Consider the following 51,784-nt stretch of genomic DNA (forward strand, 5'->3'; position numbering starts at 1 on the left):
CCGGTAGACCGTGGCCTTCCCGGCCTTCGCCCGGGCCGCGACCCCGCCCGGGACGGCGCGATCCTGACCGCCGCCCTCGACGTACTCGCCGAGACCGGCTACGAGGGCATGACGATCGACATGGTCGCGGCCCGGGCGAAGGCCGGGAAGGCCACGGTCTACCGGCGCTGGGACTCGAAGGCCGACCTGGTGCTCGAGGCGCTCGCGTGCCTGAAGGGCGCCGACCTCGCCGAGGACTCCCTCCCCGACACCGGGTCCCTCCGCGGCGACCTCGTCGCCCTCATCAAGCCGCACTCCATCGAGGACGCCGAGCGGAAGCTGCACATCATGTCCGGGGTCGTCGCGATGATCTCGAAGGCACCCGAGCTCGCGGACGCGGTGAGGACCGCGCTCGTCGAGCCGCGGGCGCGGGCGAATCGCTTCCTCCTGAACCGCGCGATCGCCCGCGGCGAGATCTCGTCCGACACCGACGTGGAGCAGCTGGCGCTGATCACGCCGTCGATGGTGGCGTACCGCGTGCTGCTGCTGCGCGAGCCGGTGGACCGCGACTACCTGGTCTCGCTGATCGACACGGTGCTCCTGCCCGCGGCGGGGGTGCGCGCGCCCGCCTGAGGCGTCGCTCTCGTCGTGAGGACGGCGAAGGCCCGCCCCCTCGGCGGAGGGCGGGCCTTCGGACGGATCAGACGCCGTGTCGCAGTGTCAGTACGGGTAGTCCTCGCAGGCGATCCCGTTCGGAGGACGGTTCTCATCGAGTCGGGCGAAGTCGCCGTACCACTGCGCCCAGTACTCCAGGAACGCCTGCGCCTCCTGCTGGCTGCTGAAGTCCCGGCAGTCCCGATCCGCGGGACGTGGGGGCGGGTTGCCGCCGGGCGCGGGTGCCGGCGCCGGTGCGGCGGCCTGCGTGCTCGCCCAGAGCGCGCGGCCCTGCGGCGAGTAGATCACCAGGTTGCCGTCGTTCTGCATCACCATGCGGGAGCCCGGGCTGCCCGCCGTGCCGGACTGCCAGCGCGCGCCGCCGGAGCCCGCGTAGACCACGGCGTTGCCGTCGGACTGCATCTCGAGCCGGTTGCCGCCTCCGGACGTGCCGGCCGCCCAGCGCGCCGAGCCGCGCGAGTAGACGACGAGGTTGCCGTCGCCCTGCATGACCGCCTCGCTCCCTCCGTCGGAGGAGCGCAGCAGCTGGCCGGACGTGAGCCGGTTCCCGGACGAGAGGGTGTCGCGGACAGCGGGCGCGGGCGGCGCCGGAGGAGTGTCGCTCGCCCAGAGCGCGCGGCCCGAGGCGGAGTAGACGACCAGGTTGCCGTCGTTCTGCATCTGCAGGCGGGATCCGGGGTTGCCCGCCGTTCCCGAGGCCCAGAGCGGTCGGCCCGAGGCGGAGGTGACCACGGCGTTGCCGTCGGACTGCATCGAGAGCGTCTCGCCCTCACCCTGGGTGCCGGCGCCCCAGCGGACGTCCCCCCGCGAGTAGACCGCGAGATTGCCGTCGCCCTGCATCGAGGCACGGGACCGTCCGTCCGGCGAGGTGAGCTGCTGTCCGCGGCCGAGCCGCGAGCCGGAGGAGAGGACGTCGCGGATCTCGGGCGCGCGCGAGGTCGAGCTCGCCCACAGCGGTCGTCCGGAGGCGGCGGTGATCACCAGGTTGCCGTCGTTCTGCATCCGCATCCGCGCGCCGGGGCTGCCGGCCGTCCCCGCCTGCCAGCGCACGCCGGAACCGGGGGCCGAGACCACCGCGTTCCCGTCGGTCTGCATCGCGAGGCGGTTGCCCGCTCCGGAGGTGACGGAGCTCCAGCGCGGCGACCCGTCCACGTAGACGACGAGATTGCCGTCGCTCTGCATCGCGGCGCGCGAGCGGCCGTCCGAGGCGGTCAGCTGCTGCCCCGGAGCGAGCTCGCGCCCGCTGTCGAGGACGTCGGCGATCGGCTCCGGCTCGGGCTCCTGCTCGTCGGCCGAGGACCAGGCCGTGTCTCCGTCCGGGCGGACGAGCACGAGCTGCCCGTCGTCCTGGATGAGGGCGAGCGCGCCGGTCTCCCCCGCGGTCCCGGACGCCCAGACGGGCGTGCCGGAGCCGGTCACGACGACGAGGTTGCCGTCCTCCTGCATCCGCACCGTGGTCGCTCCGGTGCCCTGGGTCCGGGTGCTCCAGACGGGTCGGCGCCCGGCGTCGTAGATCACGGCGTTGCCGTCCGCCTGCATCTCGAAGCTCGCGGAGTCTCCGTTCGAGAAGATGCGCTCCCCGGCGTCGAGGGAGTCGCCGCCGAGGAGAGCGTTCGTGTAGGTCTGCGATCCGCGCGCCTCCGCGGGCGGAGCCTCCCCCGGGACGAAGGCGGTCGGAGTCTCGGCGACGGCCTGCGTCGCGAGGGCCGACGGCGCCAGAGCAGCGGAGCCGCCCGCGGCGAGCAGGCAGGCGAGGGCGATCGCCGCGAGGCGGGAGGGAGGTCGTGGCACGGAGAGCCCTTTCGGAGGCGGCGGTGGCGGCGGAAGCCGGGGTCGAGCGGAGCCTGGCACGCGCTCGCCACGGCCGTCCATCCGGGCCGCGCGGAACTACTCAGACGGAGCGGGCGATCCGCGCCAGGTGCGCGGGCTCCGCCTCCCGAACGCGCAGCCTCCGGCCGGCTCGCGCACCCCGCTCGGGGGCGGCGGTGATCGACGCGGATCGACGGAGGACGTGCTCCCACTGCCGGAGCGCACCCCGCGCGGGTGCCCCGGGAGGCGGGTCGGACCGCCTGCGGCGCGGAGGAGGTCCCCGTTCCTCCTAAAATCGGAGTCATGTCGAAAGTGTTGAGCAGTCTGCCCGTGGGCGAGCGTGTCGGAATCGCATTCTCGGGAGGCCTCGACACATCCGTCGCCGTCGCCTGGATGCGCGAGAAGGGCGCGGTGCCCTGCACGTACACGGCCGACATCGGCCAGTACGACGAGCCCGACATCGAGAGCGTCCCCTCCCGCGCGGCCCAGTACGGCGCCGAGATCTCGCGCCTCGTCGACGCGAAGAGCGCGCTGGTCGAGGAGGGGCTCGTCGCCCTGCAGTGCGGCGCCTTCCACATCCGCTCCGGCGGCAAGACGTACTTCAACACCACTCCCCTCGGCCGCGCCGTGACCGGGACCCTCCTCGTCCGCGCCATGCGTGAGGACGGCGTCGACATCTGGGGCGACGGCTCGACCTACAAGGGCAACGACATCGAGCGGTTCTACCGCTACGGCCTGCTCGCCAACCCCCGCCTGCGCATCTACAAGCCCTGGCTCGACGTGCAGTTCGTCAACGAGCTCGGCGGCCGCACCGAGATGTCGGAGTGGCTGGTCGCCCGCGGCTTCCCCTACCGCGACGCCACCGAGAAGGCCTACTCGACCGACGCCAACATCTGGGGCGCCACCCACGAGGCCAAGCGCCTCGAGGAGCTCTCCAGCGGACTCGAGCTCGTCGAGCCCATCATGGGAGTCGCGTCGTGGCGCGACGAGGTCGAGATCGCCTCCGAGGTCGTCTCGGTGCGGTTCGAGGCCGGCCGCCCCGTCGCGCTGAACGGCGTCGAGTTCTCGGACGCCGTCGCGCTCGTGCTCGAGGCGAACGCCATCGGCGGACGCCACGGGCTCGGCGTCTCGGACCAGATCGAGAACCGGATCATCGAGGCCAAGAGCCGCGGCATCTACGAGGCCCCCGGAATGGCGCTGCTGCACATCGCCTACGAGCGCCTGCTGAACGCCATCCACAACGAGGACACCGTCGCCCAGTACCACTCGGAGGGCCGCCGTCTCGGCCGCCTGATGTACGAGGGCCGCTGGCTCGACCCCCAGTCGCTGATGCTGCGGGAGTCCATCCAGCGCTGGGTCGGCTCGGCCGTGTCCGGCGAGGTCACCCTGCGCCTGCGCCGCGGCGACGACTACACGATCCTCGACACCACCGGCCCCGCGCTGAGCTACCACCCCGACAAGCTCTCGATGGAGCGCGTCGGCGACGCCGCCTTCGGCCCCGAGGACCGCATCGGGCAGCTCACCATGCGCAACCTCGACATCGCCGACTCCCGCTCGCGGCTCGAGCAGTACGCGGCCGCTGGCCTCGTCGGCGGTCCGACCGCCGAGCTCGTCGGCGAGCTCGAGATCGGCGAGGCCGACGCGATCACCGAGGGCGGCGGATCCGCAGCGGCCGACGCGCTCGGACGCGCCACCGACCTGGCCTCGGAGGGTGCGGCGTTCGACGCCGGCACCGACTGACCCCGCCTGCCCGACGCCCCCGCGCGCCTCCGTCCCACCGGGACGCGAGGCGCACGGGGGCGTCGTGCTGTGCCCGTCGTCCCGGCGCTCCGAGTGCGAGCAGCGGGCACGGCCCGCGGGCGGTGCTCCGGCGTTCGCGGCGCCGCCGTCAGGGCGCGGAGGACCGAACCAGTGCGAGCGCCGCGTCCACGGTGGCGAGCGACTGCTCCGGATCGACCCGAGCCAGCACGAGCGCGGCCACCAGCAGCGACACGAGGACGTCCGCCTGAGCCGACGCCCACGACTGCGCGTCGGGCCAGCGGGCCAGAGCTCCGGCGCGCAGTGCGCCCAGCAGCTCGGCCCGGTAGTCGGCGATCACCTCGCGCACCGCGTCGTCGCGCGCGATCGGCGCTCCCGCCGCGTTGAGCAGCAGGCAGCCGCTCCGGGCGGAGAGCGTGCGGGAGTCGGCGAGCGCCGCCCGCAGCCCGGTGAAGTACTCCTCGAGCGCCGTCGGCGACGCCCCGCCCGGATCGACGAGAGGGGCGAGCCGGGGCCGCACCACTTCGTCGAGGTAGCTCTGCACGGCCGCGTCGAAGAGCCCGCGCTTGCTGCCGAAGGCGTGGTAGAGGCTGGAGCGGCGCAGTCCCGTCGCGGACTCCAGGTCCGGGAGCGACGCCTCCTCGAAGCCGCTCTCCCAGAAGACGGCGCGGGCGGCGCGGACGACCTGCTCGGTGTCGAAGCCCTGCGTGCGACCCACGGCGCCCCTCCTGACGGGTGACAGCTGCGGCGCCGCACTGGCGCGGACCGCTCGTCCCAGTATATTGTGGACTGTTCGTTACACAATCGGTGCGGAGCCCTCCGCACCACGACAACCGCCTGGAGGCCCGCCGTGATCGTTCTCGGACTGGTGCTCGCCGCTCTCGCCGCGGCGCTGCACGTCTACATCTTCGTGCTCGAGTCGGTCCTCTGGACGACCCCGCGTGCCCGCTCGACGTTCGGCACGACCGCCGGCGAGGCGGAGGCGACGAAGGAGATGGCCTACAACCAGGGCTTCTACAACCTCTTCCTCGCCGTCGTCACCGTGGCCGGCATCGTCGCCGTCGTGACCGGGGCCACCGCCGTCGGCGCGGCCCTCGTGTTCGCCGGCGCCGGATCGATGGTCGCCGCAGCGCTCGTCCTGCTCCTCTCCGCTCCGACCAAGCGCCGCGCCGCGCTGACCCAGATGACTCCGGGTCTGCTCGCGGTGATCGCGCTCGCCGTCGGCCTCGCACTCTGATCCCTTCCGCTCCACCACCACGAAAGGCCCCATGAGCACCGTCACCAGCACCCAGATCCAGCTCGTCCGCCGCCCCGACGGCTGGCCCGTCGCCGAGGACTTCCGGACCGCGACCGTCGAGTACGGCGACCCGGCCGCGGGCGAGATCCGCGTCGAGAACGCCTTCCTCTCGGTCGACCCCTACATGCGCGGCCGCATGAACGACGTGAAGAGCTACACCCCGCCCTTCGCCCTCGGCGAGACCATGACCGGCGGCGCCGTCGGCCGGGTGACCGTCTCCGACGATCCCGCGTTCCCCGTCGGCAGCGCGGTCCTGCACCAGCTCGGCTGGCGAGACGTCGTGCAGGCCGAGTCGTCGCAGTTCCGCGTCGTCCCCGAGATCCCCGGAGTGCCGCTCTCGCTCCGCCTCGGCATCCTCGGGATGACCGGTCTCACCGCGTACGTCGGGCTCACCGCCATCGCGGGCATGAAGGAGGGCGACACCGTCTTCGTCTCGGGCGCCGCGGGAGCCGTCGGCTCGGCCGCCGGCCAGATCGCGCGCCTCCTCGGAGCCGAGCGGGTCGTCGGATCCGCGGGCTCGGCCGAGAAGGTCGCCCTGCTGACGGAGAAGTACGGCTACGACGCCGCCTTCGACTACCACTCCGGCCCGGTCCGCGAGCAGCTGGCCGAGGCCGCGCCCGACGGGATCGACGTGTACTTCGACAACGTCGGCGGCGACCACCTCGAGGCGGCGCTCGACGCCTTCCGCGACGGCGGCCGCGCGGCTCTCTGCGGCGCGATCGCCGGCTACAACAGCACCGAGAAGACGCCGGGCCCCGACAACATGGCGAACATCATCACCCGCGGTCTCACTCTGCGCGGCTTCACGCTGTCCGGCTACCTCGACCACGCGCCGGAGTTCAACCGGCTGATGGCCGGCTGGTTCGCCGACGGCGAGATCGCCTACGACGAGACCGTCGTCGACGGCATCGACCACGCCGTGGACGCGTTCCTGTCGATGATGCGGGGCGGCAACACCGGCAAGATGGTCGTCCGCGTCTAGCGCCGACACCGGTGCGGCGGGCGCGAGGAGGGGCACCTCCGGACGTCCGACGCACGAGGCCGCCTCCGCGTCCGGGGACACCTCCCCGTTCGCGACCGTCTCCCTGTCCGGGATCTCGGAGCAGGCGCGCGGATCCATGGGGCCGATCAGTCCGGGCGGTGGCAGACTGCGGACATGAGCACGTTCTCGCACCGGACCGGCGCCTCCGCGCTGGCAGCAGCAGCACTCGTCCTCGTCCTCTCCGGCTGCGCGGGCAGCGGCGGAGCCCCGTCGGCGCGGACGCCGCTCCCCGCACCGACCAGCACCGCGACCGCGACCGCGACCGCTGCTCCTACGCCTACTCCGATCCCGACCGTGACGGTGACGGTCACGGCGACTCCCGAGCCCTCCTCGACCGGCTCTCCCTCCGCGGATCCGACGGCAGCGCGCTGCACCGGCTCCGACCTGACGATGGAGTACCGGCCCGACCCCGACGCGTCGGGTGCTGGGAACAGCGCCTTCGACCTCGTGCTCACCAGCACCTCCTCCTCGGACTGCGCTCTCGCGGGCATCCCCGGCGTCTACGCGACCGACGCCGGTGGGAACCGGATCAGCGCGGTCGCCGACGCCTCCGGCCCGAACCCCGACGCTCCCGTGATCCTCGTCCCGGGCGCCCAGGCGGACGTCCGGGTCGCCTGGCACTCCCCCGGCGCCTACGGCTGCGCGGTCGGGACCTCCGCGTACCTCGTCGCCGAGGTCCTCGACGCGGAGGACGGCGCGGTCCGCGCTCCCGCCGAGCTGCAGGTCTGCACCGACGGCACCGTGATGATGGACGCCTCCGCCTACACGTTGCTCTGAGCTCTGCCCGAGCGCGCACCCCTCCCGAGCGGCCCGCTCACCGGGCGCGACCCCTTGACCGGGCGCGGCACAGCCGGGACCCTCGCACTACACGTCCCCACCCCACCCCGGAGGTCACCATGAAGGTCGGCTCACTCGTTCTCCGTCTCGCCGTCGGCGGGCTCTTCGTCGGACACGGTCTGCAGAAGCTGCGGGGCTCGTTCGACGGCCCCGGCCTCGACGGCACCGAGCAGATGATGTCGAGCCTGGAGATGCACCCGGCTCGGCGCAACGCCGTCGCCGCCGCCGTGACCGAGACGGCCGGAGGCGCCGCTCTCGCGCTGGGCGCCGCGACTCCGCTCGCCGCCGCCGGACTCATCGCCACGATGGTCACCGCCGTGCGGAAGGTGCACTGGAGCAACGGCCTGTGGAACGCGGGTGGCGGGTGGGAGTACAACGGCGTCCTCGTCGCGGCGACGGCCGCGATCGTCGCCGACGGCCCCGGCGCGCTCTCGTTCGACGCCCTGATCGGCAAGCGCAAGTGGGGAGCCGGATGGGCGCTGTTCGCCCTGATCGGCGGAGCGGCTGCGTCGACCGCCCTGATCGAGGCCGGGCGCCTCGCCGCTCCGGTCGGAGCGGGCACCTCCGGCTCCGACCAGGACGGGGCGGACGACGACGGCTCCGACTCGACCGCCTCGTAGCCCCGCTCCGCCGCACTGCGCGGGCGCGGTAGCGTCGGAGGTGTGACCGAGACACGCGCCTCCGATCCCGACCGTCCCGAGACCGACGCGCTCGCCCTCTGGCTCGCGGCGGTCGAACGCCTCGACGCCCAGGACGACCCGGACGGTGTCGTCGAGCGGATGCGCGTCCTCGCAGCCCGCTACCCGGGACACGACGGAGTCGCCGCTTTCGAGCTGGGCGGTGCCCTCGACAGCGCGGGACACGAGGCGGAGGCGGCGGTCGAGTACGAGCGCGCCCTCGCCGCCGGCCTCGACGACGAGCGGCGGGCACGGGTGACGATCCAGTACGCCTCTACGCTCCGGAACCTCGGCCGCACCGACGAGGCGATCGATCTCCTCGCCGGCGCCGCTGCGCACCCCGCGGTCGGCTCCGCGCGGGAGGTGTTCCTCGCGCTCGCTCTGCACAGCGCCGGGCGCGTCGACGAGGCCCTGCGGATCACGCTGGAGGCGCTGGCCCCGGGACTCCCCCGCTACCAGCGCTCCGTCCGCGCCTACGCCGCCGCCCTCACCGATCCCGAGCAGTAGCGCGGGCGGCACCTCCGCCCGGAGGCTCGGCGCGGCGAGCGCCGATGCCTCCGTCGCGACGGCGCCGTCTCAGCCCTCGAGCAGGATCGCGTCGATCTGGCCCATCGCCTGGCGGAGCCCCTCCTCCATGCCCATCTGGACCATCTGCTCGAGCTGCTCGACCGACTCGAATCGGCTGCTGAGGACCATCCGCGTGCGCCCCTGCTCGATCTCGTCGAGGGTGACCGCGGCTCGGGTGACGCCCAGCGCGTCGACCGGGTCGCCCCGCTCGTCGGCGAAGCCGTCCTCGAACTCGAACCGCGTCGGCTCCTCCACCCGGGTCACGCGCCACCAACCGCGTGCCTGCTCGCCGTCCGGTCCGGTCATGACGTAGGCGCTCCGCCCGCCCTCGACCGGCTCGTGCCGCTCGAAGGTCGCCGGCCAGGTCGGCGGCCCCCACCAGCGCTCGAGGCGGCGGGGGTCCGTCCAGAGGAGCCAGACGCGCTCGATCCCGGCGTCGAACTCGGCGGTCACGGTCAGGGTCAGTTCCTCGATGTCCTTCACGGACTGCAGCACGCTCATCGCGCCTCTCCCTCCAGCAGGTCCCGCGCGCCGGCCGGCTCGCGGGTGTCACTCCTCGTCGAGGAGGTCCGACATGCGGTCGATCCTCCCCGCCCACAGCTGCTCGTACGTGTCGAGCAGGCGCGACGCCCGCCGCACTGCGGCGACCTCGCCCTGCACCAGCTGCTCCCGCCCCCTCCTCCGCTTGCGGACGAGTGCCGCCCGCTCGAGGACGGCCACGTGCTTCTGCACCGCCGCGAACGACATCTCGTAGCGCGCCGCGAGTGCGGAGACGGACTGCTCGCCGACCAGCACCCGGGCGACGATGTCGCGTCGGGTGCTGTCGGCCAGCGCCCGGAAGAGCAGGTCGATGTCGGTGTCCGTTCGTACAACCATGTGGTTGCACATTAGGGCCGACCCTCCCCCGGCGCAAGGGCGACAGGTCTGCGGGCGAGCGCGTCGCCCCGGCGCCCGACCTCAGGCGCCGGCGGCGTCGAGGGCCTCCGCAGCGGCGGCGAGCACCCAGTCCGGCAGGGGACGGGCCGCGAACAGCGAGGCGTGGAGCCGAGCCATCGAGTCGTCGGGGTCGAGCCGCAGCGCCTCGTCGAGATGGAGCCCGGCGAGGCTCGAGACTCCCCTCGCCCACCAGCACCAGGCGAGCACGGTGAGCACGGAGGAGCGCGCCTCCTCCGGCGCCAGCGCGGCAGCACGGGCGAGGAGCCCGGTCGCCCGCGCCAGACGGGCGCGCTCGGGAGCGCGCCCGCTGCCGAGCAGCAGGGCCGACAGCTCGAGGTCGTGGTCGTCGTCCGTTCCGGCGCGGGCCTCGCCGACCGCGACGGGTGGCACACCGACCCCCGCCTGCGCGCTCCGCGCGATCTGCACGGTCACCCGGTCGCGGAGGGGCGGCGACTGCAGGGTACGCACGATCAGTCCTTCGCGGCGGACGTCCCGCGGCCCGCTGAGCCAGCGCTCGACGAGCCGCTCCGTGTCGTCGACCAGGGGCGGCCGGCGGAGCACCTCCGCGACGAGCGTGCGATCGGCCTCGGCGACCGGCGGCAGCACCGAGAGCGCGTCGATGTCCAGAGGCTCGTCGGCCACCGCTCGGGCGAGGACGCCGGTCTCGCTCCGCTCGATCTCGAGGAGCGGACGTGGCCTGCGGCACTCCTCGGCGTCCGTGTAGCGCCCCCATCCGTCGGCGGCGATGCAGGCCACGGCGACGATGTCCAGGCGCGTGCGCTCCAGGCACCGGAGCACCGCGCGACCGAGGTCGAGATGCGGGATCCCCCGCTCCTCCGCGTAGCCCGCACGGGTGCAGACCACCACCAGCACACCGGTGGCCCGCGGCATCGTCTCCATCACGGCCGCGCAGCCGCCCGCCAGCGCCTCGGCCTCCCTCCCGCGCAGTGCCTCCGGGAGCGGGATCCGGAAGCCTCCCCCGGCGCGCGTGCCGAGGAACGGCACCACCACGACGGACTCCTCCGGCCGGATGCCGATGATGGAGGGGACAGCCGCCAGGAGGTCCTGGATCGCGCTCGCCTGCAGGACTTCGGGATCGCGGCGGCGGGAGGGAGGAGCAGGGGTTCGCTGTGTGGATGTCATGTCCGACACCCTGCTCGCGTGGCGGGCACAGCAGGATCCCGCAGGCCCGGACCGGGGATGACCGGAGCGGATCGGCACCTGTGGAGGAGCGCCCGGGGCTGTCGGCTCAGCCGACCGCGGGCGCTCGCAGCACCTTCGCCATCGGCCGCCCCTTCGCGATCTCGTCGATCAGCTTGTCGAGGTACCGGATGCGCTTCATCAGCGGATCCTCGATCGTCTCGACCCGCACACCGCAGATCACCCCCGTGATGGCTGAGGCCTCCGGAGGCAGGCGCGCCGCCGCGAAGAACTCCTCGAAGGTCGTCCTGCTGTCGAGGTGCCGGGTCAGCTCCTCGTCCGAGAAGCCGGTGAGCCAGCGCACCGCCTCGTCGACCTCCTCCCTCGTCCGGCCCTTGCGCTCCGCCTTCGCCACGTAGAGGGGGTGCACGTCGGCGAACGCCACGGAGAAGATCCTGCTCATGGCCGGGAAGCGTACTCGGGCGACGCCCGGCGCGGCAGAGGCGCCGGCCCCGCTATCCTCCCCAGTGGCCCTCGCGCCTCCACCCCGCAGCCCACAGAGAGAACCACCGTGAGCCTCCTCCGCACCAAGTCCGTCGAGCAGTCGATCGCCGACACCGATGAGCCCGAGTACAAGCTCAAGAAGTCGCTGACCGCGCTCGATCTCACGGTCTTCGGCGTCGGAGTCGTCATCGGCGCCGGCATCTTCACCCTCACCGGCCGCGCCGCCCACGACATCGCCGGGCCGGCGATCGTCCTGAGCTTCGTCGTGGCCGCCTTCGCCTGCGCCCTCGCGGCCATGTGCTACGCCGAGTTCGCCTCCACGGTCCCGGTGTCGGGCTCCGCCTACACCTTCTCCTACGCCTCCCTCGGCGAGCTCTTCGCCTGGATCATCGGCTGGGACCTGATCCTCGAGCTGTTCCTCGGAGCGAGCGTGGTCGCGCAAGGGTGGAGCGCCTACCTCGGGTCGCTGCTGCAGCAGCTGGGAGTGACGCTCCCACCGGCGCTCACCTACGGCGGCGTCGTCGACGTGCCGGCGATCCTGCTCGTCCTCGTGCTCGGCGCGCTGATGACCTTCGGCATCAAGGAGTCGCTGCGCGTGAACCTGGTGCTCGTCGCGATCAAGCTGTTCATCGTCCTGTTCGTCATCATCGCGGGCCTGCAGTTCGTGAACACCGCCAACTACACGCCGTTCGTCCCCGCCGCCGAGCCCTCGCAGTCCGCATCCGGGCTGACCCAGCCGCTGCTCCAGTTCCTCTCGGGCATCGAGCCGGCCACGTTCGGGGTCGGCGGCATCATCGCCGGCGCCTCCCTGGTGTTCTTCGCCTACATCGGGTTCGACGTCGTGGCGACGACCGCGGAGGAGACCCGCCGGCCCCAGCGCGACCTGCCCATCGGCATCATCGCCTCGCTGATCATCTGCACGGTCCTCTACTGCGCCGTCGCCCTCGTCGTGACCGGCATGGTCCCCTACCGCGAGCTCGACCCGTCCGCCGCGCTCGCCAACGCGTTCGCGTACCACGGGCAGACCTGGATGGCGACGGTCATCTCGGCCGGCGCCGTCGCCGGTCTGACCACCGTCGTGCTGACGCTCCTGATCGGAGCGACGCGCATCATCTTCGCGATGGCGCGCGACGGACTCCTCCCGCGGCGCCTGGCCACGGTCCACCCGCGCCTGCGCACGCCGTGGTTCACCTCCGTGGTGGTGACGATCGTCGTCGCCCTGCTCGCCGGGCTCACCCCGATCGGCGTGCTCGAGGAGATGGTCAACATCGGCACGCTCTCGGCGTTCGTCCTGGTCTCGGTCGGCGTCGTGGTGCTGCGCCGCAAGCGGCCCGACCTGAAGCGCGGCTTCCGGGTCCCGCTGAACCCGTGGCTCCCGCTGCTCTCCGCCCTGATCTGCACCTACCTGATGCTCAACCTCTCGATCGAGACCTGGCTGCGCTTCCTGATCTGGCTGGCCGTGGGCTTCGTGATCTACTTCGCCTACTCGCGCAGCCACGCGAAGATCGGGAAGTAGGGACAGGCGCCGAGCGTGCAGGCCCTGTCAGTTCGACTCCCCGATAGCGCGAAGGACTTCTCGGCAGGCGTCCTCGAGCGGGATCCTCTCCTGCTCGATCCGTCTGAAGGGCGCCGGTCCTGAGGTCGCGACCACCGAGTAGGCCTCTCTCTCGTGCTCGGTCAAGCCTCTCGGCCGAGTGCGCGACGCACGGAGCGGTGTTCCGTGAGGGTCGTGCTTCACTCCACGAGATGCGAACCGTCGGGCGGCGTCGCCGTCCATGAGGATCGACCGGACCGGGACACCGTGCTCGGCGAGAGCCGAGCGGAGGTCGGCGAGGATGGAGAACCCGCGACTGTCGATGTCGCCCCAGTAGACAACGTGCTCGACGTCCCTGAGCCAGTCGACGTCGGCCAGAAGGGAGGCGGCGGCGCTCCCGCCCCCCTCGATGACGAGCGCGCCGGGCAGATCCGGGAACCACAGCCTGCAGTCTCGATTCTCCACCACGACGATGACGCGCGGTTCGTACGGAAGGGAGTGCAGATCGCCCGTCGTCCACGAATCGTGTCGACGTCGGCCGCTCTCGAGATACTGCGGGTCCACGTAAGTCAGATGGAGGACGGCGAGACGCGGTCGCAGTTCGGTTCCTAGGTCGCGTCCTGTCAGCACGTCCAGAAGGCGAAGATGCTTGACGAGCCACTTCGAGTGCGCCCCGGGCAGAGGAAGCTGACGACTCGTCCACCCGCTCAGGTCCGAGTGACCGCGAAGCCAGGCGACGGCTTCCACGAGGACATCGATGTCAGGATCAGCGAACATTGCAATGCGCTCCAGGACCCTCGGCGTGAGGATCGCTCCTGACGTGCGCAACGAGATCGCGGCCAGACGACCCCTCTCCACGAACGCGAGCGGTCCGCCCGCCCTCTCCTGCTGCAGAACCGCGAAGGCGGTCTCGAGCGAGTCGACGATCAACTGGAGAGGAGCATCGACCGCGACGCCTTGGACGTTGATGGAGGACCGGATACAGCTGATGCCGCTGACGTCGCCCAGGTTGAAGCCGTCCCACAGCCGCAACCATGAACTCCAGGGTCCGAAGCCCACCTCGGCGACGTGCGACGGCGACGTCACTCCCGGACGAAGGCCCACGGAGATCGGATCCGGTTCCGCGCCGTCGAGATCGGCGAGTACTCTGTCAGCCCAGGTCTTCCGAAGCGCGGCGGCCACGCTCTTCATCGCACCGTCAGGAGTGGTCAGACTCGGCATCGGTCACCTCTCTCCCAGGCCCACCTTCGGCCTGGCCCAGGAGCGTCCGCGCGTGTCTTTGAGGATGTCGTACTCCACCTCGACGTGCGGCTCGATCGCGCTGTACTTGTCGTTCGGGGCACCGATCACGAGCTGGAAGCCGAGACCGCGCCACGCGCCGATCGCCCGCTTGGTGAAGTGGGCGTCGGCCTTGATCAGCGCTTCGTCCATGAAGACCGGGGCGTACCGCGGGCGATCGGCTCCCGCGTCGCCGAGCTGGTAGCGCAGCGCAGCTCCGACGATGAAGGCGATCAGCTCCTGCGACTCCCCGCCGGACTTCTCGCCGATGTGGTCGTACAGCGCCACGTGCGCTCGGGTGACGGCGTCCACGCGCTCGGCGCTGACACGGACGTGGTTGCGGACGTCGACGAGGTCGCCGAAATCGGGTGCGGTGCGCCGCAGCCGCTGGATGAGTCGGGACATCCGCCGGTAGACCTGCTCGCGCTCCTCCTCCGTGGACACCGCCTGGATCTGGGCGCGCACGTCCCGGAGCTCGCGGCGGAACCGGCGGCGCACCTCCGACTGGTTCTCGCGCGTGGTGATCTGCAGGCGGTGACCGTCGTCGTAGAACGGCAGATCCTGCATGATCACGTTGATCGGCTCGATCCGCTCGCGGATCTCCCGCAGCGAGCGGCCGAGCGTGGAGTCGAAGCTCGTGAGGTCGTTGCCGGAGAGAGTGAGCAGGCTGTCGCGCCACTCGGTCTCGAGCCGGTGCAGGCCGCTGGTCTCGAGAGCGTCGAGCAGCCGCTCGAAATCACCCGCGGACGCCTCGGGGTCCACCAGCAGGTTGGGGTTCGGCCAGCGGTCGAGGAAGCCTGCCATGATCCGGCCGGCGCTCTCCCGCTGCTGCTCGTGCGCCTCGGCTGCGGAGCGGCGGTCCTCCGCGAGACGCTGCGCCGCCGTGGCCAGCGCGGCGTCGAAGCGGACCAGGACGTCCGAGGCGCTGCCGGACGCCGCGGCCTCGGTCAGCGTGAACCGGGCGTCGAGGAAGGCGCGCTGGTCGTCGTCGAGCTCCCGTCCGGCGCGCTCCGCCGCATCGAGAACCCCCTGGCTCGCGTCGACGTCGTCGACCACGACGGCCCACTCCGCCTCGATCCGCTCGCGCTCCACCCCGGCGCGGGCGATCTCCTGGCGGAGGCGCTCGAGGCGGCCGCGCAGCCCGTCCATCTGCTCCTGCAGCCGCGCCAACTCGGGATTCACCTCCGCCACCTCCTCGAGCACCGAGGTCCAGCGCTCCTGCTCGGCGACAAGGGAATCGACGTCGACCTGGTCCCAGGACAGTCCGGCGATGCGGGCGAAGCGGACGAGGCGGTCTTCGACAGCGTCGAGTGCCTCCTCCGCGACTCGGGACGCCTCTGTCGCCGCCGCGCTGCGTGCGCGAGCCGTCTCGACGAGGGCACTCAGCTCGCGCAGCCTGCGCGAGTTCGAGAAGCCCAGGACGTTCGCCGCGCCGTGGCCGCCGTGCGCTCCGCGCTGGCCCTGAGAGAGCTGCCCTGAGAGAGCGAGTGCCAGCCGGTGCCGGCCGAGGTCGCCGGCGCTGTCGACGCAGACGAAGCCGAAACGGTCTTCGAGGCGGTCCTGCAGCCACCCGGTGAAGGGCGTGGAGCGGTAGTCCAGACGGCCGGGCAGTGTCGACGGATCGAGGCCGCGCACCTCCTCGAGACCTGTCTGCACGCCCTCGTAGCGGAGGCGGATCGGAAAGCGCACCGCATCGACGGCGGAGCGGAAGCGGTCGAGATGGGCGACATCGAGCAGGAGCGTCGTCGCGAAGCCGCCGAGAGCGAGGCCGAACGCGTCCCGCCACGGCTCGAACTCGCTCCGCACCTCGACGAGCTCTCCCACGAAGGGCAGGTCGTCGACCGGGAGGTCCGCCGCACGGGCGATGATCTCCCGCGCCTCGTGCAGCGGCCTCGGGATGCTGTCCTGATGCTGGGAGGCCGCGCGGTGCTCCGCGTCGAGGTCGACGAGAGCGCGGACCGCCGCCGTGCGCTCCGTCGTCGCCTCCGCGTAGGCCGCTCGGGCGTCGCGCTTCGTCGCGGCGGCGCTCGTGACGTCGGAAGCGCGTGCGAGAGCCCTCTCGAAGCCCTTGCGGGTGGTCTCCTCCTCACCCAGGGCCCGCAGATCCTCGTCGAGCCGCATCCTGCTGTCGCGCACCGTCTCGAGCCGCCGCTCCACCTCGCGGAGCTCTCGCTGGGCCGTCTCGAGGCGGTCGCCGCCGGAGGCCCGCAGCACCTCGGCGAGGCCGTCCCGCTCCGACTCCGCCGCCTCGGCGAGCGCCCGCTTCTCTCGGAGCACGGCGTCGACGGCGCGGGTGCGCTCGCGCAGCTCCGCCTCGACGTCGCGCAGCAGGCCGAGGCGCTGCTCCGCCCGCCACAGGGCCGCCGGCGACACCGGGGCGTCGAACTCCCCGAGCGCGTCGATGAGGCGCACGCGCTCCGCGGACGCGGCGATGCGCAGGCGCAAGCCCCGCAGCGGCTCGAGTGCCGCGACCTGCTGACGGGCGGTGAGCATCCGCTGCCGGGTGCTCTCGAGTTCGTCGAAGTGGGCGACGACCGCGTCGGCGGAGGCGAGGGTCTCGGGCTCCTCGAGCACGAGCCGCTTGTAGAGGTCGTCGACGGTGGTGATCTGCTGACCCGCCTGGATGCGGGCGAGCAGGCTCATCGCCTTCGATCCGGCTCCCGCCGCTCCGATGCCGAGCACCGCGTGCAGGCGCGCCGAGAACTCGCGATCCGTCGCGAGCGGGTCCAGTCCCGCCGCCCGGAGCGAGGCATCGGAGAAGCGGTGCGCCGCTGCGCGGTCGAGCGCGGTCAGGTCGATCGGGCCCTCGGCGCTCGCGCGGACGCGCACCGTCTCCTCGAGCACGCGGGAACCGGCCGGGACGTACCAGGCGCGGACCGCGCTGAACCGCGAGCCGTCGTGGTCGACCCAGGTCATCGCGACGGCGGTCCAGGTGTCGACTCCGTCGCCGCGCAGGACGCGCATGGTCGTGCCCTCCTCCGTCCGCGACTCGTCGAGCTTCCCGCGGGCGTAGGAGAGGATGTTGCGCTGATCCTCGCCGCGGGGCCGACCGGTCACTCCGCCGTTGGAAGCGCCGTTGAACGGCGTGGTGTGCGGCATCATCAGGGCGATGTAGGCGTCCATCAGGGTCGACTTGCCGGACCCGGAGCCGCCGCAGAGCAGCGTGGCGCCGGGCGAGAAGCGGACCCGGTGCGCGCCGTCGTAGCCGCCCCAGTTGACCAGCTGCAGGTCCTCGGCGAGCCACTGCTGACCGCGCGAGGCGGCGGGGATCAGGCCGAAGAGGGTGTCGAGCATCGTCATCGGGGGTCGTCCTCCGGGTCGGGGGTGTCGTCGTCGGGGAGGACGTCGTCGTCGGGGAGGACGTCGTCGTCGGGGAGGTCCTCGTCCGCCGGCTCCCGATCCACGGAGCCGGGCTCCTCTGCGAGCGCCGCTCCCCCGGCCGGAGACGCCTCCTCGCTTCTGCGCCCGTGCAGCCAGTCGCTCAGCTCCCGCAGCTTCGGCGCGCTCAGCACGATCTCCACGATCGGGCTGATCCGGTACCGCCCTGCGGACTCCTCGTCGACGATGCCGTCGCGGCCGAGCCGCTCCAGCGCCTTGCGGACCATGCGCTGCCGGCGCGCGGTGTCGCGCTCGGCGTCGGCGAAGTAGCTGAGCACCGTCTGCTCGACCTCCTCGACGTCCACCCGCGCCGACGGCTCGCCGGCCGCCGACTCCCGCTGATGAACCGTGCGCAGGTGCACCAGCACCAGCGTCTCGGCGCGGGTGTAGGGGAGGTCGCGCAGCAGCACCGGCATCTCGACCTCGTCGGAGCGCACCTGCTGCTTGTAGGCGACCCCGCGCTCGTGGTCGACGACGAGCCGCACGAACAGGTCGTTGAGCCGCGACTCGATCAACTGCCGGTGCTCCTGGAGCACGGCCCACTGCTCGCGGTGGCGGTCGGCGAGGAGGAAGCGGCGCTGCAGCACGTGCACGAGCACGCGGCGCACCTCGGTGTCGAGGACGCCGCGGTCGCCGGGGAAGAGCTCGTCGGGGTCCTCCTCCATCGACACGGGCGCGATGAACGGATCGACGGCGGGCTCGTCGATCGCCACGGGGTCACTCATCGTCGGTCTCCTCCTGGGTGCGGGCGGTCACGGATCCGAAGGCGAAGCGGCGCACGGTCCCGTCGGGTCGGCGGGCGCTGACGACGGAGTAGCCCTCGCGGTCGACGAGGCCCGTCCGGTGCGCGATCTCCAGCAGCCCGAGCAGGTCGACGGGCCGTCGTGTGTCCTCCGGAGCCGCGCTGAAGGCGTCCGCCAGATCGAACTCGTCGCCGAGCCGCGCGACGTACGCCTCCAGCTCCGCATAGCGGGGACCGCCCCAGGCCCGGCTGTCGTCGCCGACGAACTCCGCGTCGCCGTCGTCTCCGGCCAGCGGCGCCGGCCCTCCGGCAGGGCGCACATCGCCGAGCGTCTGCCGCAGGTGGCCGATCCCGGCGACGGGCAGGTGCCGCAGCGGCGCGACCGGCGCATCCGGCGAGATCCCGCCCGTCCACTCCTGGAGCCCCGCCATCACCTCGCGCAGCAGCTCGTCCACCTGGCGGTCGCGAGCCGGATCGTGGGTGCGGACCTGACCCGTGATGACGTGGGAGGCGCGGCGCTGCGCGGTCAGCACCTCCTGCACCCCCAGCTCCACCCGGCGTCCGATCGCGCTGAGCTCGGCGCGCTGCGCCGGGTCCATCAGGCGCGAGAAGGGCTGCACGAGCACGGTGTGGAGCTGGTCGGCGAGCGCGTCGATCCGCTCGGGGTCGCCCAGGAGGCGCAGCGCCCCGGCGAACGCACGGCCCTCGCTGGTGGCCTGCATCACGTGCTGCCCGCGCTCCAAGTACTCCCGCAGCACCTCGCCGGTCGGGCGGACGTCGCGGCGCAGGTCCGCGACCACGTCGCGCTGCATCGCCTTGATCGACTCCGCCACCCGCGCGAAGTCGGCCGGCAGCTCGCGGGCCAGATGCACCACGTTCTCCGCCTCCTCGAGGAGCTGCTCGTCGTCGGCCGGCTCGAGACCGGCGCCCTCCTCGAGCGCGGCGATCTCCGCGTCCAGGCGGGCCCGCTCCTCGCGGAGCCGTGAGAGCCGCGCCTCCGGGTCGGGCTCGACGTCCGCTGCCAGCCGCTCGACCGCCTCCAGCAGGGTGCGCACCCGCGAGTTCGAGACGCGCGTGCGTCCGCCTCCGGTGCGCCCGGTGATCTCGAGGGCGCTCACGGCGTGGGCGCTCATCCGGTAGACCTCGGCCTCGCCCTCGATCTGCGGCACGAGCCAGCCGACGCGGACCCAGTAGCGGCACACCTCGCGCGCCGTGCCGCTCGGCAGCGCGCGCTCGCCCTCGTCGTACCCGGCCGAGCGCAGCTCCTCGAGCAGCTCCCCCACCTCGGCGTGCGCGTCGGCCACGGCCACCGCCTGCCGGTCGACCGTGAACACGAGCGACAGGGCGGCGACGACGAACGGGGCGTAGCGGCCGTGCAGGAGATCGAGGGTCGGTGTCCGGAAGGCGCCGAGGGAGCGCAGGTAGGCGGCCTCGGCGCGGGAGTTCGACATCGCCCTCAAGGATAGGCGGCGGGCCGGCATCGCGCGGACGGGGCGCCAGGCCTGCACCGGGCCGGTGGTCAGACGCCGTCCGGATGGAGTGCTCTGTGGAGCGCGAGCGCGAGGGCGGTGCGATCGCGGGCGCCGAGCTTGCGCAGGAGCGAGGACACATGGTTCTTGACGGTGCCCTCCGCGAGCACGAGCGCGGCGGCGATCTCCCGGTTCGTGCTCCCTTCCGCTACCAGCTCGGCGACCACCCGCTCACTCCGCGTGAGCAGCGCCAACGGGCTCTCGCCGGTGCGGCCCGGCTGGACGGCCGGTCGGGCTACGCGCGGATCGATCACCATCCCGCCGGCGATCACGGCGTCGAGCGCCAGGACGAGGCCCTCCACCGAGGTGTCCTTGAGGAGGAATCCGGCCGCTCCTGCGGCCAGGGCCTCCTGGACGAGCGCGTGGTCGTCGAAGGTGGTCAGGAGGAGGACGGGCAGATGCGGGTGCCGCCGCGCGCTCTCGGCAGCGAGCTCCACGCCGTCCATGACCGGCATCCGCGCGTCGGTGACGACGACGTCCACCTCCGTCGTGTGCAGAATCTGCAGAGCGACCTGTCCGTTCTCGGCCTGGGCCGAGATCTCGACCCCCTCGACCGTCGAGAGGAGCATGACCAGCCCGCGGCGGATCATCTGCTGGTCCTCCACCAGCAGCACTCGCCTCGGCGTCGTCTCCGTCACGAAGCGCGCCCCTCGTGTTCCCCGCCGCCGCGTCCGAGAGGGATCGCGAGACGCAGGAGGAACCGGTCGTCGATGCGCCGCGCCGTCAGCCGCCCCCCGCGAGCCGTCGCGCGATCGTCGAGGCCGCGCAGCCCGAAGCCCAGCTCGGGCTCGCCGTCGCGGATACCGGACCGTCTGCCCGCGTCGATGTCACTGAGCATCGAGAGCTCGAGCCGGCTGTCCTCGGTCTCGAGATCGATGCGGACACTGCGGGCAGCGCCGTGCCGCAAGGCGTTCGTCAGCCCTTCCTGAACGCCCCGATAGACGACGAGCGCGATCTCGTCGTCGCTCGTGAGGACACGATCCGAGGCCGTGTCGCCGACCACATCGACGGTGACCCCTGTGCCGCGGAAGGATTCCGCGATCAGCTCCAGCGCGGCCAGCCCGCGGGCGCCCTGGTTCCGGACGGGGCTGAGCGCTCTCACCCACATCCGCATGTCCGCGAGCGCCTCGCTCGACGCGGATCGAGCCGTGCGGACCTCTGCCCACGCCTGCTCGGCATCGGCGGGGCGCAGGCGATCGGCGAGCTCGAGACTCATCGAGACGAGGGTCAGCTTGTACCCGAGGCCGTCGTGCAGCTCACGAGCGCTCCGGGCACGCTCGTCCGACAGCAGCAGCTCCCTCTCCGTCGCGGACGCGCGATGCAAGCGCCGGATCACCCGCTGATCAGCGGATCGCTCGCTCTCGAATCCCCGAAGAGAGAGACCCAGGGCGATCCCGAAGCACATCAGCACGGCCACCGGCACCACGTTGAGCACACCGTCGAGAGCCCCGGAGAGGAGCGTCCTCCCCGAGCCGACGGCACCCCCGACGTGGAGGGCCAGTCCGACGGAGGCGATCCAGATCATCGCGTGCGCCCCTGCGCGGAGCGAGACGTCGACCACCGCGAACGCCACGACGAGGAGGAGGACCGGGATCGTGAAATCGAGCCGGCCGAAGACGACGACCGGCGTCGCGGCGACGACGGACACCGCCGTCACGGCGGCCCCGTGCCCCGCTCTCATCATGCGCGGCCGAACGACCCAGATCCCGGCGATCACGGGTGCCAGCGCGAGCCACGCGACTGCCGCGACCGGTGGACCGGCGCCCCTCTGAGCGGAGTCGACGACTCCCAGGCTCCCCGCCATGACGAGGCAGCAGAGTGCGATCACCTGGAGAGCGACGACCGTCCTGTCCACTGCGCTCGACGAGGAGGAGGACCCGAGCCCGGCACGCGCGGGCTCCCCCGCCGACGGAACGGAAGAAGCCGCGTCCGTCCCCGGAGATGAGCCCATGTCGACAATGGTAGCCCGGGCACCGAGAGCGAGACCCGTGACCACGGTCATGTCCCTGCTGTGACCCCGGTCATTGTCATCCATGACCCCGGCGGGAAGCGCCCGGCCGGAGCCCTTCGTAGCCTCGGAGTCAGCACCGCGCCGTCTGCTCGGTGGGTCACGCCGCCGAGGAAGGGGAAGCGATGCCGCTCGACCTCGAGTACCTCCAGTACTGCCGCCCGGGGATGCCGTTCTACGCCCTCGCCGGCGACGAGGACCCCGTCGAGGGCGATGTTTTCGATGTCGCGCATCGCGCACCCGAGGGCTGGCAGACGAGGGAGTCCCGCCCGTGGCGGAACTGGATACCCGACGGATCGTCCTTGCCGAGGCAGGGGTGGAAGATCCACCTCTCGACCACTCTCGGCGATGCTCGGACGATCCTCGACGCGACCTCTCGCCACTGCTTCGGCTCCCGCTTGCCGTTCAAGCACCTCGCGAGCGCCGATCTCCTCCTGATGCAGAACGGCAAGTACGCCGATCGGGCTGGAGCCGGGAAGTTCATCGCGGTGTACCCCGGTTCGGACGACGAGTTCGCCCGCGCATTGGAGGATCTCGACGCCCTTCTGGCCGGCTGCAGAGGTCCCTACATACTCTCCGATCGGCGCTGGCGGTCCGGCCCGGTCCACTTCCGATACGGGGCCTTCCTCCCGTCCGAGACCGACACGGGCTTCGTCTCGACACTCATCGATCCGGACGGGAACGAGATCGAGGACGTCCGGCGACCGGCCTACACGCCCCCTCCCTGGGCGTCGCTTCCAGACTCCGTCGAGGTCGAGGGAGAGGAAGAAGGAGAGGTCGCCTTCGGTTTCGACATGCTCTCAGCCCTGCATTTCTCGAACGGCGGCGGAGTCTATCTCGCCGAAGCGACGACGGATGAGTTCGTCCCGATCGGGACAGTGGTGGTCCTCAAGGAGGCGCGTCCACATGCCGGGCTCGACGGCGACGGCGTCGACGCGGTGACACGTCTGGCCCACGAGGAGGAGGTGCTGGTGGATCTGCAGTACCTGGGCTGCGTACCGGTCTTCTACGGTTCCTTCACCGCCTGGGAGCACCGATACCTGGTCATGGAGCACGTGGAGGGGAACGATCTTAAGCGCGAGTGGATGACTCGGACTCCGCTGCTCCGTCCGGCCCCCTGGCTTCTTGTCGACGACGGGTACACCTCGTGGCTGAGCGCGACCGTCGCACGCCTCGACGCTGCGCTCTCCTCCGTGCACCGCGCCGGATGGCTTCTCGGGGACATCCACCCGAAGAACGTCATCATGCGGAACGGAACGCATCCGTGCCTGCTCGACTTCGAGTTCGCGCACAGGATGGATCCCGAGTGGCGGTCCGGCCAGGGAGCTCCCGGATACGAGCCCCGGGAAGGCTTGAGGGGGACGCGAGCCGACGAGTGGTCGCTGGGGATCCTCGAACTCGATCTCCTCTTCCCTCATGCGACGATCGCCGACCAGGGCAACGTCGCGAAGATCGAGCAGCTCTTGCGAGCAGCCGCAGACGACCTCGCCGTCCCGTCCGCCGTGCTGCGGTCTGTGAGGGCGCACACCCTCGACGCTCTTCCCGCCTCGAGCCGGAGATCGGTGGACGAGCGCGTCGATCGTCTTGCCGCCTGCTCCGACCACCAGCTGCGGAATCTGATCGTCCGAGGTGTCACGTCGGTTCTCGAGTGGGCGGAGGACGCTCCTGTCGTTCCCGGAGACATCCCTCTTCTCGCCCGCGACAGCGCCGATCATCGTGCGGGGTTTCCCTACGGCGCGGCGGGAGCCATCACTTTTCTGGGGCGGTCGGGAGACGCGGATCTCGAGGCTGCTGATCGCTGGCTCGCCGGTCGCGTCGCCGGAGTGCGCTCGCGCGGGCTCTGCGGGCGGGAGGGAATCCGGTTCGCTGCACGCGAGGCAGGACTCACGCGCACACTCGATGCCCTGCAGTCCACGCGTGCGGCTACCCCCTCTGGTCCGACCCTCTGGTCGGGGTGGGCCGGCGCAGGGCTCGCCGATCTCGCAGAAGGAGAAGATCCGTCCGAGGCGGCCCACCATCTCGCCGCACTCCTCGACGAGGATGCGCGGGGAGCTTCCGTCGGCCTCCTCCACGGATGGTGCGCCGCCGCGATCCTGTTCGCTCGGCTCCATGAAGCCACCGGAGACGACTTCTACGTCTCGCTCGCTGTACGAGCCATCGACGCCGATCTCTCACGATGCACGATCACCCGCAACGGGACCCTCGAGTTCGACGAGGGGTGGAGAACGCTCCCCTATCTCGGGATCGGGTCGACCGGTCCGGGTCTGGCGATCCTCGAGCTGCAGCGGGTGACAGGCGCCGAGCTCTTCGCGGAGTCCCTCGCCGCCATCGATGCCGCCGCGACCTATCAGCAGTGCGCGCAAGCCTCGCTCGCCCACGGTCTGTCCGGGTTCCTCATCTACTTGAACCGCCGCACACGCCATCGGCCCAGCGCAGAACTCGACGAGGTCCTCCGTTCGCACATCCGTTCGCTGCGCCTCCATGCCGTGCTCGATGACAGCGGCGTCTTCTTCCGAGGCAATCAGAACCTCCGGCTCTCGTCCGACTACCTGACCGGGTCGCTCGGAGTGATCGCGGCCCTCGACGAGCTCGAGACGGGGAGATCCGCCCTGCCCTTCGGACTCTGACCGAGTCCGCCTGACAGGAAGAGAGGAGGTGAACACCATGAACCGGATTCTTGAGTTCCAGACGCTCGAAGGCGAGACCGACGCACACGATGCTGCGCGCGTCAGCACCTTCAGCATCGTCTCGCCGTGCCCGGGCTGGCCCAGCTCGATCACGTGGGGCAACTGCTGACCGTCGCCCGCGAACGCGCGCGATCCCGCACTATCGGGGATCGCGGGCGTCCGGAGAGGGGGAAGGCCATTCACCACGCCTGAGGAGGCGCTCTCATGATCCCCATGCTCCAGGCGCGTGCCGTCGGGCAGACCGTCGCCGCGGGTCGGCGGACGACGACCGTCCTGCGCGGCTGCGACATCCATCTGGAAGGAGGCGGACTCGCTGCTGTCGTCGGCAGCTCCGGCTCCGGCAAGACCTCGCTCCTGATGTGCCTCAGCGGTCTGGATCGACCGGCGACGGGCACCGTCGAGGTGAACGGCCGGGACGTGTACCGCCTGTCGGCGGCCGAGCGCTCCCGCATGCTCCGCACCGAGATCGGCTTCGTCTTCCAGCAGTACAACCTCGTGCCCTTCCTCGACGTCGAGGAGAACATCGCGCTCCCCTTCCGGCTCGACCGGTCACCCGTGCCGCATGACCGGATCCGTGGGCTGGTCGAGGCGTTCGGTCTGGGGGATCGGCGTCATGCACCTGCACGGACACTCTCCGGAGGAGAGCAGCAGCGGACCGCTCTCTGCCGCGCCCTCGCGCGGCGGCCCAGCATCGTCTTCGCCGACGAGCCGACCGGGTCCCTGGACTCGCACAGCTCGCAGATCGTCCTGTCGACGCTGAGAAGCATGGCGGACGAGGGCCGGATGGTCGTGATGGTCACGCACGATCTCGAAGCCGCGGCGCTGGCGGACACCGTCGTGGTGATGCACGACGGGGGAACAGTGAGGACGACCGGCCGCCGGACGAGCCACGAGCTGCTGAGCATCCTCGAAGAGGCCAGGTCCTGAGTCGTGTCCCGCTACGTCGTTCGCATGTTCGCCGCCGACTGGCGCCTGTGGTCACCTGCGACAGCCGTGGTCGCCCTGGTCGCCACCCTGGTCGGGTTGTGCGTCCACCAGTTCGCGTGGACCGGGGACCCTTCGTTCGCCGCCGCAGCCTCGGACGCCGGCGTCGGTCTCCAGGAGTTCCGGATCCTCTCGATCACGATCTACGCCGTGGTGGCACTCGTCGCGTGCGTCGCCCTGACGGTCGTCGGCCGCGCGAGCGTCACGGCCACGAGTCGCACGCACGCGCTCTGGCTCCTTCTGGGTGCCTCGCCGATGCAGGTGTTCGGTGCGACCCTGCTCGTGATCGGCATCGTGAGTCTCACCGGTGCCCTCCTCGGGGCGCTGCTCTCGACGCTGCTGGCGTTCTGGGCTGTTCCCGCCTTCAACGGCGCGGTCTCGTCCGTCGTCGATCTTCCGGCCTTCACGTTGTCACCCTGGGCCCCAGTGGCCACCGTGGGGCTCGGAGCGCTCACCACGCTCGCCGGCGGAGTACTGCCCGCGCGCCGCGCCGCCCGGACACCGCCGAGTGCTGCGCTCCGAGCGTCCGAGGACGGCCGTCTCCACACCGGTGCGACCGCAGCGCGCCTCGTCAGCGGCCTCGTATTCCTCTTCCTCTCCTGCGGCCTCGTCGCCGCGTCCGGCTCCGCCCGAGAGCTCGGAGCGACCGGACCCGCTCCGATGTTCAACCTGGCCGTCGATGCAGGAGGAAGCCTCCTCCTGGCCGTGTACCTCCTCTGTCCGGAGGCGGTCGGGCTCGTCCTCCGTGCACTGCACGCTCTCCTGGCTCGATCGGGTCTCGTCGTCCCCGCGCTCGGCGTCCGGGCAGCCTCGGCCCGGGTGCGGGTCAGCGCCGCCACGATCGCGCCGCTCGCGGCGGGTCTCGGAGGAATAGGAGTCCTCCTGTGCGCGGTGGAGTCGGTCGTAGCCATGACGACGGCGGTCCAGCCCGGGACCCGCGCCGACCTCACCGATGTTCTGACGATCGTCGCGATCGTGGCGGTATCGATGCTCGCCACCAGCGCCGCGGTCGTCGCGCTCTCCGCGCAGGACCGCGACCGCGAGATCGCCCTTCTCCAGGCGGCGGGGATGCGGCGCCACCAGATCGTCGGGCTCCTCCTCTCCGAGAGCTTCGCACTGGCCCTCGCTGCGTCGACGGCAGCGGCCGCACCGGTCGCGGCGACCGGTGCGGTCTGCTGGCTGGTCAGTCGCGCGGCCCTCGGCGAGGGTCTGGTAGTCTGGCCCGTCCAGAGCGCCGTTCTCGGGCTCGTCGGCTCCTGGGCGGCGCTCTCGCTGATCCTCGTTGTTCCCGTGCGGGCACGGCTGCGACAGACGCCTGGAGCGCGGTTGCGTGAGCAAGGCGCCTGAGGGGATCACCGGGGACGGCGCGCTGCCGCCTCGGGTTCCTGCGCTCTCCGGATCTCTGAGGGGTCTCGCTGCGATGCAGCCGTCGAGTGCGCCGGAAGAGCAGGCGCGCTCCCGGTCCGTGCTCCTCCGCGACCCGGACGGACGCCCCTTCCGGCACACCCTCAATGTCGCGCCACGGGAGTCGATAGTCCTCGCACCGGATGGCACCGCCTTCGCGATCGTGGGTGATCGGGGAGGCGATGAGCAGCATCGGATCAGCATCGCCGTCGCTGCCGGTGGCGGAGTGATCGAGGTCGCCCATGACGAGCGTCCCGTCTCGCCGCGCATCCGATCGTTCTCGGACGGATTCCTCTGGATCCGCCGAGACGCGGCAGGTCGGCCGTGGCAGGCGGTCTGGTGGCACAGCAGCCGGACGACGCACGTCCTCCTCGAGGAGCCCGACCGGACGAGGCGGCTCCATCTGCGCAGCGTCGCCCACACGACCGCCGTCCTCGGCTCCCGAGGCCCGCTGGGCTCCAGGTACTGGGTGCTGACCGCTGAATCGGACGGCCCGCCGTCGTGCGACCGCCTCGACCTCGACACGGAGGACGCGGACGTCTCCACCTTCACGGGCGGGCTCGCCCTTCTGGATCGACGTCACGGCCTCCTCCAACTGACCGGTTCGACTCCTCCGCTGAACGTTCCCGTTCCTCCTGCTCTCCATGCCGGCCATCTGCAGGAGGCAGGGGAGGATCTCTTCGTCCTCGGCCGGTCGGCCGGCCGGATGGCGGTCTGGTCGCCCGCCGGTGGAGCTGACGCCCTCTGGACGGCGCCACCGGCAGGTGTTCTGCTCCCCGCCGTCGATCCGATCACCCGCCTCCCGGTCCTGCTCGTCTCCTCCCCCGTCCATCGGCCCCAGCGCGTCGACCCGGTGCCGGGCGAGGCGTTGTCCGCCGAACCGGCGAGGCGGACGGAAGTCCGGTCGCTCACCGCGACGAGCCGGGACGGCACACGGATCCCGCTGACCCTGGTTCTGCCGGAGAGCGCGGACGCCTGTCCTGTCGTCGTCCATGTGTACGGCGCTTACGGCATCAGTCTCGAGGGACCGTTCGATCCCTTCACGGACGACTTGCTCGCGCGTGGAGCCGCGATCGTCTATTGCCATGTACGTGGGGGCGGCGAGAACGGCCGGGAGTGGCATCGGCAGGCGACCGGTCTCGGACGCGACCTTCCGATCGAGGACCTCCTCGCCTGTCTGGCGCTGCTTCAGGATCTGCCCGGCATCGACCCTCTCCGGCTCCTTCTCACGGCGGCGAGCGCCGGAGCACTGGTCGCTGCGACGGTCTGCCTCCGACGGCCCGCAGCACTCCGAGGGCTGCACCTCGTCCACCCGTTCCTCGATCCCGTCACTGCACTCGATGATCGATCTGCAGCCCTCGCATCGACCGACCGGGCGGAATTCGGCGAACCCGCCGAGATCCTCTCCGCGGGACTGTCGCCTCTCGCGACGATCGCATCGATGGCTGCCCGGAGCCGACCGCTCCCGCCGGCGTGGATCCGAGCCGGCCGACGCGACGCCCGGGTCGACGCGTCGGCGATCACGGAGTTCGCGCGCCGCTACCGAGCGATATCACGGTGCCCGGACCCCGCTCACGTGGTGCTGCGCACGACCTCGGGAGGCCACCTCAGCGGGACTGCGCCCGACGAGGCAGAGGAGGAGAACATCCTCGCTCACGCCTGGACTCTCGACCTTCTCGGCCTGGCATGACCCCTGGAACGATGCGCCGACAGCGATTCCCGCTCGTCCGCCTTCCTCGGATGCTGCGGGAACGACGCCTTCGTCACCCGCACCGCCACAGGGAGAAGCCCGTCACCGCGGAGGCGCGCTCTCCCGGCTCCGTCGGCGCCGGCCCCCACTCCTGCAGCTGCGTGCATTCGTCCGCCACCACGGCCTTCCGCACCGACTCGGTTGGCGGTGCCGAGTTCTTCAGCACCACCAGGTGCGTGCGCCCCGCCGCGATCATCCGGGTGATGTCCTGCTCGGTGAAGACGCGCGCCTGGCCCGAGTAGCCGCCGTCGGTGAGCACGCTCGCTCCGGTCGTCGTGATGATCGGCGCCGCGATGGCCCAGGAGTCGGTGAGGAACAGCGGCGCACCGTCCACCCCGCCCCCGGCGGCTCGGGCCGCGGCGACCAGGGAGGCCTCGTCGGCGGTCATCGAGTCGTGGCCGCCGACGGCGTCCGGAGGTGAGACGGCGAACGGGGCCGAGGTCTCGGCCCGCTGCGGGAAGCGCAGGCCGACGAGCGCGTCTCCGCCGGAACCGTCGAGGGAGGCGTCGAGCACCTGGAGACTGAACGCGATCGGCCCGGCCAGGATCATTACAGCCGCGACGAGGGCGACGGGACGTCGACCGGAGGGCATCCCGCGACGCCCGACGCCGCGCTCGGACGCACCACGCCGTCTCCGCCCGGCCGCCACCACGACCACCACCAGCCCTGCTCCGGCGAGCGCCGCGAACGGCAGGCCCAGCACCGCCGGCAGCTGCCCGCCCACGGCGAGCGCCGCGCTCCACGCCGTCTGCCCGACCAGGAGGAGCGGCAGCACCAGCCGCGCGCCGACCCGGGGCGACGCGAGCAGCCGCACCCCCTCCGCCCAGCCCAGCGCGGCGAGGAGCGCCAGCTGCACGCCGATCGCCGCGACGTACGCCGTGTGCGGCACCGTCGCCGCCGAGAGCACGCCCGCCGCCGTCACCAGCCACACCGCGAGGCAGACCAGGAGGGCGAAGGCACCGCGGGCACCTCCCCGTCTCCCCCGCCGCGGCCACCAGCGCACCGCTCCGAGGATCAGCCCCGCGAGTGCCGCAGGATAGAGCCAGCCGACCTGGGTCGCGTACTGCGCGAGCAGCAGCTTCACCGGCGAAGATCCGGCCGCTCCGCCCATCGCCGCCACGTGGGCGGAAGCGACGACGGCGCCGGGCACCGCTCCCGAGATCAGCCGGTCGACCCCGTTGAACCCGAACACCATCGCGAAGACGTCGTTCCCCGTCGACCCGTCGATGTAGGGCCGGTCTCCTGCCGGCACCGCCTGGATCGCGACCATCCACGCCACCGAGGCGCCCACCGCGACGGCAAGGAGCCCGCCCGCCCAGGCGAGCGCTCGGCGCCACCCGCGCACCCCTCCGAGAGTCGCCACCACGAGGGCGGGCAGGACGAACCAGGCCTGCATCATCTTCGCCTGGAAGCCGATCCCGATGAACACCCCGGCCAGCACGAGCGGCCACCACCGCTCCGTCAGCACCGCGCGCTGCCACCACACCAGCGCGACGGCGAGCGCTGCCGTCAGCAGCCCGTCCTCCATCGGGTGCCCGAACATCGACACGAAGATCGGGGTGCTCGCCGCCGCGGCCGCCGCGACCAGCCCGAGCCCGCGCCCTACCCAGCGCAGTCCGAGGACCGAGCAGGCCGTGACCGTGACGAGCCCCTCGAGCAGCTGCGGCAGCGCGATCGACGACGTCGACATCCCGAACAGGCGGATGCTCAGCGCCTGCGGCACCGCGAATCCCGCGAGCTTGTCCAGCGTCACCGACGCGGCGGGATCGAAGGCTCCGAACGCCAGCGCGTGCCACGACTCCGACATCGACCGCGCTGCCGCCTCGTAGAAGACGGCGTCTCCGCCGCGGGCGAGGTTCCAGCCTGTGAGGACCGTCGATCCGCACAGGATCGCCAGGAGGGTGAGCCGCGCCCACCAGGGTTCCCGCCACCAGCGGGCGAGCGGAGCGGAGTCGGTCACGTCCACCGACGCTAGGGAGCCGGCCTTCCACCGCCCTTGCGGGCGGTCGGGGAGACGCCGTGCATGCCGCTCGGGCTTCTCAGTCCGGACGCCGCGGCCACGGCCGACGACCAGGAAGGGTGCTTCGGAGGTCCACTCCCGGAGGCCCGGAAACGACGGAAGCCCCGACGACGACCAGCGGTCTCATCAGGGCTTTCCGTCGGGCTGACAGGATGTGAACCTGCGACCCCTTGACCCTCAGGCAGACGGTTCAGCCTGATTCCTCGATTCTCCGGGTCGCTCTGCCCGCAGAGGACTCGTTTTCACGTCATGCGTTGCGTGGTTCGCCTGCGTCAGGTCTCGGCCAGGTCCCGGCGCTTGGTCGACGTCGCCACCGCTCGCGGCGTTTCAGGTGGAGTTCTGGTCGATCAGGTGTGGTTTCCGCGCCGATTTCCCTTGCGCACCGGCCGGTGGACGATGGAGACCGTCAGCCCCGAGGACGCTTACCGCCGCCCCTCACCTGCTAGGGAACAGGACGAAAAACAGGACTCCATCCGCGAAAAGACGATCCCCCCTCGACTTCTTCTGGGAACTCCGATCAGGACCGATGCTCTCCCTTCGGCTGAGTCGGCGCGCCACGCCTGATATGCCTGCTCGAGGATGTCCTCGTAGCCTTCTGGGGTGAGGCGGTCGTGGTGGAGGTGGGTGATGACGCTCACCTCACGAACGCCGCTGTCGATCATCACCGCGACGATCCCTCGTGTATCAGTGCATCTCCTGCGAGATCGAAGCCGAGGCCCTCTCGAAAAGGCATAACCCCTACTTCTCCGAACACGCCGTATCGCGTGGGTGAAAAGGGTAGCTTCGTACCCGTGAAGAACCAAGGTGGTCGTCCCCGCGCGACTGACATCACGGCAGCCCTACGAGAATCTGCGGAGCGCATAGTTACCGAAAAGGGTTACACGGCCCTCACCGTGGAGGCTATCGCGAGCCGAGCGGGAACCACGCGGCCGGCCTTCTACCGAAGATACTCCTCCCTGCCGCACCTGGTCGTAGAGATAATGGCCGAAAAGTACGGCACCGGGGCCCGTGTAGATACTGGGGCACTTGAAAGCGACCTGCACCTCCTGCAACGGGCCGATTACGAGATGTTCTCTTCGCCATTCATGAAGCACGCCCTTCTGGGGATTCTGGAAGCCGCGCGGGCTTATCCCGATGTTCGAAAGCATCTGAGTGAAGAATTTGTGAAGCCTCGCCGCGAGAATGTCACGCGCGTACTGAACGCCGCAGTCGACCGCGGGGAGATCGCAGCCGTGGGGTGGAAGCCCGAAACAGTTGCAGACCTTCTCGTCGGTCCGCTCATGAGCCGGTCACTCGTTCCGAGTTCTTCCGAGCTCACTGAAGAACTGGTGGAAGAAACCGTGCAAGCAGCGTGCCGCTACCTCGGCATCAAGTACGGCGATCCTCGAACGAGCCGCCGAAACACTCGGTAGACCCAGCCGCGGAACCCCCGGTCGTCACGGATCGGAGATGAGAAGGTCGCGAATTCGTTGACGAGACTCATCGCGGAACCCGTAGACCACGCGAATGTCCCCTTGCGGCCTGAACCTCGCACCAGTGCGCCGCAACCGCGCTGCCGCATCGTGTCGGAGATGCCCGCGCCGCGTCCTCCGCATCGATTCCGCCTCTGACACAGGAGGATCAAGGAGCGCGAACGACCGCACGCGGGAGTGCAGCCGCTGCGCAACGGCTTTTGCCGCCGTGAGCGAGACTCAGGCGAGCACATCGAAGGCGAGTACCCGAGCTCTGGCCTCGCCACGTCCTGCATCGCCTCGACGTGAACGCGGATCTTCCCGCGCGACATGACACGCGCCCGCGAACCAGCCCCCGCCATGCAGCGGTGCACCGATCAGCCCTTCGATCGGCCACTCCTCTGACCGCGCGCCCTTCCGACGCTTCTGAGCGAACCTCTTGCGACCCGACGGGTCAGGACCTAACCTGGGGTTCCGTGACGCAGTGTCACGGAACCTAGGCGAAGGAGAACTCATGTCTGCAGTTGTGGACACCATCGACCTCGACGCCGAACTCCAGGTCCTCTGCGACCCGGAGAGTAGCCGACTCACCGAACTGGCGTCCTTTTCGCGATATTGAGTGGCCTCTGTGCAGTCCTGCACCATTGCGGGATACGCGGGCCCCTGGAAGCACTCGTACGAGCCGTCGCCGGACTTCTCGGCGGCCGCACGAGGCCCCACACGGAAAGCAAAGGAGGTTGATCATGAACGGAATCAAGGAATTCCGCCGGGTCATGGCGTTCGCCGGTCACGTTGCTCGGCGCCACGGGGTTGCTGTCTCACCGGAGCACGTAGCCTTCGCGCTCGCAGCAACAGAACCAGCAAGAACTCCGGCCAGTAGGGCAGTCATCGAGTACGGAGCGCGGCGAGGATGGCAGGTGCAGCCTGAGCCGCCCTCCGTGCGGCAGCGTCTTCTGCCCGCCCGCCGCCCGGACGTCGAACCACGGCTCCAGCGCGAGATCGAGCGCGCAGCAGCCGGCGGTTCGCCCGACGTGCGGACTGTGCTCCGGAGCTTCGTAGACAGTGGCGAACTCGCCTCCGTTGGCGAGATGGTCGAATCAGCCGGCCAAACACTCCATGAATGGCTGGGTCATGGTGATGGTTGAGACGAACAACAGTGCCCCCATGATGGAGGTTCGCGGGCTGGGCAAGGACGTCGATCGTCTGCAGATCTTGAACAGCATGACCTTCGAGATCGGCGAAGGAGAAGTCGTCGGCCTCATCGGGCCGAACGGGGCTGGAAAGACGACGCTCATGCGCACTCTCGCCGGCCTCTACTCGACGACGAGAGGCACCGCGTCCGTCCTTGGGCACCCCATCGGTTCCCCTGGGGCGCGCCGAGCCCTCAGCCTCATGCCCGAAGACCCGGATCTCTACCCCGGCCTCAGCGTCGTCGAACACGTCCGACTCATCGAACGCCTCAACGGTACGCGCAGTAGCGCCGAGGTCGCGCTGGATCTGCTCGAGCGCTACGGACTGCGAGACAAGCACGATGCGCTGCCGCACGAGCTTTCCCAGGGCATGCGTCGCAAGCTTGCCCTCGTGCTCGCCCTCCGCAAGGGATCTCGTGTACTTCTCCTCGATGAGCCGTTCAACGGACTGGACCCGGTCTCGGCGAGGGAGCTGAGGGAGGAGATCCGGCACTTGTCCGAAGACGGCCATGGCATCCTGATCTCCATGCACGGGCTGGGGGACCTCGCGCGGATCGCAGATCGAGTTCTGATTCTCTACGGCGGAAAAATCGCCCATGTCGCCGACCTCAGCGATGACTCCGCCTCACGGGACTCCCTCGAAGACTCATACCTCACCATCGTCGGAGCTATCCGCAATGAATCCGCATAGCCCGAGAGTCGAAGTCCAGTCGTCAGCCGCGGCGCTCGCGCTCGCGCAAGTGCTCATGCGCCTACGAGAGCTCCGAATTCTTCTCTTCAACCCCCTGGCACTCGTCTTTGTGGTCGTCGCAACCGGCGGATACATCTGGGTCCTTGTGACGCAGGGCGATCACCTCGCCAGCGACCCATCCACTGCCCAGCCCTACGTCGCAGGATTCGTCTTCGGGTTGTGCTTGATCATTGTTTCCTTGACAGCTCGACGAGGGTCGCCCCTCCGGCTTCAGCCTGGGGACGTCTCCTGGGCATTGCAGAGCCGGCACGGGCCTCGGGTCGTGCTTCTCGTACATGGCGTCGGCGCCTCACTGAGCGCCTTCATCGGCGCGACGGTATCAGCAGCAGTCGCCTTGGCGCTCCGAGGCGAACCGCCAGCACTCAGCCCCATCTCCGGGTTCGCCGTACTCAGTGTTCTCCTTGCGATCCGTGCCGCCTCATTGGGTTCTCACCTCCTGGGTCAGTCCCGGTTCAAGGGGGCGCGGCTGGCGGGCATCTCGACACTCGCTGCAGCGGCGTTGGTCTGGGTCGGTTCCTTCGTGGCACGCTTCGTCGGAGTCGGCGAAAACCTGTGGCTCGTCGACGTCGTGACCGAAACAGGGGCGTCACCGTTCCGGGCAGTCCTTGAGCCGGAACACAGCGGCCTCGGCGTCAGCGGCGCCATTCTCGTGCTTGCCGCCGCGGTACTGACGATCGTCATCGGACGAGCGAACGCCTTCGTAGAGCCTGCAGTTCACGAGAGCATCCTGGCAAACCAGTTGCAGAAGGTTCTCTCTGGCGGACAGGCATCCTCCCTCCAGGGACGCGGTTACAAAACCGGGCTCAGCTCCTGGACCCGCTGGCCTGATGCCCCCCTGCAAGCTCTCCTCTGCAGCCACCTCGCCCAGGCACGCCGCCGCCGGACACAGTACATCGGAACGGTCCTCGTGATGAACGTCATCGTCCTTGTGCCGATTCTGCTGCGCGACGTCGTTCCCGCAGGCACCGGCCTTCTCCTCGCGCTCCTCGTCCTCACCGTATCGGGTCCTTCTCAACCTGCCGCAACAGAACTCGATCACCAACACCTTCTTCTGGCGGACCTATCTCTCATCAAAGCTGGAATCGTCGGAGTCTGCCTCAACGCTCTGCTCGACCTCTTGGTGTGCGCACCCGCAATGGTCATCGGCATATCCATGGTCTTGGGCAGTCCTCTTTGGGGTTTGGCTTTCCTCGTTCCCCTGGCTGTCTACCTGCTCAGTTCTTCCTTCGGCGGCGTGGGAGCGCGTGCGCTCTCAGACGCGACGCTGGGGCGCGCATTCGTGTCTCTCCTTCTTGGGGCAATCCCTCTGCTGACGGCGGTTTCCGCGGTGGCGGCGTATGGTGACGACCATCTGGCGCTCCGGCTCTGGCTCACCACGACCGGAACGGTGCTGGTCAGTACCCTGCTTTACGCTGGCATGGCCATTGCGGTTTTCGTCACTGCTAGGCCTCAGGGCACTCATCACGGTCTGCACACGCATGATTCGGAACTGGTCCACCGCTAGCCGAAGACCTCCGAGCAGTCCCCCCGCAGAGGTCCGCTCGTTCGATGCCGAGGCGGTCGCCGCGACGACGTCGGCGGGGGCGTCCGCGAGAGTGAACTCCCCCGCGGCCGGGCCGAGTGCGGTGAGGTCGGGTACGCCGACCGCCGCGCCTCGGAAGCCTGCTGATCCGGTGCGCCCCGGCATCACGGTCGTCTCCGAGTCCGTGGATGAAGGCGACCGCCCGATCGGCTCCCGTGCGACCCGTTTCCCCCCCAGCTGCCGAGACCGCGCTCCTCGCCAGCACCTCGACAGGGGAAACGCTCCCGGTCGTCGACGTCGCCCTCCTGCTCAAGGCAGGGTTCACAGGTCACCGCGCGTGCACGCGCTCAAGGATCTCGCGACGCTCACGGCGCTGGCGGAGAGGTGTGGGGAGGTACATCAGAGCTGTTCCGATCTCGCGATGCTCTGCGCGCTCCTCACCGCACGCGGCTCCGAGATCGCAGGGCTTCACGTCGGCGACATCACTGCGATCACCGGTTCGTCACGATCCGCCGCCCGACCTCTCCTGGCGCAGGCGGCCTCGTGACCAAGCAGACCCGGGGGCGAGACATCCGGCACGTCCCGATCCTGCAAGCGCTCACCCCTGCGCTCGAGCGCCTCACCGCGGGCCCTGAGCCAGCGGACCGATCACTGACCGGACCCCGCGGTGGCGTGCATACCACCGCCTCCGTGCGGGACGCGACGACAGGGGATCAGCTCGTCGCCGATCTTGGCCTGACGAGCCTCACCAGGCATTGCCTCCGGAACACCGGAGCAACCTGGCGCGCCGACGCCGGCATTCCCCTCCACGTCCTCCAGGACATCCTCGGCCGCACATCGATCGAGACCACCCACGGCTGTCTCCACGCCGACACCAGGCAACTCACCGACGCTGCCGCTTGCGCCGACGCGTTCCTCGTCGGACACGAGAACCGCGAACGTCAGAGCCCCGAACCGTCCACCCGAACGAGGCCACCGCGGCCTCGGTGAAGGCCGGCGATCGCGGCCGCGGCGGGCTCCAGGTCCCGGCCAGGCATCGGCTCGTCGCACCGGCGGCGAGGGGGAGCATGTCGGCCGACATCAAGACCTGCGGTCGGACGATTCGATCAAGCACCCCGAAAAGGTCAACGGAGACGACGAAACCCAGGTGAGAAACGTACTCTCACCTGGGCGTTCCGTCGGGCTGACAGGATTTGAACCTGCGACCCCTTGACCCCCAGTCAAGTGCGCTACCAAGCTGCGCCACAGCCCGTGGCAGACCGGGCCGAGGCCCGGGCAACTCGACTACCTTAGCGGATGCCGACGCCGGAAGTGAAAACGAGCGGGCCCCGTAGACTCGCTGGGCGGAACGCGTCGGCACGGGTCGACGCGCCGCCGGCAGCTCGGGAGGCGTCAGCAGTGGATGCGCGGCAGAAGCGATCACAGGTGGCCCTGCACCGGGCGATCATCGAACTCGCGACCGGCCGCGACGTCGCCACTCTCACCGTCTCCGAGATCACCGATCTGGCGGGCGTGAACCGCTCCACCTTCTACGCCCACGCCTCGTCCGCCGCGGAGCTGCTCTGCGCCGCCCTGCAGGACGAGCTCGACGCGATCCGGGAGGGCTACCTCCAGCAGCTCCAGAGCGGTGCCGCGACCGACGCGAGCATCCGCGAGGGCACCTCCCGCGTCCTCGGCCACCTGGACGGCCACCGCGACCTCTACCTCCGCGCCTTCGACGCCCCCGGCGGGGACTCGGGCCTCCGCGCGATGCTGGCAGGGCACTTCCGCACCGCCGTCTCCGCGACGCTCGACACGGGGATCCTCGACGTCCCGGCCGCGGACGCACCGCTCGGCTTCCTCGAGGACGCGACGGCCTCGTACCTCGCGGCGGGCTCCGTCGGTCTGATGGAGCAGTGGCTCCGCCTCCCGGAGCCGCGCGACCCCGACAGCTACCTCGCGGCCTACCGTCGGCTCCTGCCGCCGTGGTGGCCGTTCGCCACCGGCGACTGACCGGAGCTCCGCCTCAGGGCTGCGCGTGCACCGGCGCGGCGGCCCGCCACGAGTCAAGTCCCGCGGTCGACGTCCCCGTGCCGTCGACGGCTCAGGATCCCGTGGTCGCTGACGACCGGGACCCGCCGAGTGAGCGGCCACTCCTGACCGGCTGACCGCGTCCGGACCGCGGGAACGCGAACGGCCCGCAGGAGGATCTCCCACGGGCCGGACAGGGTGCGGCTGCGCTCAGCGCGCGCGCTTCTCGCGGACGCGCATGTTGACGTTCACCGGGGACCCCTGGAAGCCGTAGATCTCGCGCAGGCGGCGCGCGATGTAGCGACGGTAGCCCGGGTCGAGGAACCCGGTCGTGAAGAGCACGAATGTCGGCGGGCGCGACGAGGCCTGCGTGCCGAAGAGCACGCGGGGCTGCTTCCCTCCGCGGAGGGGGTGCGGGTGCGCCGCGGTGAGCTCGGCGAGGAAGGCGTTGAACTTGCCCGTCGGGATGCGCGTGTCCCACGACTCGAGGGCGAGCTCGAGCGCCGGCACGAGCTTCTCGAGGTGGCGGCCGGTGCGGGCCGAGATGTTGACGCGGGGCGCCCAGGCCACGTGGGCGAGGTCGGTCTCGATCTCGCGCTCGAGGTAGCGGCGACGCTCGTCGTCGAGGAGGTCCCACTTGTTGAACGCGAGCACGAGCGCACGGCCCGACTCCAGCACCAGGTCGATGATGCGGACGTCCTGCTCCGAGATCGGCTGCGAGACGTCGAGGACGACGACGGCGACCTCCGCCTTCTCGAGCGCGGTCGAGGTGCGCAGCGACGCATAGAAGTCGGCGCCCTGCTGGAGGTGGACACGGCGGCGGATGCCCGCGGTGTCGACGAAGCGCCACACCTTGCCGGCGATCTCGACCTGCTCGTCGACCGGGTCGCGCGTGGTGCCGGCGAGCTCGTTGACGACGACCCGCTCCTCCCCCGCGGCCTTGTTGAGCAGGCTGGACTTGCCGACGTTCGGGCGGCCGAGGATCGCGACGCGGCGCGGTCCGCCGACCTCGCGCTTGGCGACGGCCGACTCCAGCGGGAGCTTCTCGAGCACCGCGTCGAGCAGGTCGGCGACGCCGCGGCCGTGGACGGCCGAGACGGGGCGGGGCTCGCCGAGGCCGAGCGACCAGAGCGAGGCCGCGTTCGGCTCCTGGCGGGCGTCGTCCACCTTGTTGGCGGCGAGGAAGACCGGCTTCTTCGTCTTGCGCAGCAGCTTCACGACGTGCTCGTCGGTCGCGGTCGCGCCGACGTTCGCGTCGACGACGAAGATGACGGCGTCGGCGAGGTCGATGGCGATCTCGGCCTGCATGGCGACGGAGGCGTCGATGCCGCGGGCGTCGGGCTCCCAGCCGCCGGTGTCGACGACGGTGAACGCCCGGTCGATCCACTCCGCCTTGTACGACACGCGGTCGCGGGTGACGCCCGGGGTGTCCTCGACGACCGCCTCGCGGCGGCCGAGGATGCGGTTCACCAACGCGGACTTGCCGACGTTGGGGCGGCCCACGATCGCCACGACCGGGAGGGCGGGGAGGTAGCGGACCTCGTCCGAGTCCTCCCCGGCGAACTCGAGGAGGTCGAGGTCCTCCTCGTCGAGGTCGTAGTCCTCGAGTCCGCTGCGGAGCGCCTGCGCGCGTGAGGAGGCGAGCTGCTCGTCGAGGTCGCCGAGGCGCTCGACGAGGTCGTCGTCTCCGAAGTTCAGCTCGTCGTCACCGACGTGCGTGTCCTGTGCCATGATCGGCCCTTGCTCTCGAAGTTCGGACCTCGGCGACGACCGCGTCGACGGTCTGCTCGAAGTCGAGATGAGTGGAGTCGAGAAGAGTGACTCCTTCTGCGGCGTTCATGAAGTCGACCACCTGCGAGTCGGCGCGGTCCCTCGACCGCAGCGCCTGACCCGTCGCCTCGGCGGATTCCGTGGTGACCTCGCGCGAACGCCTCGCCATTCTAGCCTCTTCGCTCGCCGTCAGCAGGATCCGGACGGGAGCGGTCGGTGCGACGACCGTCGTGATGTCCCGACCCTCGACGATGATGCCCTCCCGGCGCGTCTCGCCGATGATCCTGCGGAACAGGAGAGTGATCCTCCGGCGGACCTCGGGGACCTTCGCCACGGCCGAGACGCGCGCAGTCACCCGGGGCTCGCGGATGGCGGCGGTCACCTCGGTCGGACCGACCCACACCGAGTACGACTCGGGGTCGGTGCCGATGGAGTAGTCGAAGCCGTCGAGCGCGTCGACGATCGCGTCCTGGTCCTCGAAGTCGAGGCCGCGGTCGAGCCCGTGCCAGGCGAGAGCGCGGTAGGCGGCTCCCGTGTCGAGGAACTCGAAGTCGAGGCGGAGGGCGGCCGCCCTCGACACGCTGGACTTGCCGCTGCCGGCCGGGCCGTCGATGGCGACCACGACGGCCTCGCCGAAGTCGCCCTGCTCGGCGGCCTCGGAGCGCGCCTCGCGCTCGGGAGCCGCGCCCCCGTCCTCCGGGATGCTCTGCTGGGCCCGGCGGGCGGGCGTCATCCTGTTCAAGCCGCCCTCCTGCCTGTTCTGCTCGGTGCTCATCCGGCGATCCTCCAGCCGCGTGCGGTCAGTTCTTCGGTCAGCGGCGCGACCGCTTCGGGCACCACCGAGATCTCGGCGAGACCCACTCGGCGTCCCTGTGCGTGCTCGAGGCGCACGTCCTCGAGGTTGACGCCCGCCTCGCCGATCTCCACCAGGAGCCGCGCGAGGGTTCCGGGCGAGTCGTCGACGAGGACGATCAGGGTCGAGAAGCGCTGATCCTGGCCGTGCTTGCCGGGCAGGCGCGCCACTCCGGCGTTGCCCGCGGCCAGGTGCTCGGCGAGCACGCGGCGCGAGCCGGGCGCCTCGAGGTCGCGGAGCGCGTCGGCGACCGCGGCGACGTCGTCGCGGAAGGCGTCGAGCACCGCGACGACGTGCTCGCGGTTCGCGGCGAGGATCTGCATCCACAGCTCGGGAGCCGAGGCGGCCAGGCGCGAGACGTCGCGGACGCCCTGGCCCGCGAGGCGGAGCGCCGCGTTCGGGGCGTCGAGGAGGCGCTGGCCGAGCAGTGACGAGATCACCTGCGGGGCGTGCGACACGAGGCCGACCGAGAGGTCGTGCTCCTCCGGGTCCATCTCGACGATGGTGCCGCCGAGGTCGAGGGCGAGGCCCTCCACCCGCGCGAGCGCGTCGGGCGCGGTCTCGCCGTCGCGGCAGATCACCCAGGGCCGGCCGACGAAGAGGTCTCCCCGCGCGGCGACCGGTCCGCCGCGCTCGCGGCCGGCCATCGGGTGCGAGCCGATGTAGCGGGCGAGGTCGACGCCGCGGGAGCGCAGCTCGCGCAGCGGCTGGGTCTTGACGCTCGCCACATCGGTGACGACCGCTCCGGGGTGTGCCGCGAGCTCGCGCTCGACGACGCTCGCGGTGACGTCCGGCGGGACGCAGACGACGACGACGGAGGGCCGGTCGTCGGCGGAGGCGGCGCGGCCGGCCCCGTAGTCGATGGCGAGGGAGAGGCTCGCGGGCGATGCGTCGTCGAGGACGACGTCGATCCCGCGAGAGGCGAGGCCGAGGCCGATGGAGGCGCCGAGCAGTCCGGAGCCGACCACCCGCACCGTCCCGGTCGTCCGCATCGCGGGCGGCGCGGGGTGCAGGAGATCGTTCACTCCGACAGCCTAGCGATCGGTCCGGCGCTGCTTGTCGGCACCGGACCGGCGCGGAGGAGCCTCGCTCCGTCCGCCGCCTGTGGAGGAGCCGCCGCGATCGGAGGACCGTCCCGCCGAGCCGCCGCGATCGGAGGACCGTCCGGAGGATCCGGCACGGTCCGAGGAGCGCCCGGCCGAGCCGCGCTCCGCAGGGGCGCCGCGCTCGCCGCTGTCCGGCCGGGGCCGTCGGGCGCCCGCGCTCGCCTTCTTCGACGGGACCGCGGGAGCGGCCGCGACCGCCTCGCCGCCCTGGCGTGCGATCGTGAGCAGCGCGCCCAGCTCGTCGCGGGTCAGGTCGCGCAGATCGCCCGAGCGCAGGGTGCCCAGGTGCAGCGGCCCGAACTGGCGCCGGACGAGCTCGATCACCGGGTGCCCGACCGCCGCCATCATCCGGCGGACGACCCGGTTGCGCCCGGAGTGCAGGGTGATCTCGACGAGCGAGGCGTTTGAGCGGCCCTCCGGCCGGCCGAGGAGCCGCGCCTTGTCGGCGGCCACCGGTCCGTCGTCGAGCTCGATCCCGGAGGTCAGCGTCGCGATCGTCTGCGGGAGGACCTGCCCGTGCACCTTCGCGATGTAGGTCTTCGTCACTCCGAACGACGGGTGCGCGAGGACGTGCGCGAGCTCGCCGTCGTTGGTCAGCACCAGCAGCCCCGAGGTCTCGGCGTCGAGGCGCCCGACGTTGAACAGCCGCTCCTCGAAGTTCTTCGTGTAGAGGCTGAGGTCGGTGCGGCCGTTCTCGTCCGCCAGCGAGCTGACGACGCCGATCGGCTTGTTGAGCATCACGTAGCGGCGCGAGGTGTCCAGCTGCACCGCGACCCCGTCGACCTCGATCCGGTCGGTCGCCGGATCGATGCGGCGGCCGAGCTCGTCCGCCACCTCGCCGTTGACGCGGATCCGCCGTGCCACGATCATCTCCTCGACCACTCGTCGGGAGGCGACTCCCGCTGCCGCGAGGACCTTCTGCAGTCGTTCGCCGTCGGGGCCGCTGTCAGGCGCGCTCATCGAATCCGTCTCTTCCGTCGCTCAGTAGGGGGGAGATCTTCGGCAGCTCGTCGAGCGAGGTGAGGCCGAGGTGCACGAGCAGCTGCTCGGTGGTGCCGTAGAGGACCGCGCCCGTCTCGGGGTCGTGGCCGACCTCCGCGATGAGGCCGCGGCCGAGGAGAGTGCGCGCGACGGAGTCGACGTTGACCGCGCGGATCTGCGCGACTTGACCGCGCGAGACCGGCTGCTTGTAGGCGATCACGGCGAGCGTCTCGAGCGCCGCCTGCGAGAGCCGCGTCGGGTTCTGCGTCAGGACGAAGTCCTTGACCACCGGGTCGTATTCGCGGCGCACGTAGATCCGCCAGCCGGCACCGACCTCGCGCAGCTCGAAGCCCCGGCGGATCGCCCCGTCGGCGCCGTCGTAGTCGGCGACCAGGCGCTCGATCGACTGGCGGACCACGGTGATCGGCCTCGACAGCGCGGTCGCGAGGGAGGCGAGCGGCTGCGGCTCGTCCGCGACCATCAGGATCGCCTCGATCGCCCGGTCGATCTCGAACGCGACGGTCCCGGGACCGGCGTCAGGAGTCATAGTCGGCTCCGAGCGCGGCGAGGCTCGCATCGCTCCACTGCTCGGCGACCCAGCGCAGCGTGAGCTCGCCGAGCGGCTCCGGCTGGTCGAACGAGATCGCGGCGTGCCGGTAGAGCTCGAGCACGGCCAGGAAGCGCGCGACGATCACGCCCTTCTCGTCGGCGTCCGCGATCAGCTCGCCGAAGCCGGCCCTCCCGCGGGCGCGCAGCATCGCCACGACGTGGGCGGCCTGCTCCCGGATGCTGATCTGCGGGGCGTGCAGATGGTCCAGGCCCACCGTCGGCAGCTCGCGCGGAGCGAGGGCGACGGTCGCGAGGGCGGCGAAGTCGGCGGGCGACAGGGTCCAGACGAGCTCCGGCTTCGCGGACCGGTACTCCTCCTCCAGAGGCACGTCGCGCACGTGACGGACGGTCTCGATCGCGATCCGCTCGGCGAACCACGACGACACCTGCTTGAAGGCCCGGTACTGCAGGAGCCGGGCGAACAGCAGGTCGCGCGCCTCCAGCAGCGCCGCGTCCTCCGCGTCCACCAGCTCGCCCTGGGGCAGGAGTCCGGCGATCTTCAGGTCGAGGAGCGTCGCGGCGACGACGAGGAACTCCGACGCGCGGTCCAGCCCCTCGAGCGAGTCGATCCCGTGGAGGTACGAGAGGAACTCGTCCGTCACGGCGCTCAGCGCGATCTCGGTGATGTCGACCTGCTGCTTCGCGATGAGGCTCAGCAGGAGGTCGAACGGACCCTCGAAGTTGGTCAGCGCGAGGTGGAACCCGGTGGGAGCGGAGCGCTCCTCGAGGAGGACCTCAGGCGACCGCGCCACGCGAGATCAGCTCCCTGGCGAGCTTGCGATACGCCTTCGCGGCGTTGTGCTCGGGCGCGAACTGGGTGATCGGGACGCCGGACACGCTGGCGTCCGGGAACTTCACCGTCCGGCCGATCACCGTCTCGAGCACGCTGTCGCCGAAGGCGTCGACCACGCGGTCGAGCACCTCTCGCGAGTGCAGGGTGCGCGAGTCGTACATCGTGGGCAGGATGCCGTCGAGCTCGATCACCGGGTTGAGCCGGTCACGGACCTTGTCGATCGTCTCGATCAGCAGGGCGACGCCGCGCAGCGCGAAGAACTCGCACTCGAGCGGGATGAGCACGCCGTGGCTCGCGGTGAGCGCGTTGACCGTGAGCAGGCCCAGCGAGGGCTGGCAGTCGATCAGGACGACGTCGTAGTCCGCGCTCACCTTGCGGAGCACACGGGCGAGGATCTGCTCGCGCGCGACCTCGTTGACGAGGTGGACCTCGGCGGCGGAGAGGTCGATGTTGGCCGGGATGACGTCCAGGCCCGGCACGCGGGTCTTCCGGATCGCCTCGGCCGGGTCCTTCACGGTGCCCAGGAGCAGGTCGTAGATCGTGATGGCGTCGTAGGTGGTGACGCCGAGGCCGGCCGAGAGGGCGCCCTGCGGGTCGAAGTCGATGGCCAGCACGCGGCGGCCGTACTCGGCGAGGGTCGCGCCCAGGTTGATGGTCGTCGTCGTCTTGCCGACGCCGCCCTTCTGATTGCAGAGGGAGATGATCCGGGCGGGGCCGTGGCCGGTGAGCTCCACCGGCAGCGGGAAGTCGCGCAGGGGGCGGCCGGTCGGGCCGAGCGTCGGGGCTTCGAGACCGGTGAGCTCGGCCTTGTCGTCCGTCTTGCGTGTCACCTGCGTCGTCCTCGCTTCCGTGGCGGCGTGCGCTCCCGCGCGGCCTCCGACGAGTGTACCGGCGCCCCGCTCCCCGGCCGCCGCGCCCCGCCGCACGGGGCCGCGGCTCTAGCGCCGAGCTCGCGGGTGCGCGGACGTGTACACGTCCCGGAGCGTGTCCGCCGTCACCAGCGTGTAGATCTGCGTCGTCGCCACCGAGGCGTGACCGAGGAGCTCCTGCACCACTCGGACGTCGGCGCCGCCCGCGAGCAGGTGGGTCGCGAAGGAGTGCCGGAAGGTGTGCGGCGAGATCTCCCGGTCCAGGCCGGCCTTCTCGGCGACGGCGCGGATGACCAGCCAGGCGCTCTGCCGCGACAGTCGGCTCCCGCGGACCCCCAGGAAGAGCGCCGGAGTCGCGCGCCCCCTCCGCGAGAGCTCCGGCCGCGCGCGCACGAGGTACTCGTCCACCGCCTCGCGGGCGAAGCGGCCGAGCGGCACCATCCGCTGCTTCGACCCCTTGCCCGTCAGCCGCACCACCTCGGCGTCGACCACGTCGTCGACGTTCAGGTCGACCGCTTCGGAGATGCGCGCGCCCGTCGCGTAGAGCAGCTCCAGCAGCGCCCTGTCCCGCAGGTCCGCGAGCTCCTCGCCGCGCGCCGCGTCGAGCAGCGCCGCCATCTGCTCCACCGTGACCGCCTTCGGCAGCGTCATCGGGATCTTCGGCGGCACCACGTCCCGGGCCGCATCGTCCGCGACGACCCCCTCCTCGAGGGCGAAGCGGTGCAGCCCTCGGACGCTCGAGAGGATCCGTGCACGCGAGCTCGCCGCGAGCGGCCGCTCCGGGCGTGCGGCCAGCCAGGAGGAGAACTCCCCCACATCGACTCGCCCGAGCTGTGCCAGGTCGGCGCTTCCGCGCTCCTCGAGCCAGCCGAGGTAGAGCTCCAGGTCGCGCCGGTACGCCGCGAGCGTGTGAGCCGAGAGCCCGCGCTCCACGCTCGCCTGCCGGAGGTACGCCTCGGCGCAGGCGCGAGGGCTCACCCCCGGGGGTGGCGGACCCGCGGGTGACGCGTCCACGGCGAGGACGCGTCGCCCAGCCCGTCCCAGTCGCGCGAGCGGAACGCGTGCGCCGCGAGCACCGCGATCGTCAGCGAGGGGTTCTGCACCCGGCGGGCGAGGACCGCCTCGACCGCCTCGTCCAGCGGAACCCACCGCAGCTCCATGTCGGCCTCCTCGGCCTCGCGGTCGAAGGCGGAGCCGGTGGACGAGAGCCCGCGGGCCAGGTAGATCCGGATGACCTCGTCGCTGCCGCCCGGCGAGGTCGCGAACTCCGAGAGCAGGTCCCAGCGCTCGGCCTGCAGGTCCGTCTCCTCGCCCAGCTCCCGCTGAGCGGCGACCAGAGGATCCTCGCCCTCCACGTCGAGCAGGCCGGCGGGGATCTCCCACTCGCGGGTGCGGACCGGGTGCCGGTACTGCTTGATCAGGGCGACGCGGTCCTCGTCGTCGAGCGCCAGCACCGCGACGGCTCCCGTGTGATCGAGGAACTCCCGGCGCAGCTCGCCGCCTCCGTAGCGGAACGTCTCGGCGCGGACGCCCCAGACCATCCCGTCGAAGACGCGCTCACTGGTCAGGACCTCCGGCTCGACGAGCTCGTCGGACAGCGGCTCACTCATCGGCGCCCGCCTCCGACGCCGGGAAGAGGCGCGACGCCTCCTGGCGCTCGAGGGCGGCGGTCACGAGGCCGCGGAAGAGCGGGTGCGCGGCGTTCGGGCGCGAGCGGAGCTCCGGGTGCGCCTGCGTGCCCACGTAGTAGGGGTGCTTCTCGCGGGGCAGCTCGACATACTCCACGAGGTGGCCGTCGGGCGAGAGGCCCGAGAACCAGAGCCCCGCCTCGGCGATCCGGTCGCGGTAGCGGTTGTTGACCTCGTAGCGGTGGCGGTGGCGCTCGGCCGCCTCCGGAGCGCCGTACACCTCGGCGACGATCGAGCCCTCGGCGAGCTCGGCCGTGTAGAGGCCGAGGCGCATCGTGCCGCCCATGTCCCCGGACGCGAGGATCTCGACCTGCTCGGCCATCGTCGCGATGACGGGGAACTCCGTCTCCGGGTCGAACTCCGACGACGAGGCCCCCTCGAGGCCGGCCTCGTTGCGGGCGTACTCGATGACCATGCACTGCAGGCCGAGGCAGAGCCCGAGCGTCGGGATCCCGTTCTCCCGCGCGAAGCGCAGCGCGCCGAGCTTGCCCTCGATGCCGCGGATCCCGAAGCCGCCGGGGACGCAGATGCCGTCGAGCTCCGAGAGCGCCTTGGCCGCCGCCTCCGGGTCCTCGAGGCCGTCGGAGGCGATCCAGCGGATCGCGACCTTCGTCTGCTGCGCGAATCCGCCGGCCCGCAGAGCCTCCGTCACCGAGAGGTAGGCGTCGGGCAGGTCGATGTACTTCCCGACCAGGCCGATGGTGACCTCGTGCTTGGGCTCGTGCACGGCCTCGAGCAGTCGCGACCAGCCGTCCCAGACCACCTCGCCGGCCGGAAGCCCCAGCTGGTCGATGATGTAGGCGTCGAGGCCCTGCTCGTTGAGCATCTGCGGGATCTCGTAGATCGATGCGACGTCCTTGGCGTTGACCACGGCCTGCTCGTCGACGTCGCACATCAGCGCGATCTTGCGCTTGTTCGACTCCGACACGGGCCGGTCGCTGCGCAGCACCAGAGCGTCCGGCTGGATGCCGATCGAGCGCAGCGCCGCGACGGAGTGCTGGGTGGGCTTGGTCTTCTGCTCGCCGGAGGCGCCCATGAAGGGCACGAGCGAGACGTGCACGAAGAAGACGTTGCGGCGGCCGAGCTCGTGGCGGACCTGCCGGGCCGACTCGATGAACGGCTGGCTCTCGATGTCGCCGACGGTGCCGCCGATCTCGGTGATGATGACGTCCGGCTGCGGGTCGTCCTCCGACTGGAGGCGCATACGGCGCTTGATCTCGTCCGTGATGTGCGGGATGACCTGGACCGTGTCGCCGAGGTACTCGCCGGCGCGCTCGCGAGCGATGACCCGCGAGTAGATCTGACCGGTCGTGACGTTCGCGGCCTGGTTGAGGTTGATGTCGAGGAAGCGCTCGTAGTGGCCGATGTCGAGGTCGGTCTCGGCCCCGTCGTCGGTCACGAAGACCTCGCCGTGCTGGAACGGGTTCATCGTCCCCGGATCCACGTTGAGGTACGGGTCGAGCTTCTGCATGACGACGCGCAGCCCGCGCGCGGTCAGCAGGTTGCCCAGGCTCGCGGCCGTGAGGCCCTTGCCGAGCGAGGAGACCACACCGCCGGTGACGAAGATGTGCTTCGTGATCTTCGAGGGGGCGTCCTGCCCGGCCGTCGAAGCGTTCCGGGTCGAGGACCCGGAGGAGCCCTCGGGATCCGAGGGAGAAGAAGAGGAAAGGCCCGCGTTCGTAAAGTCCACCACGGGGTTCCACCGTAACAGCAGAACGGCGGCGGCGGACCGCCCGGGACGGATCGATGTCGTCCCGGGCCGCTCGTGATCAGCCCCGCCGGCTCGATTCGAGGAGCTCCCGTGCGTGAGCGAGAGCGTTGGCGGAGTCGGTGAGCCCCGAGAGCAGGCGCGCCATCTCGGACACCCGCTCCTCGGAGTCGAGCTGCGTCACGGCGCTCGAGGTCACCGCGCCGTCCGAGCCCTTCTCGACGCGGAGGTGGTTCGTCGCGAACGCGGCGACCTGCGCGAGGTGGGTCACGACGATCACCTGAGACGTCTCGGCGAGCCGCGCGAGGCGCCGGCCGATCTCTATCGCCGCTGCTCCGCCGACCCCCGCGTCGACCTCGTCGAAGACGAACGTCGGCACGGGATCGTTGGCGGCGACCACGACCTCGATCGCGAGCATCACCCGCGAGAGCTCGCCGCCCGAGGCGCCGCGGGCGAGGGGCCGGGGTGCGGCCCCGGTGTGCGGCTGGAGCAGCATCTCGACGGAGTCGCGCCCGTGGGCGCTCGGCTCCCCCGCAGCCGTCACCTTCACGTGCAGGCGCGCGTCGGCCATGGCCAGCGCGGTGAGCTCGTCGCTGACCCGCTCCCCCAGCTCGGCGGCCGCCGCGGTCCGCAGCTCGGTCAGGCGGGTCGCGAGGCGGTCGACGAGGTCCGCATCGGCCGCGGTGTCGGCCTCGAGCGCCGCGATCCGCTCGTCGTCGCCGTCGAGCTCGAGAAGGCGCAGTCCGGAGGAGTCGACCAGGTCGAGCACGTCGTCCAGCGTCGGTCCGTAGGTGCGGGCCAGCAGCGACAGCTCCGCCCGCCGGTTCTCGATCAGCTCCAGGTCGTGCGCGCCGTCGAGGTCGAGCTCCGCCAGGTACGAGGAGAGCCCGCCGGCGGCGTCGACGAGGAGCACCGCCGCCTCGCCGAGCGTCTGGACCGTCGGCTGCAGCGCGGCGTCGTGCTCGGCCGCCCGCTCCAGCACGCGACGCGCCGTCTCGAGGAGCCCGAGCGCGTCCCGCCCGTCCAGCTCCTCGGACGAGATCGCCTCACGGGCCTCGCCGGCGGCGAGCCGCAGCTGCTCGATGCTCCCGAGCCGGGCGGACTGCGCCGCGAGCTCGACGTCCTCACCGCGCTGGGGAGCGACCACCTCGATCTCGGCGAGAGCGGAGCGGAGCCGTTCGGCCTCGCGGGCGCGCGTCTCCCGGGCCTCGGTGAGGGAGTCGAGCTCCTCCCGGTTGGCCCGCCACCGCTCGAAGGCGCTCGCGTAGTCGCGGAGGGCGTCGGCGAGATCGGAGCCACCGAAACGGTCGAGCGCCTCGCGCTGCGCGGCGGCGGAACGGAGGCGGATCTGGTCGGACTGCCCGTGCACGACGACGAGCTGATCCGCGAGCTCGCTCAGCACGCTGACCGGTGCGCTCCGGCCGCCGACGACGGCGCGGCCGCGTCCCTCCGCCGAGACCGAGCGGGCGAGCAGCAGCTCCGGGCCGTCGAGATCTCCGCCTGCGTCGTGGACGCGCTCGGCGACCGGGCCCTCCTCGGGGACCAGCCAGCGCCCCGACACCCAGGCCTGCTTCGCTCCCGAGCGCACCGCGGACGCGTCCGAGCGCGCACCCAGCACGAGGCCGAGCGCCGTGACCACCATCGTCTTGCCGGCGCCGGTCTCGCCGGTCACAGCGGTGAAGCCCGGTCCGAGCGGGAGCGTCGCCTCGGCGATCACTCCGAGGTCGCGGATCTGCAGCTCTTCGAGCATCGGGCCTTACTCCGTCTCCGCCGACCCCCGCCATCCGCGGATGGGGAGACCGAACTTGTGCACGAGTCGATCGGTGAAGGGTGCGTCGTGCAGGCGCGCGAAGCGCACGGGCACGGGCGAGCGCCGGTAGACGACGCGCGCTCCCGGCGGCAGCTCGTAGGCGCGCCGGCCGTCGGCCCAGAGGACGCCGACGCCGTCGGTCCTCTCCTTGACCTCGACGGCGAGGCTCGACGAAGGGCCCACGACGAGGGGCCGCGCGAAGAGCGCGTGGGCGCTGAGCGGGACGAGGAGCATCGCCTCGACGGTCGGCCACACGACGGGGCCGCCCCCGGAGAAGGCGTACGCGGTGGAGCCCGTCGGAGTGGACACGACGATGCCGTCGCAGCCGAAGCTCGACAGCGGACGTCCGTCGACACCGACCATGACCTCGAGCATGCGCTCGCGGCTGCCTTTCTCGACGGTGGCCTCGTTGAGGGCCCAGGTCTCGTAGACGACGGCCTCGTCGATCTTCACGCGCACCTGCAGGGTCATCCGCTCCTCGACCGCGTAGTCGCCGTCGAGCGCGCGCGCGACGGCGTCGTCGAGATCGTCCCGCTCGCTCTCGGCGAGGAACCCGACGTGACCGAGGTTCACGCCGAGCAGCGGGGCCGTCCCGGATCGGACGATCTCCGCCGCCCGGAGGATGGTCCCGTCCCCGCCGAGCACGAACACCAGCTCGATGGACTCGAGCGGCACGTCGGACCCGAGCACGGCGACATCGCTCAGACCAGGAGCGACCGCGACGATGTCGCCCTTGTCGTCGCCGCAGAGGACGGGGTGGGCGCCGGAGTTCCGGAGGCGCTCGACGACGAGGACCGCCGCATCGAGGGAGTCCGTCCGTCCGGTGTGGGCGACGACGAGGATGTTGCGCTCGTCTCGAGGGGACTGCATCGAGGGTGTGTCCTTCTGGTCGGTCGACAGCGGCGGACACGATCGCGTCATCCGGTGGTGAGCGCGGTGACCGCGTCCCTCCATTCTGTCGGAATCGTTCCGCGGTCGCGGTGGAGGTGCGCCAGATACTCGCGATTCCCAGCGCCACCCGGGAGTGGCGACTCGGCCAGCCCGACGACGCCGAGCCCCAGGTCCCACGCAGACCAGAGGACGTCCGAGAGCGCCTCGCGACGCAGCTCCGGATCCCGGACGATCCCCTCCCGCACTCCCAGGCGGCCGACCTCGAACTGCGGCTTCACCAGCACCACGAAGTCGGCGAGCGGATCCACGGAGGCGGCGACCGGCGGCAGCACCATCCGCAGGGAGATGAAGGAGACGTCGGACACGACCAGGTCCGGGACGATCTCCGTCTTGGCCGCCTCGGCGAGCCGGGCGGCGGTGAGGTCCCGCGCATTGAACCCCTCCACCACGTGAACGCGATCGTCGGACCGGATCCGCGGGGCGAGCTGAGCGTGCCCGACGTCGAGCGCGATCACCGACGCGGCGCCGCGCTCGAGCAGGACCTGCGAGAACCCGCCCGTCGACGCACCGACGTCGAGAGCGTTCCGGCCCGCGACTCGCACCGTCACGAAGGTGTCGAGGGCAGCGAGCAGCTTGTGGGCCGCCCGGCTGACGTAGTGGTCGAGTCCGGCGACGGCGATGTCCTGATCGTCGTGCACTCGGATCGAGGGCTTCAGCGCAGGGACGCCGTCCACTGTCACCAGTCCGTCGGCGATCATCCGAGCCGCATGGGTGCGGGAGCGGGCGATTCCCCGCGCGGCCAGAGCCGAGTCGAGACGGGAGTCGTCGGTCATCGGTCGTGATCCGCGTTCTCGAGGCGGATGCGCAACCGCTCCTGCAGCTGGAGGTACCCGGCTCCCCTCTCGCTCAGCGGTGTCTGCTCGATCCGGAGAAGCTCGTCGGACAGACCTGTCTCCTCCGTAACGCTGGAATCGCCGCTCGAGCGGCTCGGTCGGGTCTCCGGCCTCGGGTCGTCCTGACGCATCGCTGCTCCTCGTTCCGGAGTCGGGCGACGACGGTCATCGTCGCTTCGGCCGGCCCTGGTCCTTCTCGAACCCTGGTCCTCTTCGAGGAGAGACCGACCGGTTAAACAGCGATGGCCACCCATTTCTGGGTGGCCATCGTGAATGGTGTCCGGCGGTGTCCTACTCTCCCACAGGGTCCCCCCTGCAGTACCATCGGCGCTGAGAGTCTTAGCTTCCGGGTTC

45 protein-coding genes, 1 tRNA gene, 1 rRNA gene and 2 pseudogenes are annotated in these 51,784 nt (G+C 71.1%); 21 read left to right on the forward strand and 28 right to left on the reverse strand.

Annotated features, from left to right (window positions below; genetic code table 11):
* Nucleotides 1-612: TetR/AcrR family transcriptional regulator (locus C5D08_RS14170; protein WP_104277586.1), on the forward strand; the 612-nt coding region annotated here is incomplete at its 5' end.
* An 87-nt stretch (nt 613-699) separates the two neighbouring features.
* Here the strand turns inward: C5D08_RS14170 and C5D08_RS14175 are convergent.
* Nucleotides 700-2,445: a hypothetical protein gene (locus tag C5D08_RS14175; protein WP_181109981.1), complete on the reverse strand. Its 1,746-nt coding sequence runs from the start codon at nt 2,443-2,445 to the stop codon at nt 700-702.
* A gap of 321 nt (nt 2,446-2,766) precedes the next feature.
* Here C5D08_RS14175 and argG point away from each other — a divergent pair, with 321 nt between their 5' ends.
* Nucleotides 2,767-4,203, forward strand: a complete 1,437-nt coding sequence (gene argG, locus C5D08_RS14180; protein ID WP_104222545.1) for an argininosuccinate synthase — start codon at nt 2,767-2,769, stop codon at nt 4,201-4,203.
* A gap of 148 nt (nt 4,204-4,351) precedes the next feature.
* Here argG and C5D08_RS14185 read toward each other — a convergent pair whose 3' ends face one another.
* A complete protein-coding gene (locus tag C5D08_RS14185; protein WP_104277588.1) occupies nt 4,352-4,939 on the reverse strand; it encodes a TetR/AcrR family transcriptional regulator in 588 nt (195 codons plus the stop codon).
* 132 nt (nt 4,940-5,071) lie between these two features.
* Here C5D08_RS14185 and C5D08_RS14190 point away from each other — a divergent pair, with 132 nt between their 5' ends.
* From C5D08_RS14190 to C5D08_RS14215, 5 genes are all read left to right on the forward strand, one after another.
* On the forward strand, nt 5,072-5,458 hold the full coding sequence (locus C5D08_RS14190; protein WP_104277589.1) for a DUF1304 domain-containing protein: 387 nt from the start codon (nt 5,072-5,074) through the stop codon (nt 5,456-5,458).
* 31 nt (nt 5,459-5,489) lie between these two features.
* Nucleotides 5,490-6,500 carry an NADP-dependent oxidoreductase gene (locus C5D08_RS14195; RefSeq protein WP_104222542.1) on the forward strand — a complete coding sequence of 337 codons (1,011 nt, stop codon included), beginning with the start codon at nt 5,490-5,492 and terminating at the stop codon, nt 6,498-6,500.
* A 174-nt stretch (nt 6,501-6,674) separates the two neighbouring features.
* Entirely contained in the window at nt 6,675-7,337 is a 663-nt protein-coding gene (locus C5D08_RS16745) for a DUF4232 domain-containing protein (RefSeq protein ID WP_146086051.1), read from the forward strand.
* 119 nt (nt 7,338-7,456) lie between these two features.
* Nucleotides 7,457-8,017: a DoxX family protein gene (locus tag C5D08_RS14210; protein WP_104277592.1), complete on the forward strand. Its 561-nt coding sequence runs from the start codon at nt 7,457-7,459 to the stop codon at nt 8,015-8,017.
* Between the two features lie 42 nt (nt 8,018-8,059).
* A complete protein-coding gene (locus C5D08_RS14215) occupies nt 8,060-8,581 on the forward strand; it encodes a tetratricopeptide repeat protein (protein ID WP_258065046.1) in 522 nt (173 codons plus the stop codon).
* A gap of 69 nt (nt 8,582-8,650) precedes the next feature.
* Here C5D08_RS14215 and C5D08_RS14220 read toward each other — a convergent pair whose 3' ends face one another.
* The 4 genes from C5D08_RS14220 to C5D08_RS14235 form a co-directional block, all read right to left on the reverse strand.
* Nucleotides 8,651-9,142 (reverse strand): SRPBCC domain-containing protein, encoded by a 492-nt coding sequence (locus tag C5D08_RS14220; protein ID WP_104277593.1) that lies wholly within the window; start codon nt 9,140-9,142, stop codon nt 8,651-8,653.
* Nucleotides 9,143-9,190: 48 nt separating this feature from the next.
* Nucleotides 9,191-9,517 carry a metalloregulator ArsR/SmtB family transcription factor gene (locus C5D08_RS14225; protein WP_104277621.1) on the reverse strand — a complete coding sequence of 109 codons (327 nt, stop codon included), beginning with the start codon at nt 9,515-9,517 and terminating at the stop codon, nt 9,191-9,193.
* An 81-nt stretch (nt 9,518-9,598) separates the two neighbouring features.
* A complete protein-coding gene (locus tag C5D08_RS14230) occupies nt 9,599-10,720 on the reverse strand; it encodes a DUF4192 family protein (protein WP_146086052.1) in 1,122 nt (373 codons plus the stop codon).
* Between the two features lie 106 nt (nt 10,721-10,826).
* Nucleotides 10,827-11,180, reverse strand: a complete 354-nt coding sequence (locus C5D08_RS14235) for a DUF2200 domain-containing protein (RefSeq protein ID WP_104277595.1) — start codon at nt 11,178-11,180, stop codon at nt 10,827-10,829.
* Between the two features lie 108 nt (nt 11,181-11,288).
* Between C5D08_RS14235 and C5D08_RS14240 the strand changes: the two genes are divergently transcribed.
* The gene (locus tag C5D08_RS14240; RefSeq protein ID WP_104277596.1) at nt 11,289-12,737 is read left to right on the forward strand and encodes an amino acid permease; all 1,449 of its coding nucleotides are present in this window, start codon (nt 11,289-11,291) and stop codon (nt 12,735-12,737) included.
* A gap of 27 nt (nt 12,738-12,764) precedes the next feature.
* Here C5D08_RS14240 and C5D08_RS14245 read toward each other — a convergent pair whose 3' ends face one another.
* The 6 genes from C5D08_RS14245 to C5D08_RS17090 form a co-directional block, all read right to left on the reverse strand.
* Complete coding sequence (locus tag C5D08_RS14245; protein ID WP_104277597.1) at nt 12,765-13,976, reverse strand: DUF3322 and DUF2220 domain-containing protein; 1,212 nt, start codon at nt 13,974-13,976, stop codon at nt 12,765-12,767.
* 3 nt (nt 13,977-13,979) lie between these two features.
* Nucleotides 13,980-17,333 (reverse strand): ATP-binding protein, encoded by a 3,354-nt coding sequence (locus tag C5D08_RS14250; protein ID WP_104277598.1) that lies wholly within the window; start codon nt 17,331-17,333, stop codon nt 13,980-13,982.
* Nucleotides 17,330-18,136, reverse strand: coding sequence for a DUF4194 domain-containing protein (locus C5D08_RS14255; RefSeq protein ID WP_104277599.1), 807 nt, complete (start codon nt 18,134-18,136; stop codon nt 17,330-17,332). The genes C5D08_RS14250 and C5D08_RS14255 overlap by 4 nt, the downstream gene beginning before the upstream one ends.
* A complete protein-coding gene (locus C5D08_RS14260; protein WP_104277600.1) occupies nt 18,129-19,604 on the reverse strand; it encodes a DUF3375 domain-containing protein in 1,476 nt (491 codons plus the stop codon). Before C5D08_RS14260 ends, C5D08_RS14255 begins: the two co-directional genes overlap by 8 nt.
* 68 nt (nt 19,605-19,672) lie before the next feature.
* Entirely contained in the window at nt 19,673-20,320 is a 648-nt protein-coding gene (locus C5D08_RS14265; protein WP_258067415.1) for a response regulator transcription factor, read from the reverse strand.
* Entirely contained in the window at nt 20,317-21,117 is an 801-nt protein-coding gene (locus C5D08_RS17090; RefSeq protein ID WP_181126240.1) for a sensor histidine kinase, read from the reverse strand. Before C5D08_RS17090 ends, C5D08_RS14265 begins: the two co-directional genes overlap by 4 nt.
* Nucleotides 21,118-21,815: 698 nt before the next feature.
* On the opposite strand from C5D08_RS17090, the gene lanKC reads away from it, so the two are divergent.
* The 5 genes from lanKC to C5D08_RS14290 all read left to right on the forward strand — a co-directional run bounded on the left by lanKC (nt 21,816) and on the right by C5D08_RS14290 (nt 28,455).
* Nucleotides 21,816-24,317 (forward strand): class III lanthionine synthetase LanKC, encoded by a 2,502-nt coding sequence (lanKC, locus tag C5D08_RS14275; RefSeq protein WP_104277602.1) that lies wholly within the window; start codon nt 21,816-21,818, stop codon nt 24,315-24,317.
* Nucleotides 24,318-24,345: 28 nt separating this feature from the next.
* Nucleotides 24,346-24,486: a hypothetical protein gene (locus C5D08_RS17095; RefSeq protein ID WP_181109985.1), complete on the forward strand. Its 141-nt coding sequence runs from the start codon at nt 24,346-24,348 to the stop codon at nt 24,484-24,486.
* A 95-nt stretch (nt 24,487-24,581) separates the two neighbouring features.
* On the forward strand, nt 24,582-25,304 hold the full coding sequence (locus tag C5D08_RS14280) for an ABC transporter ATP-binding protein (RefSeq protein ID WP_104277603.1): 723 nt from the start codon (nt 24,582-24,584) through the stop codon (nt 25,302-25,304).
* Between the two features lie 24 nt (nt 25,305-25,328).
* Complete coding sequence (locus C5D08_RS14285) at nt 25,329-26,708, forward strand: FtsX-like permease family protein (RefSeq protein WP_219815184.1); 1,380 nt, start codon at nt 25,329-25,331, stop codon at nt 26,706-26,708.
* Nucleotides 26,692-28,455, forward strand: coding sequence for a prolyl oligopeptidase family serine peptidase (locus C5D08_RS14290; protein WP_104277605.1), 1,764 nt, complete (start codon nt 26,692-26,694; stop codon nt 28,453-28,455). The genes C5D08_RS14285 and C5D08_RS14290 overlap by 17 nt, the downstream gene beginning before the upstream one ends.
* Before the next feature lie 73 nt (nt 28,456-28,528).
* Here the strand turns inward: C5D08_RS14290 and C5D08_RS14295 are convergent, their stop codons facing one another.
* On the reverse strand, nt 28,529-30,475 hold the full coding sequence (locus C5D08_RS14295; RefSeq protein WP_104277623.1) for a glycosyltransferase family 39 protein: 1,947 nt from the start codon (nt 30,473-30,475) through the stop codon (nt 28,529-28,531).
* Between the two features lie 851 nt (nt 30,476-31,326).
* Between C5D08_RS14295 and C5D08_RS17550 the strand changes: the two are divergent.
* The 7 genes and pseudogenes from C5D08_RS17550 to C5D08_RS17405 form a co-directional block, all read left to right on the forward strand.
* Nucleotides 31,327-31,479 (forward strand): annotated as a pseudogene (locus C5D08_RS17550) (helix-turn-helix domain-containing protein); the annotation flags it as partial.
* Nucleotides 31,480-31,515: 36 nt separating this feature from the next.
* Entirely contained in the window at nt 31,516-31,947 is a 432-nt protein-coding gene (locus tag C5D08_RS16755) for a TetR-like C-terminal domain-containing protein (RefSeq protein ID WP_146086054.1), read from the forward strand.
* A 782-nt stretch (nt 31,948-32,729) separates the two neighbouring features.
* On the forward strand, nt 32,730-33,131 hold the full coding sequence (locus C5D08_RS16760) for a hypothetical protein (RefSeq protein WP_146086055.1): 402 nt from the start codon (nt 32,730-32,732) through the stop codon (nt 33,129-33,131).
* On the forward strand, nt 33,124-33,867 hold the full coding sequence (locus tag C5D08_RS14305; protein ID WP_181126241.1) for an ABC transporter ATP-binding protein: 744 nt from the start codon (nt 33,124-33,126) through the stop codon (nt 33,865-33,867). Before C5D08_RS16760 ends, C5D08_RS14305 begins: the two co-directional genes overlap by 8 nt.
* On the forward strand, nt 33,854-35,431 hold the full coding sequence (locus tag C5D08_RS14310) for a hypothetical protein (protein WP_104277608.1): 1,578 nt from the start codon (nt 33,854-33,856) through the stop codon (nt 35,429-35,431). The genes C5D08_RS14305 and C5D08_RS14310 overlap by 14 nt, the downstream gene beginning before the upstream one ends.
* A 355-nt stretch (nt 35,432-35,786) precedes the next feature.
* Entirely contained in the window at nt 35,787-35,996 is a 210-nt protein-coding gene (locus tag C5D08_RS17400) for a hypothetical protein (RefSeq protein WP_258067416.1), read from the forward strand.
* Entirely contained in the window at nt 35,993-36,439 is a 447-nt protein-coding gene (locus C5D08_RS17405) for a tyrosine-type recombinase/integrase (RefSeq protein WP_258067417.1), read from the forward strand. The genes C5D08_RS17400 and C5D08_RS17405 overlap by 4 nt, the downstream gene beginning before the upstream one ends.
* 188 nt (nt 36,440-36,627) lie before the next feature.
* Here the strand turns inward: C5D08_RS17405 and C5D08_RS14320 are convergent.
* Nucleotides 36,628-36,701, reverse strand: a tRNA-Pro gene (locus tag C5D08_RS14320).
* A gap of 146 nt (nt 36,702-36,847) precedes the next feature.
* Here C5D08_RS14320 and C5D08_RS14325 point away from each other — a divergent pair.
* A complete protein-coding gene (locus C5D08_RS14325; protein WP_181109991.1) occupies nt 36,848-37,441 on the forward strand; it encodes a TetR/AcrR family transcriptional regulator in 594 nt (197 codons plus the stop codon).
* 228 nt (nt 37,442-37,669) lie between these two features.
* On the opposite strand, the gene der is transcribed toward C5D08_RS14325, so the two are convergent.
* The 14 genes and pseudogenes from der to rrf all read right to left on the reverse strand — a co-directional run.
* Nucleotides 37,670-39,190 (reverse strand): ribosome biogenesis GTPase Der, encoded by a 1,521-nt coding sequence (der, locus tag C5D08_RS14330; protein WP_104277610.1) that lies wholly within the window; start codon nt 39,188-39,190, stop codon nt 37,670-37,672.
* Complete coding sequence (gene cmk / locus C5D08_RS14335; protein ID WP_258065050.1) at nt 39,165-40,004, reverse strand: (d)CMP kinase; 840 nt, start codon at nt 40,002-40,004, stop codon at nt 39,165-39,167. The genes der and cmk overlap by 26 nt, the downstream gene beginning before the upstream one ends.
* Entirely contained in the window at nt 40,001-41,074 is a 1,074-nt protein-coding gene (locus C5D08_RS14340; protein ID WP_104277625.1) for a prephenate dehydrogenase, read from the reverse strand. Before C5D08_RS14340 ends, cmk begins: the two co-directional genes overlap by 4 nt.
* A gap of 303 nt (nt 41,075-41,377) precedes the next feature.
* Nucleotides 41,378-42,148 (reverse strand): annotated as a pseudogene (locus C5D08_RS14345) (pseudouridine synthase); the annotation flags it as partial.
* The gene (gene scpB, locus C5D08_RS14350) at nt 42,135-42,716 is read right to left on the reverse strand and encodes an SMC-Scp complex subunit ScpB (RefSeq protein WP_104277612.1); all 582 of its coding nucleotides are present in this window, start codon (nt 42,714-42,716) and stop codon (nt 42,135-42,137) included. The gene scpB and the pseudogene C5D08_RS14345, both read right to left, overlap by 14 nt.
* Nucleotides 42,706-43,530 (reverse strand): ScpA family protein, encoded by an 825-nt coding sequence (locus tag C5D08_RS14355; RefSeq protein ID WP_104277613.1) that lies wholly within the window; start codon nt 43,528-43,530, stop codon nt 42,706-42,708. The genes scpB and C5D08_RS14355 overlap by 11 nt, the downstream gene beginning before the upstream one ends.
* Nucleotides 43,514-44,401 (reverse strand): ParA family protein, encoded by an 888-nt coding sequence (locus C5D08_RS14360; RefSeq protein ID WP_104277614.1) that lies wholly within the window; start codon nt 44,399-44,401, stop codon nt 43,514-43,516. Before C5D08_RS14360 ends, C5D08_RS14355 begins: the two co-directional genes overlap by 17 nt.
* A 108-nt stretch (nt 44,402-44,509) precedes the next feature.
* Nucleotides 44,510-45,418, reverse strand: coding sequence for a site-specific tyrosine recombinase XerD (xerD, locus tag C5D08_RS14365; protein ID WP_104277615.1), 909 nt, complete (start codon nt 45,416-45,418; stop codon nt 44,510-44,512).
* Nucleotides 45,415-46,050, reverse strand: coding sequence for an NUDIX hydrolase (locus C5D08_RS14370; RefSeq protein ID WP_104233392.1), 636 nt, complete (start codon nt 46,048-46,050; stop codon nt 45,415-45,417). Before C5D08_RS14370 ends, xerD begins: the two co-directional genes overlap by 4 nt.
* Nucleotides 46,043-47,707 carry a CTP synthase gene (locus C5D08_RS14375; protein ID WP_104222604.1) on the reverse strand — a complete coding sequence of 555 codons (1,665 nt, stop codon included), beginning with the start codon at nt 47,705-47,707 and terminating at the stop codon, nt 46,043-46,045. Before C5D08_RS14375 ends, C5D08_RS14370 begins: the two co-directional genes overlap by 8 nt.
* A gap of 190 nt (nt 47,708-47,897) precedes the next feature.
* Nucleotides 47,898-49,586 carry a DNA repair protein RecN gene (recN, locus tag C5D08_RS14380; RefSeq protein ID WP_104277616.1) on the reverse strand — a complete coding sequence of 563 codons (1,689 nt, stop codon included), beginning with the start codon at nt 49,584-49,586 and terminating at the stop codon, nt 47,898-47,900.
* 6 nt (nt 49,587-49,592) lie between these two features.
* Nucleotides 49,593-50,516: an NAD kinase gene (locus tag C5D08_RS14385; RefSeq protein WP_104277617.1), complete on the reverse strand. Its 924-nt coding sequence runs from the start codon at nt 50,514-50,516 to the stop codon at nt 49,593-49,595.
* 47 nt (nt 50,517-50,563) lie between these two features.
* Entirely contained in the window at nt 50,564-51,370 is an 807-nt protein-coding gene (locus C5D08_RS14390) for a TlyA family RNA methyltransferase (RefSeq protein WP_104277618.1), read from the reverse strand.
* Nucleotides 51,371-51,708: 338 nt separating this feature from the next.
* Nucleotides 51,709-51,784 (reverse strand): 5S ribosomal RNA (rrf, locus tag C5D08_RS14400); the annotation flags it as partial.

The sequence above is a fragment of the Rathayibacter sp. AY1B6 genome (assembly GCF_002932755.1).
In the GTDB taxonomy this organism is placed as follows: domain Bacteria; phylum Actinomycetota; class Actinomycetes; order Actinomycetales; family Microbacteriaceae; genus Rathayibacter.

Coding starts and splice junctions, on each gene's coding strand:
- argG (WP_104222545.1), top strand. CDS start 2,767: ATGTCGAAAGTGTTGAGCAGTCTGCCCGTGGGCGAGCGTGTCGGAATC.
- C5D08_RS14195 (WP_104222542.1), top strand. CDS start 5,490: ATGAGCACCGTCACCAGCACCCAGATCCAGCTCGTCCGCCGCCCCGAC.
- C5D08_RS16745 (WP_146086051.1), top strand. CDS start 6,675: ATGAGCACGTTCTCGCACCGGACCGGCGCCTCCGCGCTGGCAGCAGCA.
- C5D08_RS14210 (WP_104277592.1), top strand. CDS start 7,457: ATGAAGGTCGGCTCACTCGTTCTCCGTCTCGCCGTCGGCGGGCTCTTC.
- C5D08_RS14220 (WP_104277593.1), bottom strand. CDS start 9,142: ATGAGCGTGCTGCAGTCCGTGAAGGACATCGAGGAACTGACCCTGACC.
- C5D08_RS14225 (WP_104277621.1), bottom strand. CDS start 9,517: ATGGTTGTACGAACGGACACCGACATCGACCTGCTCTTCCGGGCGCTG.
- C5D08_RS14230 (WP_146086052.1), bottom strand. CDS start 10,720: ATGACATCCACACAGCGAACCCCTGCTCCTCCCTCCCGCCGCCGCGAT.
- C5D08_RS14235 (WP_104277595.1), bottom strand. CDS start 11,180: ATGAGCAGGATCTTCTCCGTGGCGTTCGCCGACGTGCACCCCCTCTAC.
- C5D08_RS14245 (WP_104277597.1), bottom strand. CDS start 13,976: ATGCCGAGTCTGACCACTCCTGACGGTGCGATGAAGAGCGTGGCCGCC.
- C5D08_RS14250 (WP_104277598.1), bottom strand. CDS start 17,333: ATGACGATGCTCGACACCCTCTTCGGCCTGATCCCCGCCGCCTCGCGC.
- C5D08_RS14255 (WP_104277599.1), bottom strand. CDS start 18,136: ATGAGTGACCCCGTGGCGATCGACGAGCCCGCCGTCGATCCGTTCATC.
- C5D08_RS14260 (WP_104277600.1), bottom strand. CDS start 19,604: ATGTCGAACTCCCGCGCCGAGGCCGCCTACCTGCGCTCCCTCGGCGCC.
- lanKC (WP_104277602.1), top strand. CDS start 21,816: ATGCCGCTCGACCTCGAGTACCTCCAGTACTGCCGCCCGGGGATGCCG.
- C5D08_RS14280 (WP_104277603.1), top strand. CDS start 24,582: ATGATCCCCATGCTCCAGGCGCGTGCCGTCGGGCAGACCGTCGCCGCG.
- C5D08_RS14285 (WP_219815184.1), top strand. CDS start 25,329: ATGTTCGCCGCCGACTGGCGCCTGTGGTCACCTGCGACAGCCGTGGTC.
- C5D08_RS16755 (WP_146086054.1), top strand. CDS start 31,516: ATGGCCGAAAAGTACGGCACCGGGGCCCGTGTAGATACTGGGGCACTT.
- C5D08_RS16760 (WP_146086055.1), top strand. CDS start 32,730: ATGAACGGAATCAAGGAATTCCGCCGGGTCATGGCGTTCGCCGGTCAC.
- C5D08_RS14305 (WP_181126241.1), top strand. CDS start 33,124: ATGGTTGAGACGAACAACAGTGCCCCCATGATGGAGGTTCGCGGGCTG.
- C5D08_RS14310 (WP_104277608.1), top strand. CDS start 33,854: ATGAATCCGCATAGCCCGAGAGTCGAAGTCCAGTCGTCAGCCGCGGCG.
- der (WP_104277610.1), bottom strand. CDS start 39,190: ATGGCACAGGACACGCACGTCGGTGACGACGAGCTGAACTTCGGAGAC.
- cmk (WP_258065050.1), bottom strand. CDS start 40,004: ATGAGCACCGAGCAGAACAGGCAGGAGGGCGGCTTGAACAGGATGACG.
- C5D08_RS14340 (WP_104277625.1), bottom strand. CDS start 41,074: ATGCGGACGACCGGGACGGTGCGGGTGGTCGGCTCCGGACTGCTCGGC.
- scpB (WP_104277612.1), bottom strand. CDS start 42,716: ATGACTCCTGACGCCGGTCCCGGGACCGTCGCGTTCGAGATCGACCGG.
- C5D08_RS14370 (WP_104233392.1), bottom strand. CDS start 46,050: ATGAGTGAGCCGCTGTCCGACGAGCTCGTCGAGCCGGAGGTCCTGACC.
- recN (WP_104277616.1), bottom strand. CDS start 49,586: ATGCTCGAAGAGCTGCAGATCCGCGACCTCGGAGTGATCGCCGAGGCG.
- C5D08_RS14385 (WP_104277617.1), bottom strand. CDS start 50,516: ATGCAGTCCCCTCGAGACGAGCGCAACATCCTCGTCGTCGCCCACACC.
- C5D08_RS14390 (WP_104277618.1), bottom strand. CDS start 51,370: ATGACCGACGACTCCCGTCTCGACTCGGCTCTGGCCGCGCGGGGAATC.